This window comes from Allobosea sp. RAF48 (assembly GCF_052114025.1).
Lineage (GTDB): Bacteria > Pseudomonadota > Alphaproteobacteria > Rhizobiales > Beijerinckiaceae > Allobosea.
Window position 1 is genome coordinate 282442 of record NZ_JBFRDZ010000002.1, and the last position, 56434, is coordinate 338875.

52 protein-coding genes and 1 pseudogene (2 of these 53 running past the window's edge) are annotated in these 56434 nt (G+C 66.1%); 23 read left to right on the top strand and 30 right to left on the bottom strand.

The window, feature by feature from the left end; translation table 11 throughout:
• Both AB4Z10_RS04690 and AB4Z10_RS04695 read right to left on the bottom strand, forming a co-directional pair.
• Positions 1–16 carry the start of a type II toxin-antitoxin system YhaV family toxin gene (locus AB4Z10_RS04690; protein WP_441469217.1) on the bottom strand. It extends 140 nt beyond the left edge of the window, so the window shows 16 of its 156 coding nt (coding positions 1–16); the start codon lies at positions 14–16; its stop codon lies off the left edge, out of view.
• A gap of 14 nt (positions 17–30) precedes the next feature.
• A complete protein-coding gene (locus AB4Z10_RS04695; RefSeq protein WP_441469218.1) occupies positions 31–240 on the bottom strand; it encodes a type II toxin-antitoxin system YhaV family toxin in 210 nt (69 codons plus the stop codon).
• A 113-nt stretch (positions 241–353) separates the two neighbouring features.
• Here AB4Z10_RS04695 and hemC point away from each other — a divergent pair, with 113 nt between their 5' ends.
• The gene (gene hemC / locus AB4Z10_RS04700; protein ID WP_441469219.1) at positions 354–1490 is read left to right on the top strand and encodes a hydroxymethylbilane synthase; all 1137 of its coding nucleotides are present in this window, start codon (positions 354–356) and stop codon (positions 1488–1490) included.
• 14 nt (positions 1491–1504) lie between these two features.
• On the opposite strand, the gene AB4Z10_RS04705 is transcribed toward hemC, so the two are convergent.
• On the bottom strand, positions 1505–2809 hold the full coding sequence (locus AB4Z10_RS04705) for an aspartate aminotransferase family protein (RefSeq protein WP_441469220.1): 1305 nt from the start codon (positions 2807–2809) through the stop codon (positions 1505–1507).
• Positions 2810–2954: 145 nt separating this feature from the next.
• Between AB4Z10_RS04705 and AB4Z10_RS04710 the strand changes: the two genes are divergently transcribed.
• On the top strand, positions 2955–3764 hold the full coding sequence (locus AB4Z10_RS04710; protein WP_441469221.1) for a GntR family transcriptional regulator: 810 nt from the start codon (positions 2955–2957) through the stop codon (positions 3762–3764).
• A 91-nt stretch (positions 3765–3855) separates the two neighbouring features.
• On the opposite strand, the gene AB4Z10_RS04715 is transcribed toward AB4Z10_RS04710, so the two are convergent.
• Entirely contained in the window at positions 3856–5406 is a 1551-nt protein-coding gene (locus tag AB4Z10_RS04715) for an aldehyde dehydrogenase (protein WP_441469222.1), read from the bottom strand.
• Positions 5407–5580: 174 nt separating this feature from the next.
• Here AB4Z10_RS04715 and AB4Z10_RS04720 point away from each other — a divergent pair, with 174 nt between their 5' ends.
• From AB4Z10_RS04720 to AB4Z10_RS04745, 6 genes are all read left to right on the top strand, one after another.
• On the top strand, positions 5581–6618 hold the full coding sequence (locus AB4Z10_RS04720; protein ID WP_441469223.1) for an ABC transporter substrate-binding protein: 1038 nt from the start codon (positions 5581–5583) through the stop codon (positions 6616–6618).
• A 27-nt stretch (positions 6619–6645) separates the two neighbouring features.
• Entirely contained in the window at positions 6646–7824 is a 1179-nt protein-coding gene (locus AB4Z10_RS04725) for an ABC transporter permease (RefSeq protein ID WP_441469224.1), read from the top strand.
• Between the two features lie 2 nt (positions 7825–7826).
• Positions 7827–8672 carry an ABC transporter permease gene (locus AB4Z10_RS04730; RefSeq protein WP_441469225.1) on the top strand — a complete coding sequence of 282 codons (846 nt, stop codon included), beginning with the start codon at positions 7827–7829 and terminating at the stop codon, positions 8670–8672.
• Positions 8673–8680: 8 nt separating this feature from the next.
• Entirely contained in the window at positions 8681–9769 is a 1089-nt protein-coding gene (locus tag AB4Z10_RS04735) for an ABC transporter ATP-binding protein (protein WP_441469506.1), read from the top strand.
• Positions 9770–9857: 88 nt separating this feature from the next.
• The gene (locus AB4Z10_RS04740) at positions 9858–11039 is read left to right on the top strand and encodes an FAD-dependent oxidoreductase (protein WP_441469226.1); all 1182 of its coding nucleotides are present in this window, start codon (positions 9858–9860) and stop codon (positions 11037–11039) included.
• Positions 11040–11049: 10 nt separating this feature from the next.
• Entirely contained in the window at positions 11050–11781 is a 732-nt protein-coding gene (locus tag AB4Z10_RS04745) for a maleate cis-trans isomerase family protein (protein WP_441469227.1), read from the top strand.
• Between the two features lie 289 nt (positions 11782–12070).
• Here AB4Z10_RS04745 and AB4Z10_RS04750 read toward each other — a convergent pair whose 3' ends face one another.
• The 4 genes from AB4Z10_RS04750 to acnA all read right to left on the bottom strand — a co-directional run bounded on the left by AB4Z10_RS04750 (position 12071) and on the right by acnA (position 17442).
• A complete protein-coding gene (locus AB4Z10_RS04750; RefSeq protein ID WP_441469228.1) occupies positions 12071–12484 on the bottom strand; it encodes a RidA family protein in 414 nt (137 codons plus the stop codon).
• Positions 12485–12616: 132 nt separating this feature from the next.
• A complete protein-coding gene (locus AB4Z10_RS04755; protein WP_441469229.1) occupies positions 12617–13348 on the bottom strand; it encodes an isochorismatase family protein in 732 nt (243 codons plus the stop codon).
• An 18-nt stretch (positions 13349–13366) separates the two neighbouring features.
• Positions 13367–14728, bottom strand: a complete 1362-nt coding sequence (locus AB4Z10_RS04760; protein WP_441469230.1) for a dihydroorotase — start codon at positions 14726–14728, stop codon at positions 13367–13369.
• Positions 14725–17442, bottom strand: a complete 2718-nt coding sequence (gene acnA, locus AB4Z10_RS04765; protein WP_441469231.1) for an aconitate hydratase AcnA — start codon at positions 17440–17442, stop codon at positions 14725–14727. Before acnA ends, AB4Z10_RS04760 begins: the two co-directional genes overlap by 4 nt.
• 183 nt (positions 17443–17625) lie before the next feature.
• Here acnA and AB4Z10_RS04770 point away from each other — a divergent pair, with 183 nt between their 5' ends.
• Together AB4Z10_RS04770 and AB4Z10_RS04775 are read left to right on the top strand one after the other, a co-directional pair.
• A complete protein-coding gene (locus tag AB4Z10_RS04770) occupies positions 17626–18360 on the top strand; it encodes a GntR family transcriptional regulator (protein ID WP_441469232.1) in 735 nt (244 codons plus the stop codon).
• Positions 18357–19307 (top strand): isocitrate lyase/PEP mutase family protein, encoded by a 951-nt coding sequence (locus AB4Z10_RS04775; RefSeq protein ID WP_441469233.1) that lies wholly within the window; start codon positions 18357–18359, stop codon positions 19305–19307. Before AB4Z10_RS04770 ends, AB4Z10_RS04775 begins: the two co-directional genes overlap by 4 nt.
• 309 nt (positions 19308–19616) lie before the next feature.
• Here AB4Z10_RS04775 and AB4Z10_RS04780 read toward each other — a convergent pair whose 3' ends face one another.
• From AB4Z10_RS04780 to AB4Z10_RS04805, 6 genes are all read right to left on the bottom strand, one after another.
• Positions 19617–20705, bottom strand: a complete 1089-nt coding sequence (locus AB4Z10_RS04780) for a mandelate racemase/muconate lactonizing enzyme family protein (RefSeq protein WP_441469234.1) — start codon at positions 20703–20705, stop codon at positions 19617–19619.
• 107 nt (positions 20706–20812) lie between these two features.
• The gene (locus AB4Z10_RS04785) at positions 20813–21985 is read right to left on the bottom strand and encodes an extracellular solute-binding protein (RefSeq protein ID WP_441469507.1); all 1173 of its coding nucleotides are present in this window, start codon (positions 21983–21985) and stop codon (positions 20813–20815) included.
• Between the two features lie 113 nt (positions 21986–22098).
• Positions 22099–22896, bottom strand: a complete 798-nt coding sequence (locus AB4Z10_RS04790) for an NAD-dependent epimerase/dehydratase family protein (protein WP_441469508.1) — start codon at positions 22894–22896, stop codon at positions 22099–22101.
• Between the two features lie 14 nt (positions 22897–22910).
• A complete protein-coding gene (locus AB4Z10_RS04795) occupies positions 22911–23822 on the bottom strand; it encodes an aldose epimerase family protein (RefSeq protein ID WP_441469235.1) in 912 nt (303 codons plus the stop codon).
• Between the two features lie 71 nt (positions 23823–23893).
• A complete protein-coding gene (locus AB4Z10_RS04800) occupies positions 23894–24346 on the bottom strand; it encodes a nuclear transport factor 2 family protein (protein ID WP_441469236.1) in 453 nt (150 codons plus the stop codon).
• Positions 24339–25127 (bottom strand): ribonuclease activity regulator RraA, encoded by a 789-nt coding sequence (locus tag AB4Z10_RS04805; protein WP_441469237.1) that lies wholly within the window; start codon positions 25125–25127, stop codon positions 24339–24341. Before AB4Z10_RS04805 ends, AB4Z10_RS04800 begins: the two co-directional genes overlap by 8 nt.
• 187 nt (positions 25128–25314) lie before the next feature.
• Between AB4Z10_RS04805 and AB4Z10_RS04810 the strand changes: the two genes are divergently transcribed.
• The gene (locus AB4Z10_RS04810) at positions 25315–26925 is read left to right on the top strand and encodes an IclR family transcriptional regulator domain-containing protein (RefSeq protein WP_441469238.1); all 1611 of its coding nucleotides are present in this window, start codon (positions 25315–25317) and stop codon (positions 26923–26925) included.
• Between the two features lie 18 nt (positions 26926–26943).
• On the opposite strand, the gene AB4Z10_RS04815 is transcribed toward AB4Z10_RS04810, so the two are convergent.
• The 6 genes from AB4Z10_RS04815 to AB4Z10_RS04840 form a co-directional block, all read right to left on the bottom strand.
• The gene (locus tag AB4Z10_RS04815) at positions 26944–29022 is read right to left on the bottom strand and encodes a chorismate-binding protein (protein ID WP_441469239.1); all 2079 of its coding nucleotides are present in this window, start codon (positions 29020–29022) and stop codon (positions 26944–26946) included.
• A gap of 32 nt (positions 29023–29054) precedes the next feature.
• Complete coding sequence (locus AB4Z10_RS04820; RefSeq protein WP_441469240.1) at positions 29055–30068, bottom strand: amino acid ABC transporter permease; 1014 nt, start codon at positions 30066–30068, stop codon at positions 29055–29057.
• Between the two features lie 74 nt (positions 30069–30142).
• Positions 30143–31246, bottom strand: coding sequence for an amino acid ABC transporter permease (locus tag AB4Z10_RS04825; protein ID WP_441469241.1), 1104 nt, complete (start codon positions 31244–31246; stop codon positions 30143–30145).
• Positions 31247–31311: 65 nt separating this feature from the next.
• Positions 31312–32337, bottom strand: a complete 1026-nt coding sequence (locus tag AB4Z10_RS04830) for an amino acid ABC transporter substrate-binding protein (RefSeq protein WP_441469242.1) — start codon at positions 32335–32337, stop codon at positions 31312–31314.
• Positions 32338–33389: 1052 nt separating this feature from the next.
• Entirely contained in the window at positions 33390–33638 is a 249-nt protein-coding gene (locus tag AB4Z10_RS04835; protein ID WP_441469243.1) for a hypothetical protein, read from the bottom strand.
• Positions 33639–33843: 205 nt separating this feature from the next.
• Positions 33844–34911 carry a CapA family protein gene (locus tag AB4Z10_RS04840; protein WP_441469244.1) on the bottom strand — a complete coding sequence of 356 codons (1068 nt, stop codon included), beginning with the start codon at positions 34909–34911 and terminating at the stop codon, positions 33844–33846.
• A 200-nt stretch (positions 34912–35111) separates the two neighbouring features.
• On the opposite strand from AB4Z10_RS04840, the gene AB4Z10_RS04845 reads away from it, so the two are divergent.
• Together AB4Z10_RS04845 and AB4Z10_RS04850 are read left to right on the top strand one after the other, a co-directional pair.
• Positions 35112–36440, top strand: coding sequence for an MFS transporter (locus AB4Z10_RS04845; RefSeq protein WP_441469245.1), 1329 nt, complete (start codon positions 35112–35114; stop codon positions 36438–36440).
• A 90-nt stretch (positions 36441–36530) separates the two neighbouring features.
• Positions 36531–37238, top strand: coding sequence for a GntR family transcriptional regulator (locus tag AB4Z10_RS04850; RefSeq protein WP_441469246.1), 708 nt, complete (start codon positions 36531–36533; stop codon positions 37236–37238).
• Between the two features lie 110 nt (positions 37239–37348).
• Here the strand turns inward: AB4Z10_RS04850 and AB4Z10_RS04855 are convergent, their stop codons facing one another.
• The 3 genes from AB4Z10_RS04855 to AB4Z10_RS04865 are packed head-to-tail and all read right to left on the bottom strand — an operon-like array spanning position 37349 to position 39373.
• Positions 37349–38206, bottom strand: a complete 858-nt coding sequence (locus AB4Z10_RS04855; RefSeq protein WP_441469247.1) for an inositol monophosphatase family protein — start codon at positions 38204–38206, stop codon at positions 37349–37351.
• Positions 38207–38247: 41 nt separating this feature from the next.
• On the bottom strand, positions 38248–39054 hold the full coding sequence (locus tag AB4Z10_RS04860) for an inositol monophosphatase family protein (RefSeq protein WP_441469248.1): 807 nt from the start codon (positions 39052–39054) through the stop codon (positions 38248–38250).
• The gene (locus tag AB4Z10_RS04865; RefSeq protein ID WP_441469249.1) at positions 39044–39373 is read right to left on the bottom strand and encodes an ABC transporter permease subunit; all 330 of its coding nucleotides are present in this window, start codon (positions 39371–39373) and stop codon (positions 39044–39046) included. Before AB4Z10_RS04865 ends, AB4Z10_RS04860 begins: the two co-directional genes overlap by 11 nt.
• A 33-nt stretch (positions 39374–39406) precedes the next feature.
• Between AB4Z10_RS04865 and AB4Z10_RS04870 the strand changes: the two genes are divergently transcribed.
• The 3 genes and pseudogenes from AB4Z10_RS04870 to AB4Z10_RS04880 form a co-directional block, all read left to right on the top strand.
• On the top strand, positions 39407–39712 hold the full coding sequence (locus AB4Z10_RS04870) for an aminotransferase-like domain-containing protein (RefSeq protein WP_441469250.1): 306 nt from the start codon (positions 39407–39409) through the stop codon (positions 39710–39712).
• A gap of 59 nt (positions 39713–39771) precedes the next feature.
• Positions 39772–40563, top strand: a complete 792-nt coding sequence (locus AB4Z10_RS04875; protein WP_441469251.1) for a 2-keto-4-pentenoate hydratase — start codon at positions 39772–39774, stop codon at positions 40561–40563.
• Positions 40564–40605: 42 nt separating this feature from the next.
• Positions 40606–41211 (top strand): annotated as a pseudogene (locus AB4Z10_RS04880) (aminotransferase-like domain-containing protein); the annotation flags it as partial.
• 165 nt (positions 41212–41376) lie between these two features.
• On the opposite strand, the gene AB4Z10_RS04885 reads toward AB4Z10_RS04880, so the two are convergent.
• The 7 genes from AB4Z10_RS04885 to AB4Z10_RS04915 are packed head-to-tail and all read right to left on the bottom strand — an operon-like array spanning position 41377 to position 49985.
• The gene (locus tag AB4Z10_RS04885; RefSeq protein ID WP_441469252.1) at positions 41377–42513 is read right to left on the bottom strand and encodes a M24 family metallopeptidase; all 1137 of its coding nucleotides are present in this window, start codon (positions 42511–42513) and stop codon (positions 41377–41379) included.
• Positions 42510–43730, bottom strand: a complete 1221-nt coding sequence (locus AB4Z10_RS04890) for a M20 family metallopeptidase (protein WP_441469509.1) — start codon at positions 43728–43730, stop codon at positions 42510–42512. Before AB4Z10_RS04890 ends, AB4Z10_RS04885 begins: the two co-directional genes overlap by 4 nt.
• 17 nt (positions 43731–43747) lie before the next feature.
• Positions 43748–45367 carry a dipeptide ABC transporter ATP-binding protein gene (locus AB4Z10_RS04895; protein WP_441469253.1) on the bottom strand — a complete coding sequence of 540 codons (1620 nt, stop codon included), beginning with the start codon at positions 45365–45367 and terminating at the stop codon, positions 43748–43750.
• A 3-nt stretch (positions 45368–45370) separates the two neighbouring features.
• The gene (locus AB4Z10_RS04900; RefSeq protein ID WP_441469254.1) at positions 45371–46195 is read right to left on the bottom strand and encodes an ABC transporter permease; all 825 of its coding nucleotides are present in this window, start codon (positions 46193–46195) and stop codon (positions 45371–45373) included.
• Positions 46188–47135: an ABC transporter permease gene (locus AB4Z10_RS04905; protein WP_441469255.1), complete on the bottom strand. Its 948-nt coding sequence runs from the start codon at positions 47133–47135 to the stop codon at positions 46188–46190. Before AB4Z10_RS04905 ends, AB4Z10_RS04900 begins: the two co-directional genes overlap by 8 nt.
• A gap of 19 nt (positions 47136–47154) precedes the next feature.
• The gene (locus AB4Z10_RS04910) at positions 47155–48708 is read right to left on the bottom strand and encodes an ABC transporter substrate-binding protein (RefSeq protein WP_441469256.1); all 1554 of its coding nucleotides are present in this window, start codon (positions 48706–48708) and stop codon (positions 47155–47157) included.
• Positions 48709–48719: 11 nt separating this feature from the next.
• Positions 48720–49985 (bottom strand): M20 family metallopeptidase, encoded by a 1266-nt coding sequence (locus AB4Z10_RS04915; RefSeq protein WP_441469257.1) that lies wholly within the window; start codon positions 49983–49985, stop codon positions 48720–48722.
• A gap of 117 nt (positions 49986–50102) precedes the next feature.
• Between AB4Z10_RS04915 and AB4Z10_RS04920 the strand changes: the two genes are divergently transcribed.
• The 7 genes from AB4Z10_RS04920 to AB4Z10_RS04950 all read left to right on the top strand — a co-directional run.
• The gene (locus AB4Z10_RS04920) at positions 50103–50993 is read left to right on the top strand and encodes a GntR family transcriptional regulator (protein WP_441469258.1); all 891 of its coding nucleotides are present in this window, start codon (positions 50103–50105) and stop codon (positions 50991–50993) included.
• A 378-nt stretch (positions 50994–51371) separates the two neighbouring features.
• On the top strand, positions 51372–52202 hold the full coding sequence (locus AB4Z10_RS04925) for an AraC family transcriptional regulator (protein WP_441469259.1): 831 nt from the start codon (positions 51372–51374) through the stop codon (positions 52200–52202).
• Positions 52203–52299: 97 nt separating this feature from the next.
• The gene (locus AB4Z10_RS04930; RefSeq protein ID WP_441469260.1) at positions 52300–53025 is read left to right on the top strand and encodes an alanyl-tRNA editing protein; all 726 of its coding nucleotides are present in this window, start codon (positions 52300–52302) and stop codon (positions 53023–53025) included.
• A gap of 8 nt (positions 53026–53033) precedes the next feature.
• Positions 53034–53969: a DMT family transporter gene (locus AB4Z10_RS04935; protein WP_441469261.1), complete on the top strand. Its 936-nt coding sequence runs from the start codon at positions 53034–53036 to the stop codon at positions 53967–53969.
• Positions 53966–55033 (top strand): Glu/Leu/Phe/Val family dehydrogenase, encoded by a 1068-nt coding sequence (locus AB4Z10_RS04940; RefSeq protein ID WP_441469262.1) that lies wholly within the window; start codon positions 53966–53968, stop codon positions 55031–55033. Before AB4Z10_RS04935 ends, AB4Z10_RS04940 begins: the two co-directional genes overlap by 4 nt.
• Positions 55034–55036: 3 nt before the next feature.
• Complete coding sequence (gene argE / locus AB4Z10_RS04945; protein ID WP_441469263.1) at positions 55037–56152, top strand: acetylornithine deacetylase; 1116 nt, start codon at positions 55037–55039, stop codon at positions 56150–56152.
• A 49-nt stretch (positions 56153–56201) separates the two neighbouring features.
• A protein-coding gene (locus AB4Z10_RS04950) for an MFS transporter (RefSeq protein ID WP_441469264.1) crosses the window boundary here: on the top strand, positions 56202–56434 show its 5' end (the start). It continues 1108 nt past the right edge of the window; only the first 233 of its 1341 coding nucleotides appear in the window; the start codon lies at positions 56202–56204; the stop codon falls past the right edge of the window.

Consider the following 56434-nt stretch of genomic DNA (forward strand, 5'->3'; position numbering starts at 1 on the left):
AGCCATAGGTCCGCAAGCCGTTCTCGTCATTCACCCGTGCGAAGATGAAGGCGGGGCCGTTGGGCCGGCGGGCACCGTCTCGGTGACGAGCTTGACCAGAGCCGCATGTAGCTTGGCATCGGCCGATTTCTGATAGTCGTCGGGCCTGTTCGCCTTCTGTGCCTCGACTGCCGCGATCAACTTTTCCCACTGATCGAGCACGAGGGGATGCGCGAGGATGGTCCAGCCATTGATGGTCATGGTCGGAGCGAGACATCACCCTCGATCACGGCATCGGGATCGACCAACATGCCCTTGGTCAGGGCCGTGGCGCATTCGAGCGTCACCCTCGAAGATGGGTGCCACGTGGCGGCATGACGATCGCGTCGCCGACAATGCGCGGGCTACCGACCAGTCTGTTCGACCAACTTGTCACCTCGAGGGGTGGAATTGCGAAAGCGCTTCCACCCCAACAAGCAGCGAATGTGACGCACTTTCACTCCGACAAGGCAACTGCTAGACGGGTGGCGATCGCGCGTGCACGGCGCAAACAGGTTACACACAATATGCTTCTTCGCGTTGGCACCCGCCGCAGCCCCCTCGCCATGACGCAAACCAACTTTGTAATTGGTTCAATTCAGGCTCTTCACCCTCATATCGAATTCGAGATCCGGCCCATTTCGACGGTCGCGGATCGTGACAGGATCTCCGAATTTCATCAGTTCGGCATGATCGGCGTCTTCACCACGGAGCATGAGGAGCAGTTGCTGCGCAAGGACGTCGATTTCGTCGTCCACTCCCTCAAGGATTTGCCGACCGCTCTGAAGGACGGGCTCACGCTGGCATCGGTGCCCAAGCGCGAGGACCCTCGCGATGTCCTCTGTGGCTCGACCCTCGACGACTTGCGGCCGGGAGCAAGAGTTGGAACCGGATCGCTGCGTCGCCGCGCCCAGATCCTGAGCCTGCGGCCGGATGTGACCGTCGTTCCCATCCGCGGGAACATTGGCCCCCGGCTTGCCAAGATCGAAGGGGACGATGCGCTCGATGCCGTCATCCTGGCGCAGGCCGGCCTGGAACGCCTCGGCCTCGGCGGAAAGACGACCGAGCTTCTCGACCCTCACCTGTTCCCCTACGCCGTCGGCCAGGGCGCCCTTGGCATCGAGGCGCGCAGCGCGGATAGCGAGATCGTCGAGATCCTGCGCTCGATCGAATGCAAGACGACCCGGGCCGAGGTCGATGCCGAGCGTGAGATGATGCATGCGCTGGGCGCCGGCTGCAGCCTGCCCGTGGGCGCCTTCTGCAACTGGAAGGAAGAACGCCTGATCCTGCAAGCCCAGATTACCTCTCTCGATGGCGAGGAACGGGTGGTTGCCATCGAGGACGAACCTGGAGACCGGGCGCGAGAACTCGGCCTCGCTGCCGCCGAAACCCTGAAAGTCTGCGGCGGCGAGAAGATCCTGCACTCGAGCTACCGGGAATTCTGCAGCCACTTCAAGATGCTGCAATCCTGAAGAAGCCGCCTCGATCACCCGGCCTTCGCATGCGCCACGGCGTCCACCGCCGCGGCGATCGCCGCTTCGGTTGCCTCGATATCGGCTAGGCTGTGCGCGGCGGAGAGGTAGCAGAGACCACGCGGCAAGGTCAGCACCCCTTCCCTGAGGAGAGCGCCGGTGAACGAGAGTGTTTTCTCCTTGTCGACCTGCGCCGTGTCACGCAACGTCTCGATTGCCGCCTCGGCGGCGAAAATCTGCAAGGCAGCTCCTGCCTGCCGAGCGCGGACCGGAACACCCCTCAAGGCGGCCCGATCATTCAGGAAGCGGCACAGCCGGCCGGCAAGCGCGTCCATCCGAGGATAGATCTCGCTGCGCCCATCACGCAGCTCCTCAAGGCAGGCAATGGCTGCCGCCACGGAGAGCGGATTGCCGTTGAAGGTGCCTCGATGCATCAGGCGCCCGCTGGAGAGAACATCCATCGCTGCACGGCTACCTGAGACCGCGCTGATGGGCAGGCCGGCGCCCAGCGCCTTGCCGAGGACGCTGAGATCGGGCGTCACGCCATAGCGCTCCTGCGCGCCACCGAGACCGAGACGAAAGCCGGTAATCACCTCGTCGAAGATGAGCAGCGCGCCGCAGCGCTTCGTCGCGGCCCGCAGCCGCTCCAGGAAGCCGGCAGGCGGCTCGAAGCAGCCGCCGTTAATCGCGGCCGGCTCGACGATCACGGCCGCGTAGCTGGCGTCGAGCAAGGCCTCGAGCCCGCCCGCATCGCCCCAATCGGCCAGCGTCACCGTTCCGGCCGCCTGCGGATCCTGTCCCAGCGCCGATGGACCATCCTGCCCAATGGCGCTGCCGATGTGGAGGCTGTCGAACCAGCCGTGATAATTCGCGCGGAACTTGATGACCTTAACCCGGCCGGTCGCGGCGCGTGCTACACGCAATGCGAGCTGGATCGCCTCGGTTCCGGTGCTGACGAAGCTCGTCTGCTCGGCCGAGGGAACGCAAGCGGCGATCAACTCTGCCAGTCGTGCCTCGCCGCGATGGACGCTCGCGGTGCGCAAGCCGCTGTTCAGCTCATTTTGAACGGCTGCGAGGACGGAAGCGGGCGTATGCCCCAGGATCAGCGGGCCATAGCCGAGGGCGTAGTCGATGAAGCGATTGCCGTCGACGTCGACGACATGGGCGCCCTCGCCGCGCTCGATCGCGATCGCCACGGGATGCTGCGTTGCGCGCGGCGTGGACGAGACGCCGAATGCGAGATGCGACAGCGCCTTCTCGCGATGCGCGTAGGAGCCAGCAAATCGCTGGCGGTCTGCGGCCTCAAGGCTATCTCTCATCACCCGTCTCTCATCGGTACCGGAGTCGTTTGATAGGTATCAATGATATAAATATAATACAATATATTATCGCGAGCCGGGGCCTGATTGGTATTCCAGACCATACATGCTAGCGATTCCGCGGATGAACCGGGAAGGGCAACTCATGGCAAGACCGCAGACGGGTACGGCGGAGCGGCCCGCGTCGGAGCGAGACGTCATCCCGCTCTATCACCGCGTCTACGTCATGCTGCTTCAGAAGATCATGGACGGCTCATATCCGGCCGGCGCCCCGATCCCGAGCGAGGACGACCTCGCCGAGACCTTCAGCGTGTCGCGGGTGACGATCCGCAAGGCGATGGAAAGACTGGAGCGCGAAGGGCGCGTCCTGCGCCAGCGCGGGCGCGGCACCTTTCCGCTGACGCCCGCCAACGAGACGGGCGAGCCGGCGAGCCAGTTACTCAACAACCAGATCTCGCTGGCCCGTAAGACGAAGATCGCCTTGCTCTCCTATGAGTTCGTCCGGCCCTCGCCCTTGCTCGCCCAGACCTTCGGCATCGTCGAGGGCACCGAGCTGCTGCGGATCGAGCGGGTGCGCGGCGACGAGCGCTCGCCGATCTCGCATACCCTCTGCTATCTTCCTGCAGATCTCGCCCCGCTGGTGCCGCGCACGGCGATCTCCTCGCTGCCGGTCTCCGCCACGCTCGCAGCGGCCGGCGTCAAGCTCGCCCGTTTCGAGGAGAAGATCACGGCCGTGCTCGCCGATTCCGACGTGTCGCCGCATCTCGAGATCGCGATCGGCACGCCCCTGGTGGCGATGACCCGCCAGGTCCGCGACGAGGACGGGCGCCTGATCGAGTTGCTTCAGGCGCTCTACCGGCCCGACCGCTACGAATACCGCGTCCAGTACTCGATCGATGGCCAGAATCTAGGCACGCCGTGGAAGGCGATGATCACCGACAGCGGCGCCGCCTAGACAACCGTCGTTCGAACGGTCATTCCGGGGCGTCGCGAGGCGCCGAGCCCGGAATGACGGCGCCCTTTCTTCGGAAGCGATCCGCGCCCCTTCAGCGGCGGATGAACGGATTCGGGATATCCGTCGCCGTCGAAATCCAGACGCTCTTGGTTTCCATGTACTCCCGGATGCCGGCAATGCCGCCCTCGCGGCCGACGCCGCTCATCTTGAAACCGCCGAACGGCGAGGTCGTGCTGGTCGAGCGGTAGTTGTTGACCCAGACGGTTCCGGCGCGGACGCGGTTCGCCATGGTGAGCGCCCGGCGCATCGACTGCGTCCAGATGCCGGCGGCGAGGCCGAACTGCGTGTCATTGGCGATGCGGACCGCATCGTCCTCGTCGGTGAAACGGATCACCGAAAGAACAGGCCCGAAAACCTCTTCCTGCGCGATACGCATCTCGTTCTTCACATCGACGAAGATGGTCGGCTTGTAGAACAGCCCCTTCGGATAACCTGGGACCGAAGCCGGCTCGCCGCCCGCGACGAGGCGGGCGCCCTCCGACTTGGCGATCTCGACATAGGACTTGATCTTCTCGAGCTGCGGCCTGGTCGAGATCGGCGCGACCTGTGTAGCCGGATCGGAAGGGTGGCCGAATTTCACATCGGCGATGAAGGCTTTCAGCCGCTCGACGAAGGCATCATGGATCGTGTCCTGCACCAGCAGGCGCGAGCCGGCGACGCAGGTCTGGCCCGATGCCGCGAAGATGCCCGCGACGGCGCCCTTCACAGCCTGGTCGAGATCGGCGTCGTCGAAGATGATATTCGGCGACTTGCCGCCAAGCTCCAGCGTCACCCGCTTCATGTGGCGGGCGGCCTTCTCGTTGATCATGCGCCCGGCCTCCGGCCCGCCGGTGAAAGCGATGCGCTCGACGAGGCGGTGGCTGATCAGCGCGTCGCCGACCTCCGCGCCATAACCGGTGATGACGTTGACGACGCCCTTCGGGAAACCGGCCGCTTCGACCAGCTTGGCAAATTCGAGCAGCGAGGCCGAGGTGAATTCGGACGGCTTCAGCACCACGGTGCAGCCCGCGGCGAGCGCCGGGGCGAGCTTCAGGCTCGTCAGCGGCAGCGGCGAATTCCATGGCATGATGCAGGCGACGACGCCGATCGGCTCCGGCTTGGTGTAGTTGAACACGCCGGGCTTGTCGCTCGGGATCACCGTGCCCTCGATCTTATCGGCCAGCCCGCCATAGTAGTAATAATAGTTGGCCATGTAGCGCATCTGCATCGACAGCTCGGCCAGCAGCTTGCCGTTGTCGCGCATCTCCACGCGCGCCAGCCACTCGGCATTCTCGGTAATGAGGTCGCCGAGCTTGCGCATCAGCGCGCCGCGACCCGAGGCCGAGAGCGCCGGCCAGGCCCCTTCCGAGAAGGCGCGATGCGCGGCCTGCACCGCGGATTCGACATCAGCTCCATTGCCGCGCGGCACCCAGGCCCAATCCTCGCCCGTCACAGGATCGGAGGTCTCCAGCCAGGTTCCACCCACCGGATCGACGAAGGTGCCGTCGATATAATGCTGGTAGCGATAGCGCTGGTCCGCATCCTGCTTGGTCGGGCGGATCGCGGGCGAGATCGGATCGAGCGAAAGCATGGCGGCTGTCATCGGAGGTCCCTGGAGATCACGGCGGTGGGGTGCCGTTGACAGATATGTATCATCATCATATCAAAAATACCAATACGCTTATCACAGGGGGATGGGCCCTTCTTTGCGGCAGCGCAAACTGTCAACGAGATCGGGAGCGACCCGTTGGGTATCCGCAAAAACGAGGGGACCAGTATGAACACCGCAAAGTATGCCCGCTTGGGATTTTTCGCGCTCGCCCTGATGACGGCAGCAGCTCCGGTCGCGGCACGCGACCTGATGGTCGTCGGCTTCGGCGGCGGCTTCCAGGACAATGCCCGCAAGCATCTTTTCCAAGGTTATGCCGCCGAGAAGGGCGTGAAGGTCGCCGACGACGTCTATAACGGCGAGATGGCCAAGATCTATTCGATGGTGAAGTCGAACGACATCACCTACGACGTGATCATGGTCGAAGCTCCGGAGCTCGCTCGCGGCTGCGAGGATGGCGTGTTCGAGAAGCTCGACTGGAGCGTCATCGACCAGAAGAAGTTCATCCCCGGCGGCACCACCGCCTGCGGCGCCGGCGCCGTCGGCTGGGGCGTCAGCCTGTTCTACGACCAGGCCCGCACCCCGACCGGCCCAGCGAACTATGCCGAGCTCTGGGACGTGCAGAAGTTCCCGGGGAAGCGTTCGCTGCGCTCGGGCGCGAAGATGACGCTCGAGGTCGCGCTGCTCGCCGACGGCGTGCCGCCCGCCGAGGTCTACAAGGTCCTGGCGACGCCGGAGGGGCAGAAGCGAGCTTTCGCCAAGCTCGACCAGCTCAAGCCCCATGTCGTCTGGTGGAAGTCGGGCACGCAGCCGCTGCAACTCGTCGGCTCCGGCGAGGCCGCCTATGCGGTCGGCTATGTCGGCCGCACGATCCGCGCCAATGAAGGCGGCGCTAAGTACCCCGTGCAGTGGAACACGCTCCTGTTCTCGTTCGACTACTGGGCCGTCGTTCGCAACTCGCCGAACAAGGCCGACGGCATGAAGCTCATCAACTACATGACCGACGAGAAGCCGCTGACGAGCTTGGCGCAGGACTGGGCCGTCTCGCCGGCCAACGCCTCCGTCGCCAACAATCCCGAAATCATCAAGAAAAACCCAGGCATGGTCGCCAACCACGCCAAGGAGGGCCTCTTCATCAACACAGATTTCTGGGTTGAACACGGCGAGGATCTCGAAGCCCGCTTCAACGCCTGGTTGGCGAAGTAAGCCTCCCATCCGGCGCGAGGGCTCGGCATGTCACGACGGAACCTGTTGGCGGCGGCGCTGATCGCGCCCCTCCTGCTCCTGGTCACGCTGAGCTTCCTCGTGCCGCTTGGCGCGACGCTCTACCGGGCGGTCGAGGATTCAGAATTCTCGACCGCCCTGCCCCGCACCGCCGCCCTGCTCAAAGCCTGGGACGGCAAGGAGTTGCCGCCGGAAGAAGCCTTCCGTTCGCTGATCGAGGAGTTGCGCCTGGCGCAACAGGATCAGGCGGCCGGGGCCGTGCTCTCCCGGCTCAATTTCGAGGAAACCGGCTTGCGCAGCCTGCTGCTGCAGGCCAGCCGGGCCTCGGCCCGCCTAGCCGAACCGTTCAAGGACTCGCTGGTGGCGCTCAACCCGCGCTGGGGCGACCCCGCCCTCTGGCGCCTATTCAAGCGCGCGACCGGCCCCTGGACCTCGCTCTATCTGCTGCGCTCGCTCGACCTGCGCCCCACTGACCAGGGCGTCATCCGCGCCCCCTCCGAGGACGCTGTCTTCCTGCCGCTGTTCTGGCGCACCTTCGAGATCAGCCTTGTGGTGACGCTGATCTGTGCGCTGCTAGCCTACCCCGTCGCCTATACGCTCTCCATCCTACCCCAGGGCTGGGCCAATGCCGGGATGATGCTCGTCCTTATCCCGTTCTGGACCTCGATCCTGGTCCGGACCACCGCCTGGTTCATCATCCTGCAGCGGGAAGGGCCGATCAACGCGCTGCTCATGGCCTTCGACATCGTCAACCAGCCGTTGGCGATGATCTTCACCCGCTTCGCGGTGTATCTCGCCATGGTGCATGTGCTGCTGCCCTTCGCCATCCTGCCGCTCTACGGCGTGATGAAGGGCATCAAGCCCGACTATATGCGCGCCGCCGCCTCGCTCGGCGCGCCGGGCTGGCGCCGCTTCCTGCGCATCTACCTGCCGCTCACCATGCCGGGCGTCGCCGCCGGCTCGCTGATGGTCTTCATGCTCTCGGTCGGCTTCTACATCACGCCTGCCCTGGTCGGCGGGTCCGGCGACCAGATGGTCAGCTACTTCATCGCCTTCTTCACCAACACCTCGGTGAATTGGGGCATGGCGGCCGCGCTGGCGACGCTGCTGATGACGATGACCGGCTTATTCGTCGTCGTCGCCCGCCTCGTCTTGCCCGGCTTCCGCTCCGGCGGCGTGAGGGTCTGACGATGGCCGGAGCACCCGCCCCCGCCCTGCGCAAGAAAGCCTCCGCCGGACGCCTCGCGCTCGCTTTCGTTACGAGCCTGATCCTGCTCTTCCTCGTGGCGCCGATCGTCGTGGTCTTCCCGCTCTCGCTCTCCTCGGGCGAATTGCTGGTGCTGCCAACGCCGGGCTATTCGCTGCGCTGGTACGCCGATTTCTTCAGCTCCAGTCGCTGGCTCGCTGCGACCTGGAACAGCTTCGTCGTCGGGATCGCTACCATGGTGCTGGCGACGCTGCTCGGCACGCTCGCCGCCTTCGGCCTCTTCCTCGGCCGCTTCCCCGGCAAGGCGATCCTGCTCGCCATCCTGTCGCTGCCGATGGTCACGCCCGTCATTGTCACCGCCATCGCCATGTATTTCGCGCTCTCGCTGGTCGGCCTCGGCTCGACGCTCACAGGCCTCATCCTCGCGCATACGGTGCTGTCGGTGCCCTTCGTGCTGCTGACCGTGCTCGCCTCGCTGCAGACCTTCGACCAGAACCTGCTGCGGGCCGCCGCCAGCCTCGGCGCCAATCCGGTGGTGAGTTTCCGACGGGTCGTCCTGCCGCTGATCGCGCCGGGCGTGGCGACCGGAGCGCTCTTCGCTTTCGCCACCTCCTTCGACGAGCTCATCGTCGCGCTCTTCATCGCCAGCCCCGGCCAGTTCACCCTGCCGCGCCAGATGTATGCGGGCCTGCGCGAATTCCTGAGCCCGACCATCGCGGCTGCCGCCGTGCTGCTCATCCTGTTCTCGGTGCTGCTGCTGGCCCTGAACGAATTCATCCGGAAGCGCGCCCAGGCCCGCGGGGCCTCTCCCTCCGGACCTACCCCATGAGTGCGAGCATGTGCGACCCGATCATCGTCTTCGACAAGGTCACCAAGAGCTATGACGGCGCGACGCAAGTCGTGAAGTCGCTCGACTTCGCGGTCGAGCGCGGCGAGTTCGTCACGCTGCTGGGGCCTTCCGGCTCGGGCAAGACCACGACGCTGATGATGCTGGCCGGCTTCGAGGACCCTTCCGGCGGCACTATCACCTTCGACAAACGCCCACTCAACAACGTGCCGGCCCATCGGCGCGGCATCGGCGTGGTCTTCCAGAACTACGCCTTGTTCCCGCATATGAGCGTGGCCGCCAACCTCTCATTCCCGATGGAAATGCAGAACGTCGGCCGAGCCGAGCGCGAGGAGCGCGTGCGCGGCGCGCTCGACATGGTCAAGCTCGGCCATCTCGCCGACCGGCGGCCGACCCAGCTCTCGGGCGGCCAACAGCAGCGCGTCGCTCTGGCCCGCGCTCTGGTCTTCCGCCCTAAGCTCGTCCTGATGGACGAGCCGCTCGGCGCCCTCGACAAGCAGTTGCGCGAGCATATGCAGATCGAGATCAAGCATATCCACGAGCAGCTCGGCGTCACCGTCGTCTACGTCACGCACGACCAGGGCGAGGCGCTGACCATGTCGAACCGCGTTGCCGTGTTCCACCACGGGCGCATCCAGCAGCTCGCCTCGCCGGCGGAGATTTACGAGAAACCCGCCAATGCCTTCGTCGCCTCCTTCATCGGCGAGAACAACAAGCTCGACGGCACCATCGCCGCGCGCGACGGGGGCTCCTGTCTGCTGCGCCTCTCCGATGGCAGCCAGGTCCGCGCAGTCGCCGGCGCCGATCTCCCGGTCGGCGCGTCGGCCGTTCTGGCGCTGCGGCCTGAGAAGGTGCTGATCGGCCCGGCCGCAGCGGACGAGAACCGCTTCGAGGCCGAAATCGAAGAGCTGATCTATTTCGGCGACCACACCCGCCTGCGGCTGAAGCTCGGCGGCTCGGATAGCTTCACCGCCCGCGTCACCTTCCGCGACGGCTTGCCCGCGCTGCAGCGGGGCGAGCGCATTGCGGTTAGCTGGGCTGCGGCCAACTGCCTCGCACTCGGCCCCGAAGAGACTTGAGCACGTCGACGTTTTGGCCTTGCCGAAACATATTAAGTAGCATACTTAATACAATTACGTGGCGCCGAACGCCGCTGCGGAGGACTCCATGACTGCCAGCCTGAAAACGCAAGTGATCGTCGCCGGCGCCGGCCCCGTCGGGCTTGTCGCTGCGTTGATCCTGGCGCGCGCCGGAATCGACGTCGTCGTGCTGGAAAAGCGCGCGGGGCTCAACACGGCCTCGAAGGCTTCGACTTTCCACCCGGCGACGCTGGAGATCCTCGACGATCTCGGCGTACTGGAGCCGATGATGGGTCAGGGCGAGATCGTCCGGCGCATCCAATACCGCACGCCGGAAGGCCCCTTCGCCGAGTTCGTCCTCGCCGATCTGGCGGACCGCACCCGCTTCCCCTTCCGCCTGCATCTCGAACAGGCCCGGCTGACCCCGCTGCTGCTGGCGCGGATCGACGCCCGCGACAACGCGCAGGTACTGTTCGATACCGGCTTCGAAACCCTGACACAGGATGAGAACGGCATCACGGTTACTGCCGACCGGGGCGGCGAGAAGCTCACCATTGCGGCCGATTACCTGATCGGGACGGACGGGGCCCGCAGCACCGTGCGCGACGCGCTCGGCCTCGCCTTCGACGGCATGGTCTATCCCCACAAGATCCTGCGGGTCATGACGCCGGACGATCTCGACAACGTACTGCCGGGCATCGCCGCCATCACCTATCTCCACAACGGCCCGAAGTCGCTGAGCTTCCTCAAGATGCCGGATTGCTGGCGCATCATCATCCGCGTACCGGAAGAGGTAACGGACGAGACTGCGCTCCAGGACGGCTGGTTCGCCGAGCGGTTGCGCGAGGTGCTGCCGAGCTGGACCACGCCGCCCGCCGTGGGCGGCCGCGACGTCTACGGGGCGAGCCGGCGCGTGGCATCGCAATACCAGGTCGGGCGCGCTTTCCTGGCCGGTGACAGCGCGCACGTCACCAACACCCGCGGTGGCATGAACATGAATTGCGGCATCCATGATGCCCAGGCCTTGACCCATGCCATGATCCGCGCCCTGCGCGACAACAGGCCCGCACTGGTCGCAGCCGCCGCCGATGAGCGCAAGCGCGTCGCCGAGGAGATGCTGATCCCGCGCACCGACCGCAACGTCGCCGGCGGGGAGGGCTGGTTGCAGAAGGTCCGCGAACTCGCGAGCTCGCGCAGCAGCGCAGCCGATTATCTCACCACGGCCGCCATGCTCGACATGCTCGAGCGCCCCGCCAGCGCCGCCGCCTGAGGAGGCCACCATGGATCTCGCCGAACTCGCCACCCGGCCCGCGCTCGGCCTGCTCGTGCCGCCGGCCAATCCGACAGTCGAGCCGGAGATGAACCGGCTGATCCCGTCCGGCGCCCGGCTCTACGCAACGCGCCTGCCGGTGATGCCCGATACCACGCTGGACCAGCGCAACCGCGCCTACATCGCCTCCTACGAGCCGGCGCTGAAGAGCTTTGGCAGCCTGAAGCTCGACGCCGCCACCGTGGCACTGACCGGGCCGAGCTACCGGCTAGGCGCCGGCGAGGACGATGCGCTGGCGGCGCGCCTCTCGGCCTCGGCCGGCTGCCCGGTCGAGACCGCGAGCGGCGCGATCCGGCATGCGCTGAAGGCGATCGGCGCGAAGCGCATCTGCCTGTTCTCGCCCTATCCGGCCTGGCTCACCGAGGAGGCCGCCGGTTACTGGACCGGCGCCAGCTTCACCGTCGCGCAGGTGGTCAAGGTCTCCGAGACCTTCCGCGCCTATGAGCTGACCACGGAAGAGGTCGAGGCAGCCCTGTGCCAGGTCGAGACCACCGGCATCGACGCCATCGTCATGAGCGGCACCGGCATGATCACGCTACCGGCGATGGCGGCGCGCCCGGAGCGTTCGAGCCCGCCGCTGCTGTCGTCCAATCTCTGCTGCGCCTGGTGGATGATGAAAAAGACGAGCGTCGCGCCCGGCCCGGCCTTTGCTCGCGCCTGCGCCCAGCTCGCCGCGGCCTGAGGCTGCCGTTTTACCCAGCCCCTGCCGGCCGGCGCCGGCGTGACGAACCCGATCCCGCCATAGAAGCCCTGACCCGTGAAGCCGTCTCCGTCTTCGCCGGGCTCTGCAAAACCGCAGGGAATGCTTGCTGCCGCCGGACGGCCGGCCGGTTGCGCTCCAGCTCGTTGGCGCGCTATGCCGAAGCCGTGGTCCTGCGGGCGAGCCGTTCCTTCGAGGCCGCGCGGCCCTTGGCCCGTCCGCCGCTGTGCTGAGTTGCCGCCGCCCCTCCCGCATCCGCCGCGCCGATCTCTCAGCGCGAGCCGGAGCCGCCTTTGGGGCAGTGCGCAACGCATTTGATCTCGACCAGCAGGCCGGGATGGGCGAGCTCGGAGACGCCGATCCGGGTCCAGGCATAGCCTTCGCGCGGCACGAGGCGGTTCTTGACCTCCCGGAACACGTCCATGTGGCAGGCCATCCCCACGTGATAGGTGGTGACGTCGACCATGTCGGCGAAGCCGCAGCCGGCCGCCTCGAGGACGATCCGGACGTTCTCCCACGCGGCGGCGAACTGCTCCGCCGGGTCCTCGATCACCTGAAGGTCGGGCGTGCGACCGACTTGCCCGACCACGTAGACGATCTCGCCGACACGCACGGCCGGCGCATAGCCGGCCCGCTCGACGATGGCGCGCATGGATTCCGGGACGATGATCTCGCGGTCGGCCATAAGGTCCTCTCAGGCGTCATGCTCGGGCCTGCCCCGAGCATCTCAATCCGAATGGGGCTCTGGAGCGTGCTCGTCCAGAGCTTCCCGGCTCTCCGCTGCGCTTCGGCCGGGAATGACGCCCCGGCCTCGGCTTCAGCCCTGCACGCCTGTCGGCAGATCGTCGCGTATGGCGAGACCACCGAGATAATCCTTCACCTCGGCTGACGGAATGACGTCGGCATATTTGCAGTTGAGGTCGAAGAGATTGATGGCGTGGCTCGCCTGGAATCGGTCGAAGGCCGTCTCCTCCGGGATCACCACCTTGAAATTATAGGAATAGGCGTCGACCGCGGTGGCGCGCAGGCAACCGGAGGTGGTGCAGCCGGTGAGGATCAGCGTGTCCACATCGAAGAAGTTCAGATGGCTCATGAAGATCGTGCCAAAGAAGCAGGACGGCTTGCGCTTGCCGATGCGGATATCTTGCGGTCGCGGCGCCAGCGGTGCGACGGTCTGCGTCGCATGCGTGCCCTCGGTCGAGGTCTTTTCGGTGCCGCGATGGTTCTTGCCGACCTGCACGCCGGAATCGATCATGTCCGGCCGGCGGGCGCTCTCGGTGTAGAAGACCGGGATGTTCTTCTCGCGGGCCATCTCCAGCAGCGGCACGATGTGCTCCACCGCCGCCCAGGCCTCAGGGCCGCAATGGGTGCGATACTGCTTCAGCCCTTCGAGGATGTCCTCCGGCTTGTCGCCGCAGAAATTGTACTGCACGTCGATGATGAACAGCGCCGGGCGCTTGCCGAAGCCTCCGCGCTTGCCATAGCCGGCCTGAGCGTAGACTTGCTTGTCGCGCTCGGTCAGGAAATCGTCCCAGATACGTTTGGTCATGGTCGTCAGCCTCAAATTTCAGGAACGGTGCAGGTAGCGGCCGGCGGGAGTCGCGCGGGCTTGGCGGTCGACGGCGCCGTCGCGGGCGATGGTGCGGCCGCGCAGGATCGTGCGGACGGACGCGCCCTTGAAGGTCATGCCTTCATAGGGGGAGTAGTCAGAGAAGGATTCCTGCGTCGCCGGGTCGATGGTGATCTCCCTATCGGGATCGACGACGACGAGGTCGGCATCCATTCCGACGGCGATGCCGCCCTTGTTTGGGATCGAATAGAGCTTCGCGACATTGGCGCTGGTGACGGCGGCGATGCGCTCGATCGGCAATCCGCGCTGGTGCACGCCCTCATGGATCAGCACCGGCAGCAGCGTGCCGATGCCGGGGAAGCCGGCCGACGCCTTCCAGATATCCGGGCCCTTGGTCTCGCGCTTGCGCGGCACATGGTCGGAGCCGACGGTCGAGATCGTGCCGTCGCGCACCCCTTCCCACAGCGCCTCGACATCGGCGGCCGGGCGCAGCGGCGGGTTGACCTTACCGAGGAAGCCTATCGGCGACTGGCTGGTCAGCGCGAGGTAATGGCTGCAGGTCTCGACATGGATCGGGGCGCGTCCGGGCCGCTTCGCCCGGCGCACGATCTCCAGGCTCTCTGCGCTGGACATGTGCACGATGTTGACCGGGCATTCGGCTTTCTCGCCGAAATAGATGACGCGGAAGACGTTCTCGGCTTCGAGGAAGCCGGGGCTCTGCTCGTCCCAGACAGGCAAATCGTTACGGCCTGCTTCCTTCAGCGGCTCGCGGAAGACGGGGATGACCTCGACATTCTCGCAGTGAACGCCGACGACGCCGCCCTTGATGCGCGCGCCCTGCAACAACGCCCGGTAGAGGAGGCCGTCATCGATCTCGGTGAAACCCTTCGCGGCGCCGGAAGCGCCCTTGTACATCAGATAGACCTTGATCGAGGTCACGCCGAAGCGCTCGGCGCATTCCGGCAGCGTGTCGATATGCAGCTTGCTGGTGACGCCGAAATGGAAGCCGAAATCGATCAGCGACTGGCTCTCGCCGCGCTCCTTCCATGGCCCGGTCGACTGGCGCAGATCGTTGGAGCGATGGAAGGTCATCATGCCGGTGACGCCGCCGATGGCGGCCGAGCGTGACTCCGTCTCGAAATCCGTCTCGTTCGAGCCGAAGCCGATATGGGTATGCGGGTCGATCAGCCCCGGCATCACCCATTTGCCGCGGCAGTCGACGACTTCCTTCGCCTGCACTTTTTCGCTGGTCGCCAGCAGCGCGGCGATGCGCCCGTCCTTGACTGCGACCGAGCCGGTACGCACACCCATATTCGGGAAGACGATCTCGCCCCCCTCCAGCAGCAGATCGAAACTCATGGATGCTCCGTGACCAGGGTCGGCGCAGGATGCCGGGTGAAGAAGGCGAGGACTTCCGCCATGACACCGCCATGGCGCAGGCAGGCGCGCTCGCTACGCGTCGAGACATTGGCCGTGACCGCGAAGCGGATCGGGCCGGCCGTGCCGGTCGCGGTGACGATGGCCGGCGCGGTTCCGTCGATGGCCTCGGCCAAACCCTCGATGTCGAAACTCTCGCTGCCGTCGAGGCCGAGCTGGCGCCAGCCCGTGCCTTCGGCGAAGCGCAGCGGCACCACGCCCATGCCGATCAGGTTGGAACGGTGAATGCGCTCATAGCTCTCGGCGATGACGGCCCGCACCCCGAGCAGGGCGGGGCCCTTGGCCGCCCAGTCGCGGCTGGACCCCATGCCGTAATCCTTCCCGCCGAGCACGATTAGTGGCACGCCGCGCTTGGCGTAAGCCGTTGCGGCCTCGTGCACGGAAACGACCTCGCCTTCAGGCAGGAGGCGCGTCCAGCCGCCCTCGCGGCCGGGCACCATCTGGTTCTTGATGCGCAGATTGGCGAAGGTCGCGCGTGCCATCACCTCGTGATTGCAGCGCCGTCCGACATAGGTGTTGAACGCCTTCGGCTCGATGCCGAGCCCGATCAGATAGCGCCCTGCCGGACTGTCGATCGGAATCTCGCCGCTCGGCGAGATATGGTCGGTGGTCAGCGAGTCGCCGTAGGCGCCGAGTGCGCGGGCACCATGCAACGCTTCCGGCACGCCCTCCCGGGCGCGCTCCCGGGCGAGATCGAGGAAGGGCGGCTCGACCAGATAGCTCGATTGCCGGTCCCAGTCGAAGCGCAGGCCGGTCGGCGCCGCGAGTTCCTTCCAGAGCAGATCGGAGGGCGTGTCACCATAGACCTCGCGGAACAGGCGCGCGTCGCCGGCCCGCGCGGCAAGCGCGGCGATCTCGGCCTCGTCCGGCCAGAGATCGACAAGGCGGATCGGCGTCGGCGCATCCGGTCCGTTGAGCGGCTCGTCTTCGAGGTCGATGTCGATCCGCCCGGCCAGCGCGAAGGCGACGACCAGCGGCGGCGACATGATGTAATTGGCCCGGATCTGCCGGTGGATGCGGCCCTCGAAATTGCGGTTTCCCGAAAGCGCGGCGGCCGCGACCAGCCCGCCCGCGTCGATCGCCTGCGCCATCACCGGCAGCAGCGGCCCGGATTTCCCGCCGCAGGTGGTGCAGCCATAGCCGACCACGCCGAAGCCGAGCGTTTCCAACGAAGCCAGCAGGCCGAGTTCTTCGAGATAACGCGTCACCACACGCGAACCCGGCGCGAGCGAGGTCTTGACCCAGGCCGGCACCGTCAGCCCCGCCGCGATGGCGTTGCGCGCCAGAAGCCCGGCGGCGATCATCACAGCCGGGTTCGAGGTGTTGGTGCAGGCGGTGATGGCGGCGATCGCCAGCGCCCCGTGACGCAGCGTGGCCGGACCGTCGGGCGTCGCAATCGGGACGGCGGTTTCGGGATCGGTGGCAAAACCGCCCTCCGCCAGCGGCTGCGGCAGCCGGCCGACGAAATCCCTGGCGACGGCGGTGAGATCGAGCCGATCCTGCGGGCGGCGCGGGCCGGCCACGCTGCGTCTCACCCCGGCAAGGTCGATCTCGATGACGCGGGAATAAAGCGGATCGGGCAGACCCGGCTCGCGGAACATCGCGTTGGCGCACGCATAGGCTTCGACGAAGGCGGCATGCTCCGGCGATCGCGTCCGCGCGATATAGGCGATGGTCTGCGCGTCGATCGGAAAGAAGCCCGCCGTCGCGCCGTATTCCGGCGCCATATTGGCGAGCGTCGCCCTGGATGGCACCGACAGCGTCGCCGCGCCCGGGCCGAAGTATTCGATCACGGTCGAGACCACGCGCTCGCGCCGTAGCCTCTCGGTGACGGTAAGGACGAGGTCGGTCGTGGTCGCGCCCGGCGGCAGCGTGCCGGTGAGCCGGACGCCGACGAATTCAGGCACCGGAAAGACATAGGGCTGGCCGAGCATCGCGGCCTGCGCCTCGATGCCCCCGACGCCCCAGCCGAGCACTCCGATGCCGTTGACCATCGGCGTGTGGGAATCGCCGCCGATGACGAAATCCGGGCAGGCGACCTCACCGAACGGCGTATCGACGCGCGTCACGACCGAGGCGATATGCTCCAGATTGACCTGGTGGATGATGCCGGTGCCGGGCGGATAGACCCGTACGGAGCGGAAAGCCTGCTGCGCCCATTTCAGGAAGCTGTAGCGCTCGCCGTTGCGCTCGAACTCCCGCGCCATGTTGCGCGCCATCGCGTCAGGCGTGGCCGAAACATCCACCTGCAAAGAATGATCGACGATGACGTCCACGGGAATGCGCGGCTCGACGGTCGTCGGATCGCAGCCCGCCTCGGCCACCGCATCACGCAGCGAGGCGAGATCAAGCAGCACCGGCAACCCGCTGGAATCCGGCAAGATGACTCGCCCGACGCTGAGCGGCACGCCGACGCCGTGGCTCTCGCGCCAATGCAGCATCGCCTCGACGGCATCCGCGCCGATGTTCGGATCGCAGAGCCGCCCGCGTTCGAGGTTCTCGACGAAGACCCGGCAGGCATAGGGCAGATCGGCAAGGCTCACTCCGGCCCGCGCCGCTGCGGCGGCGACGGAGACGTAAGTGCCCGCCACGGCATCGACCGCCAGCGGCTCATCGGTCGTCATGACGTCGGGCATTTCGCCGCTCGCATCGTCCAACAGGCCCGCACCCCGTGAAAGTGAGCCATTTAATGTCAACACTTTTGTAAACGTATCTTATGCAAGACGTTTTTAGCTTCCCCTCGATTTCAAGTCAAACGCTGAATGGCGCCTTCGCCCTCCGCACAACTGATCCTTCGAAGGAGCATTTTCGCAAAACTGTTGACACATTTTCCGCTCGCTCCTAACGTCACCGCGATGGAACTGCAGCTCCTAGCCACAGGTGACAGGCGTACCGAGACGCTCGGCGACGAGGTTTTCGGCCGCATCCTCGATCTGATCTACAGCTGCGAACTCGCCCCCGGAATGGTCGTCAACGAGTCGACGCTCGCGACGCGCTTCGGCGTCAGCCGCGGCCCGGTCCGCGAGGCCATCCGCCGCCTCCAGGGCATCCAGCTCGTCTCGCGCGAGCCCTTTATGCGGGCTCGCGTCGTCTCGCTCTCGCCGCAGGCGATCCTCGAACTGTTCCAGATGCGCGAGGCGCTCGAAGGCTATGCCTGCCGGCTGGCCTCCCAGCAGATGAGCGATGCCGAGATCGATGCGCTGATCGCCGACCTCGAGGCCGCCCATTCCGGGCAGAAGCCGGAGGATATGCGCTTCGACTTCCATGAGCGGATCGTGCGCGGCAGCGGCAACAGCCGCATCATCGATAGCCTCTGCGGCGACCTCTACCACCTGCTGCGCATCTACCGGCGCATCTCCGGCGCCGTGCCCGAGCGCAAGGAGCTCGCCTTCACCGAACACTGGCAGATCCTGCGCGCGATCAAGATGCGCGACCCCACCCTCGCCGAATCCCTGATGCGCTCGCATGTCGGGCGCGCCGGCCGACATGTGCTGGCCCAGGTTCCCGAAGCCTCAACCAACGACGCCGCCGGCGCGGAGAAACGAGCATCATGATCGCCAAACGCGAGATTTCGGCCCCCGCCGCCTTTCGGGCTCTGCTCAATTCCGGCGAGTTCATCGTCTCGCCCGGCGTCTTCGACGGCTACAGCGCCAGGCTGGTCGAGGCCGCCGGCTTCAAGAGCGCCTGCACCAGTGGCGCCGCCATCGCCAACGCCATCCTCGGCGTCGAGGATCTCGGCATGATGGGGCTGAACGAAAACGTCAACCATTGCCGGCATCTGGCGCGCGCGATCTCGATCCCGCTGACCTGCGACGCCGACAATGGCTACGGCAACCCAATGAACGTGCACTACACCGTGCAGATGTTCGAGGAGGCCGGCGTTGCCGGCGTCAACCTGGAGGACCAGGTCAGCCCGAAGCGCTGCGGCCATATGCCGGGCAAGGAAGTCGTCTCGCGCGACGAGATGGTGAAGAAGATCGAGGCCGCCTGCCTCGCCCGCCGCGACGATGATTTTGTCATCATTGCCCGTACGGACGCGCTCGCCGTCGAGGGGCTCGACGCGACGCTGGAGCGCATCCGCGCCTATGTCGCGGCCGGCGCCGACGCGATCTTCCCCGATGCGGTCAAGACCGAGGACCAGATCGCCCGCGTCGTCGAGGCGGCCGGCGGCAAGCCGGTCTCGATCAATATGGGCTTCGGCATCCGCCCGCGCCCGACCACGCCGCTGATCCCGCTGCCTCGCCTCAAGGAACTCGGCGTGCGCCGCATCAGCCTGCCGCGCATGCTGCCCGCCGCCGCGATCAGGGCGATGCGCGAGGCGCTGTCGGTGATGCGCGGTGTCATGGAGACCGGCGTGCCGGCCGACCGCTCGGACCTGCTCGTCGGCATCGACGAGATCTGGAACCTGATGGGCTTCCCGGCCATGCAGGCGCTGGAGAAGCAACTCCTGACGGTCGACAGCTACGCGTCGAAATACGAGGCTGCGGCAGTCCCCGCCTGAGGCCGGCGCGGTGGGCCGCCGTTCACTCAAGGCGAGAGTGAGGCAGAGCCGCCGTTCGGCGCTGTCGTTCCAGACTTCATGACGCCGAATCGGCCGTCACGCAGATCGAAGAGGTCGACGAAGCGGATGCCGGCGAAAGCACTCAGAATCTGCTGCTTTACGAAGCTGGCCCTCTATTCTGCCTGCACCCAGGCGAATGCTCATGCGCGTATGCCGGAAGCGTCCCGCAACGCATCGCCTTCGGTATCCTGGAAGAACAACACGCCCGAGCAGTAGCGATGGGATTGCGTCGGGGCATTCGTCCCCGTTCTAGCTCCGATAGCGTTCGATGACGGACATGTCGGGCTCGAAGCCGATGCCTGGTTTATCGGGAATGCCGATGGCTCCGCCAACCGGCAAGGTCGGATCCAGGCCACACCAGGCTTCCGGGCGGACATAGAGGAATTCGAATACTTCGCAGGTGTCGATAGCGGCGGCGAGCTGCAGGCTCGCCCAATAGCCCGGCCCGAAATAGGGCGAGTGCGGCGCCAGGCGCTTGCCGGCGGCGCGCGCGAGCTGCGCGACTTTGACGAACTCGGTAACGCCGCCGACTTTCGTGACGCTCGGCTGGACGATGTCGAGCGCCGGCACGAGGCGGCCGAACTCGACCGCCGTGCAGGCATTCTCGCCAGCGGCGATGGCGATCCCCTCGGCTGCGATGGCCCGCCAGGGTGTTGGATCTTCAGGAGGAAAGGTCGGCTCCTCCAACCAGTTCACATTGCTCTCCGCAAGCACCGGCAGCATGGCGCGAACCTGCTCCAGCGACCACTGGCAGTTGACGTCCACGGTCAGCCGGGCATCCGACCCCGCCCCCCGGCGGCCGGCCGCGATCGTCGCCGGCAGCACTTCGTGCAGCTTCACTTCGTCATAGCCGAGCGCCGTGGCCTCAGCCGCGAAGTGCGCGACGCGCTCGGCATCGCCGTAGCGGACAAGGCTCGCATAGGCGCGGATCCTGTCGCGGCGGGGCGGCCCGATCAGGCGCGATAGCGCCAGACCGGCGCGCTTGCCCGCGATATCCCACAGCGCGATGTCCAGCCCCGAGATCGCGAACATGGTGATGCCATAGCGGCCGAACAGGGCCAGGGCCTGCTGAGCCGCCAGGTTGACGGTCTGCGGATCCTGCGAATTCCGCCCGATCACCGCCGGCGCAACCAGGTCGCGAACCGCGACGGCGGTGGCGTTCTGGCACATATAGCCGAAGGCTTCGCCCCAGCCGACCAGGCCCGAGCCGGTTTCGACCCGGACCAGGACGATGTCGAGATTGCTCCACCGGGTCGGCGTGATGCCCTGCCCCTTGCCGCCGTCGTCGAACGGAATGCGCAGGACAATCGGTTCCACCTTGGTGATCGGATCGGACATGGCCTTCTCATCGGGTCAGGAGCCGGCCCGACGCGGCCGGCCCGGCGAAACAGGGCTCGGATCGCCGACGGCCTGCCGGACATGGCAGACCGGGCACGGCAGGCTGATCAGGCTCGCTTGCCGATTTCCTCATCCCATCTGCGGAAGGCCATGACCATCTGATTGGGTTCGAGAGGCAGTTCGAAGGGCGTGTCCGCGATCAGCTTCGCATATTCGGGGCGGCCGAATTCCGCGATCGCCGCCTGGCTCTCGGGCGGGGCCATCGAGAGCGGGACGTCCTTCACCGCAGGGCCGGGATAGAGGTAGCCCTCGTCATAGGTGAAGGCCTGCGCCGGCTTGGTCAGCATGAACGCCATCAGGTCGAGCAGGACGGCGATCTTGTCGTTGGGCAGCCCCTTCGGGATCGCCATGTACTGGCCGTCGATGACCCAGCGGAAATTCTTCAAGGTTGAGATCCGCGCCTCTTTCGGGACGACGCCGAGGACACGCGGATTGATGTCCCAGCCCGTCGTGGTGGCGATGATGTGGCGGGTGCCGTCGCCGAGCTCCTTCATCACCGCGGAGGTGCCGGTCGGGTAGTATTCGATATAGCGGCCGAGCTCCTTCAGATAGGCCCAGGTCTTGTCCCAGCCCTTCATGGGATCCTTCGGGTCGCTGTCGCCAAGGATGTAAGGCAATCCCATGATGAAGGTGCGGCCCGGGCCGGAATTGGCCGGCCGGGCATACATGAACTTGTTGGGATGGGCCTTGGCCCAGGCCAGCAGCTCTTCGAGCGAGCCGGGCGGGTTGGGCACGTGGTTCGGCAGGTATTCGAGCAAAGGCCCTGAGGGATAATAGGCGACGACCACACCCTGGCCGCGAGCCAGGCCCTGCATCATGGCCGCGCCCTTTTCATAGATCTCGTCGAGATTCGGCAGAGCGGGCTTGTGAGCCGCGAGCAGATCGACCCACAAATTCTGCTCGATCCCCGCCGCCAGCGCATCAGTGCCGGTCAGCACGAGGTCGATGTCGACGCGACCGGCAACTTGCTGCGCCTTGATCTTGCCGGGCAGTTCCGGGGCCGGCGCCTTGGTGAAGGTCATCCGCGACACCAGGCCAGGCTTCGCCTGGCGATAGGCCTCGAATGCCTTCTGGGTCAGCGCGAGATTGCCGGCCACGTCGACGATATTGAGATTGACCGGGGCCTTCGGCAAGGCGAGTTGCGCCTGCGCAAGGCTCGGCGCCAAGGCGGCAAGCCCTGCCGCCCCGCCCAGGAACTGGCGCCGAGATGGGTCCGTCATCGTCATCCTGTCATCCTCCCAATGGTTGCCGCCGGAGCGGCACTGTTGCGTGGCGTCTTGTGGCGCCATCGTTTCTTGCGCGGCATTCCGAGCCGATGCGGCTGGTTGCCGGCTCACCAGTCCTCGATCCGCGCGGCGTCGCCGACGAAGCTCCCCTCGGCCATCGTGCCGCCGATGACGCGGCTGGCGAGCCGGCCGGGATCTTCCGGCGGCACGGCCGCCATGACGGCCTCCGCATAGTCGTCGGCACTGTCCTGCGGCCGGTACCCCAGGCGCCATGCCGCGGCATTGTCGAAGAAGCTGCGGGAATTGTCGGACACGCCGTAGACGACCGCGAAGCGCAGGGTCTCGTGCTCCAGGCCGATCCGGATCAACTGCACGAGATCGCGCGGGCTCGTCCAAATGGCCAGGCGGCGGCGATCGACCGGCCGTTCGCCCATGAAGCCGACCCGGATGGCCAGGACCCGCAGCCCGAACTGGTCGGCAAAAAAGGCCCCCGCCTGCTCACCGAAAGCCTTGGTCAACCCGTAGCGGCTGTCCGGACGCAACAGGACATCGGAGCCGACCCGCCTGTGGCGCGGATAATGGCCGACGACGTGATGCGAACTGGTGAAGACCACCCGCTCGATACCAGCGGCCCGCGCAGCGTCGAAAACGTTCCAGGCGCCCTGAACGTTGCCGGCGATCTGTTCCTCGATCCCGGCCTCGGTGGTGCAGCCGGCCAGATGGACCACGGCCGATGCGCCGCGCAGGGCATCGGCCAGCGCAGTTTTGTCCGCGATGTCTCCGAGGATAGCTTCCTCATTCTCCCCGAGATCCGTGATGGCATTGCGATCGAACAGGCGCAGACGATGGCTGCCGCGCAGCAAGGGGCGGATCGCACGGCCGACGACGCCACCGGCCCCGGTCATCACGATGGTCTTTGTCACGGATTGGTCTCCCGGTCTGTGGCCGGCCCTGCGCCTCTCCGTCCGGGGCCAAGCTCGACCCAGGCACTGAAACGCGCACCGGCTCCGAGCAGGCGCGTGCCGGTACCCGCGACGCCAGCCGCGTCCAGGTTGAAGCCGTTCGCGACATGGGAGACCGGCTCGACGCAGAGATAGGCATCGTCGTCCGGGCGATGCAGAACGAGATGGGAAAGCGCGGGGTCTGCCGCGACATGGACACAGTGCCCATCGGCATGGCTGATTTCCAGCCCGGTCCAGTCCGAGAGATAGCTGGTCCGGCCATCGACGGCGTCGGCTGGCACCACCTCGCCGGTCGCGACATAATCCTCGTCATACAGCCAGCGCCGCCGGGCGTCGTGACGAACCTCCGCGTCCTCCGACCAGGCCAGATAGGGGTGCCAACCCAGCCCAACGGGGAAGGGCTCGGCGCCACGGTTCTCGATGCTCAGGCTGACGCGCAGGGATTGCGGCGTGAGCTCGAAGGATTGCCGGGCGAAATAGGGCCAGGGCCAGTCGCCATCCGGCTCGGCGGAAAGCGTCAGTTCCGCCCTCGCCCGATCGCAGGCTTCGACCTTCCACGGGCGCAGATGCGCCGGTCCATGGAGGCTGTGCGGGTCGGCGTCCGGGTGCGGCGCGACGGACCACGCGCGCCCGGCATGGCGCAGGCAGCCATCGGCGATGCGGTTGGAATAGGGAATGAGCGGATAGGCACCGCCCTTCGGCCAGCGCCGGGGTTCGGCCGGCCAGTCGCGCAGGGGCACGACGAGATCGCGCGCGGGAGTGCTGGACAGGTCGCGAAACGTGGCGAGGCGTCCGCCCGCGGCAGGCGAGAGGGTCGCCTCGAGCGCGCCGGCCCGCAACACCAGCCTGTCGTCCTCACGGACGGACAATGCTGGCTCCGTGCCCTCACGCGGTATCGCAGGAAGCTCCATGGTTTCAGCCATCCCGCCGATCTCTTTGGCTAGGCTTGCGGACCGAGGTGATAACCGCGGCCGGCATAGTCGAATTCGACGAGTTCGCTGATCGGCAGGCTGGCATCTGCGGCAGAGGCGTAATAGGCCCGGATTTCCCGGATCAAGCCGCTCTCTTCGTCGAAGACATACCATTCATCGCCGCGCAGCGCGGTCTTGGCCCTGGGCTTCCAATGCGTCCATTCGATCACCGCCTCCGGCGCGGTCGGCGAGCACAGGATCTTTTCGATCGTCCAGCGCGAGCCGAGGTTCTCGACGCACCAGACCCATTTGCGGGCGATCACATCGGCGGTCCGCCAGGGAATTTCGGGCAGGCCAGGCGGAAAATAATGGACAGCGTCGGGCGTGAAGCATGAGACGAGCATGGCGTAGTCGCCGGCATTGCAGGCTTCGAAATAGCGCCGGATCGCCTTTTCCATGAAGGCGGGGGTGATCTCAACCATGGCTGGCCTCCGCACGAATGCGCGTGATGTCCTCTTCGCGGGAGCCGGCTTTCTGCCAGGCCTCGAAATCGGCGCGGGTCTGCGGCGTCGGCGGATAGACGCCATAGAGCCCCTCGCCGGAGGCGATGCGCCTGACCAGATAGCCTTCCAGGACGTCGCGCTTCTCGCCGGCATCGGCGATCTCGGCGGCCAGACGGCGCGGCACCACCGTGACGCCGTCACCGTCGCCGACCAGGATGTCGCCGGGATAGACGGCGACGCCGGCGCAGGAGACCGGCACGTTGAGATCGGCTGCATGATGGGTCGAGAGCCGGGTCGAGGCGACGACCTCGCGGGCATAGGCAGGGAACGCCATCGCAGCGATCTCCTGGCCGTCGCGGAAGGCGCCGTCGGTGACGACGCCGGCCACGCCCTTCACCATCATCCGCGTCAAAAGGACGTTTCCGGCCGAGGCGGAGGAAATGTCGCCGCGGCTGTCGATGACGAGAACCTGGCCCGGGCCGATCTGCTCGACCGCCTCCCACTGGAGATTATCGGGGTTCGGATAGGGGGTCAGGGTCGCGTAAGTGTCGATATCCTCGCGAGCCGGAATGAAGCGCATCGTGAAGGCCTCGCCGGCGAATTTGGCGGCCTTCGGGTTCAGCGCCTTCAGCCCGACCAGGAAGCACTGGCGCAAGCCGCGGCGGAACAGTTCGGTGGTGAGCGACCCGCTGCTGATCGTCTTCAGCCGGTCGATCACCTCCTGCGGGACGGCGACGGGATGTTGCGTGGATAAGCTCATGAAGCGCTGTCCGGCCTGCGAAGGAGTTCCGTTCTCAAGTCGGCGATGCGGTCGTCCGCACACCGGCCTTGACCTTTCTGACCTACATATTGATCCTCGGAAAGCTTGGAGATCGGCGCTGCGCGTCCACAGTCTCACAATATGGGATCGCTCGATGGCAGAACCGCAAGCGGACGCGTTCCGATGGATGCCGGACGATCGCCGCGAGCAGCCGGCCGTTCCCGGCACGGCCCTGATCGGCAAGGCCTTTCGGCTGATCGACCTGATTGCGGCCGCCCCCGGCCTGATCTCGGCGGCCGAACTTGCGGCGGCGACGGGTTGGCCAAAGGCGACGCTTTACCGGATCCTCGCCTCAGTCACGGCGCACGGCTTCGTTCGCCTCGACCCGCAGTCCCAGGGCTATACGCTCGGCTATCGCCTGCTCGAGCTGGCCCAGAATGTCTGGGTCGCGCCCGACCTCGCCGCGGTCGCCAGCGTCGAGCTGCAGCGCCTGCGCGACATGACCGGGGAGACCGCCTATCTCGCCGTGCCCGATGACGGCATGGTTCTGGCGCTCGGCAAGTTCGAAAGCCCGCACGACATCCGCTCGGCCGCGCGCCTCGGCGTGCGCAAGCCTCTGCACTGCACCAGCCAGGGAAAGGCGATCCTGGCCTTCCTGCCGGAAGCGGAGGCCGAGGCCATGCTCGGCCATGGGCCCCTGGAGCGCTTCACGCCGCAGACGATCACCGATCGCGGCACGCTGATGACGCAGCTGCGCATCATCCGGGCTCGCGGCTATGCCGTCGAGGACCAGGAAATTCTGCCGGGCAATCGTTGCGTCGGGGCGCCGGTGCTCGATTCTACTGGCCAGCCGATCGCCGCCATCAGCGTTGCCGGGCCGGTCTATCGGCTGACGAGCGAAAGAGTGGCGCAGCTCGGCCCGGAGATCGCGAATGTCGCCCGCAATATCTGCCTGGGGCTCAGGGGCGCGCCGACGCGGCAACCGCAGGCAGGCATGCCCTGGCAGCCGCACGCCCCGCACGGCAAGCCCGTCTTCTACGGTGCCCATCCGGTCTGGGACCCGGAGCGCTCATCCCTTGTCTGGGCCGATCGGCTCGGACCCACCCTCTACATGACGGCGGGATCTCGGACGGCGGCAATCCGGCCGGAGCCCGGCGCACCGATCGACGGTCTCGCCGTCACGGCCGAAGGCGACATCGTTCTGCTGCTCGGCGGGCGCATGCTCAGGATCGACAAGAGGGAATGCGTGCTGGATCGCACCGTTCCCGAGCTTGCCGGCGCCACCGCCATGGCAACCGATCTCAACGGGCAGCCATGGGTCGCCGTGCACCAGGGCGACGAAACCCGGATCGGCAAACTCGGCGCTGATGGAACGCTCGAAATATGGGCCCTGCGCAAGCGGATCGGCGCGATCGCCTGGTCGCAGGCGAGCGGCAGGCTTTTCGCCTCTGACCCCCAGAGTGGCACGATCTATCTCCTTGAGCGCGGTGGCGCGGCGCCCCGGCTTTTCACGCGCATACCGCGTGTCTCGGGCGAACCGCGCAGCCTTGCAGTGGACGCGGATGATCGACTTTGGGTTGGTCTCTATGACGGCTGGAGCATCGCGCGGCTGACGACCGAAGGCGAGATTGAGCGGCTGCTGCCGCTGCCAGTGCCGCGTCCGACCGGCCTTGCCTTTGGCGGTGAGGGCAAGGACCGGGTCTACGTCACCACTGCGCGGATCGACCTTGCACGCGAGGTCTTGGAAAAAGCGCCGTTGTCCGGTCATTTGCTGGTTGCGCTAACGACTGCCGGCTGATCTGCCGGCGCGGGGAGGCTAATGCGCCTTCAGCAATTCGCGCTCAGCACGGTTGAGAAACGCATGAACAGGCCCGTCCGGATCATGGGTAAGGAGCGATTCCGGCCTGAACAGCAAACCGCCTACCGGCAGCGTTTCATGCTCGAGTGCCAGCACTTCCCTCGCAGGGCCCTGCGCGATTTCGCGTAAACAGTCTGGAACTTGGCCGGAAAGGACGACCCGGCGGTGGTAGCAGCCGACGACGAACGACTCGGCGCGGTTCGGCAGCAGCCATGAAGGGCCAGCCGATAGCAGCGCCAAAACGCGCTCGCCATGGCGCGGTGTGTCCGCCGGCGGGGCCTTCGCGCCGAACAATTGAGCGAGCGCCACCATGCCGTGCCCCAGCGCCAGCACCGGACGCTGAACCGCGAGAAGGTTGGCGAGGACCTCGCGCGCGGTGTCTAGCCCGATATCCGACAGATCCGGGGAGACGATATAGGCTCCCTCTCTCCACAGGGCCCGCGAGCCTCCTGTCAGGGGCTGCAGGGCGACATCGGCCCCGGCCGATTTCAGAAGCGCTGTCAGGGTCTGCGCGAATGGCACGCCGCCCAGGATCGTGACCGGTATCCGGGCGCTTTCGGCCGGGCGCGCGGGGCTTCGCGGCGACGGCGCGGCCTCGAGCTCAGCAGGTTGCGCCGATGCAAGGTCGAGCGTGCGCAGGAGCGCGCCGGCTTTCGTCACGGTTTCGCGTTCCTCGTCGATCGGGTCGGAGGAATGCAGGATCGTCGCGCCGACCGTGATTTCCGCCGTTCCGCCGGCAAGCCGCATCGAGCGCAGCACGATGCCGGTATCCATTCGGCCATCGAAGCCGAGCCGCCCGATGGCGCCGCCATACCAGCGCCGCGGGGCTGCCTCGTTGGCATCGATGAAGGCGATCGCCTCGCGGCGGGGCGCGCCGGTCAGCGTCACCGCCCAGACATGCGCGCGAAAGGCGTCGATCGCATCGCGGTCTGGACGCAGTATCCCCTCGACATGGTCGACCGTATGCAACAGATGCGAGTAGGTCTCGATCTGGCGGCGGCCCAGAAGGCGGATCGAGCCGGGCTCGCACAGGCCGGCCTTGTCGTCGCGGTCGATGTCCGTACACATCGTGAGCTCGGCCGCCGACTTGGAAGAATTCAGGAGCTCCAGAGCCCGCTCGGCATCCGCGATGGCATCCTCTCCGCGCCGGACCGTCCCCGAAATCGGGCAGCTTTCGACACGCCGGCCTTCGACGCGCACGAACATTTCCGGCGAGGCACCCACCAGCGCTTCGCTCCCGAGATTGGCCAGGAACTCATAAGGGCTCGGATTGATGCGATCGAGCAGGCGAAAGAGGGCATCGGGCCCTGCCGGAAGCTCGCGCCTGAAGGTTTGCGCCAGGACCACTTCGAACAATTCGCCGGAGCGGCAGGCTTCGACCGCCCTGCCCACCATATCGGAATAAGGCTGTTCTTGTGCCGCAGGTGCCGCCGTCCGGCTCCCCAGAGCGGATGGATTTCCCGTACGCGCGAGACCTCGTGTCGATTGCGAGCCCAGAGCGAAGTCATAGGTGACGATCTTGGCCTGGCCGGTTTCTGGATGATCGGCGACGACGATCCGATCCGGCAGATAGAGGACCATGTCGTCGTGGTCGGTCTGCGGCCGGGCGTGCCGCTCCAGCCCCAGCGTATGGAATGCCAGATCGAAGCCGAACGGGCCAAAAAGGCCGAGATGCGGGTCGTCCGAGCGGAACGCCGCGACAAGGCTTCGCAGGGTTTCGAAAAGGGTCTCGCCCGTTGCGAGGCGCCCTTCGACGACATCCGAACCCGTCTCCAGATCGGCGATGCCGCCCTGCGCGAAAGCGGCGGCGATGGCCGGCAGGATAATGCTGCCGCGCTCGTTCAGCGCCCGGCAGATCAGGCGATCCGCGCGCAGCGAGAGCCGGAGCGGCGGGTCGACAAACCCGAGCCAATGCGGGCGGTAGCGGCCGGGAAACGCGAAATTGCAACGCAGCAGCAGACCCTGCCGCGTCCCGAGGCCGTCGATCAGCGCATCGAGCCCTTCCGGCGCATCGATCGCTTCCACGCTCCGCGTCACGGCGAGTCCGGATGGCGTTATGAAGCTGTGCGTCACGTGGGTGATGTCCGGTTGTAGTCGAGGTGCCGCTCAAGGCGGGCGGCCACTCTCGAAAGGCCAAAGCAGATTGCAAAGAAGAACAGGCCGGCGAAGAGATAGGCTTCGGCCGAATAGCCGTTCCATTTCGGGTCGGCGACCGTGAGCTGCACGACGCCGAGCAGGTCGAAGACGCCGACAACGAGGACCAGGGTCGAATCCTTCAGCATCTGGATGAAGGTGCTGACGATGTTTGGCAGAGCGGCACGCAGCGCCTGCGGCAGCACGACGAGGCTGAGGCAGCGCCAATAGCCCAGCCCGAGGGACCGGGCCGCTTCGGCCTGCCCGGCCGGGATGGTGCGTAGCGCCCCCCGGATGACCTCGGCCATATAGGCCGCGGCGTAGAGACACAGGCCGACCACCACCCGCGTGAACAGGCCGATGCCTTCGCCACCCGGCACGAAGAGCGGCAGCAGCACCACGGCCGTGAACAGGATGGCCAGGAGCGGCACGCCGCGGATGACTTCGACCGTCATGTTGGCGAGCCCGCGCCAGAGCGGGCTGTCGGCCTGCCGGCCGAGCGCCAGCACGATCCCGGCCGGTAGCGACACGACCATCGCGGTGATCGACAGCAGCGCCGTGACGAAGAGACCGCCCCACTGGTCGGCTTCGACCGGAGCCAGACCGAACACGCCGCCGGCCGCCAGCAGGAGGGCCGCCGTGATTCCGATCGCGGCTCCCGCAAAGGTCACGGCCATTCTCCGGCGCATGCCGGGAAGCAGCGGCAGCGCGAGCCAGCCGAACAGCAGCAGGAAGCCAATATTCAACCGCCACCGGGAGGGGGCCGGATAAAAGCCATAGATAAATTGCGGCAACCGCTCGCGGATGAAAAGCCAGCAGGCGCCGCGCCCGTCGCAGCTCGCCGCTTCGCCCCAGGGGAAGGCGGCGTCAAGCACGGCCCAGCGAAACAGCCGCGGGCCGAGGAGAGTGCCGAGCGCCAGGAGTGCCGCGAGCAGGAGGACGCTTCCCACGCGCCATCGCCGCTGCGTGGCTGACCGAGCTGGCCGATCGGCGGTAGTCACGGATGGGCAAGCCGGGGTCTCGGTCATGCGCGCCAGCTCCTGGCTTCGCTGCGATGAATCAGACCGGAAATGCTGAGGCTGATCGCGAGATAGACCGCCATCGTGATGCTGATCACCTCGACGGCCTGTCCGGTCTGGTTGAGCGTGGTCTTGCCGAACACCTGCATCAGATCGGGAAAGCCGACGGCCGCAGCCAGCGATGAGGCCTTCACGACGTTGACGAACTGGTTCCCGAGCACCGGCAGGGCGGCGCGGATCGCTTGCGGCAGAACGATCAGCCGCAACGTGGCGAAGCGGCCGAGACCGAGCGATTGGGCCGCTTCCCACTGGCCACCCGGCACCGAAACGAAGCCGCTCCGAAAGGCCTCTCCGATGAAGGCGGCGGCATAGATTGCAAGCGCCGTGACCAGCGCGGCGAATTCGGGGGGCAGGGTGAGGCCGCCGGTTACGTTGAATCCGCGTTGAACCGGCAGGTCCCAATCGGCGGAAGCTGCAGCCGCGAGAAGGAGGAGCACGCCTGCGATTGCGAAGGCTGTCCTGACCGCAGATCGCTGGAAAAGGCCGATCGGCCAGGGCATACGACGCGCCATGGCAGCGATCAGGATCGATATTGCTCCGACGACCAGACACGCCACGCCGAGGGAATTCAATCCCGGTGCCGCAACCACGATCCCGCGATTGTTGAGCAGCGCGAAGCTGCCGAGATGAAGCGACTGCCTGACGGGCGGCAGCGCGCCGAACACCATGAAATACCAGACGAACAGCTGCAGCAGCAGCGGCGTGTTGCGGACGAGCTCGGTCGCCGCGGTCGCCAGCGTGCGCAAAGGCGGATCCTCGGATAGGCGAGCGATCGCGAGGCCGAGCCCGAGGCACGTCGCCAGCCCGATCGCCACGGCCGAAACGACGAGCGTGTTCAGCAGGCCGACGATGAAAGCGCGGGCATAGCTCTTCGTCGCATCGTACGGAATCAGGCCGAAACTGATGTCAAAGCCGGCCGTATCCCAGAGAAAACCAAAGCCCGCGTGGATGCCGCGGGCCCGAAGCGTGAAAATCGCCATGACGGCGAGCGCCGCGACGATGCAGGCCGTCGCGACATAAACGCCATACTCGATCCCATGGCGACGCATGAAGCTCTTGCCTGCGTCTCGGGAAGCCGCCGCCATGGGATTCATTCACCGCGCGTCGCGAGGCGTCACTGGAAGGACGGCGCGAACAGCAGCCCGCCATCGCGCCAGAGGCGGTTCAGGCTGTTTTCGCGCGGGATGACGATCGCGCCCTTCGGCCCCAGGTTGCGCTCGTACATCTCGCCGTAATTGCCGACGGCCTTGATGACGCGCCCGGCCCAGTCCTTGTCGAGGCCGATCAGCTTGCCGAGATCGCCGTCAGTGCCCAGCAGCCGGCGGATCTCCGGGTCGGTCGCATTGGCCGCGAGATCGTCCACCTTCGCCGTGGTCACGCCCAGCTCTTCGCCCGCGATCAGTGCATTCAGCGTCCAGCGTACGAGATTCGCCCATTGGTCATCGCCCTGGCGCACCACGGGGCCGTTGGCCGCCTTCGAGATCGTCTCGGGCAGGATGACATGGGCACTCGGGTCTTTCAGCTTGGCGAGACGGGCCGAAAGCGTCGACTTGTCGGTTGTGAAGGCGTCGCAGCGTTCCGCCTCATAGGCGGCGACGACCTGGTCGGCCTGCTCGAACACCACCGGCTTGTACTTCATGTTGTGCTGCCGAAAGTAGTCGGCGAGGTTGCGCTCGGTCGTCGTCCCGGTCTGGGTGCAGATCGTCGCCCCTTCCAGCTCGCGGGCGCTCTTGATCCCTGCCGACTTGCGGACGAGGAAGCCCTGGCCGTCGAAGAAGGTGACGCCGGGGAACGACAGGCCGAGCCCGGCCTCTCGCGACATGATCCAGGTCACGGAGCGAGACAGGATATCGACCTGGCCCGACTGAAGCTGGGCAAAGCGCGCTGCGGGCGTCGCCGGCAGGTATTTCACTTTTTCCGGATCGCCGAGAACCGCAGTCGCCACGGCCCGGCAGAAATCGACATCGAGGCCACTCCAGCGCCCCGACGCATCGGCGGCGAAGAAGCCGGGAAAGCTCTCGCCGACGCCGCAATTGAGCGTGCCGCGCGCCTTCACGGTGTCCAGCGTGCCCGCGTTCGCAGGGTTCAGCAGCGGGGCGACCAACAGGGCCGCAGCCACGGCAAGCTCACGTAATTTCATTGCATAATTTCCCGGAACAATCACGACCGCGAGCGCGGGTTTAAGCAGCTCAATCTGGTAAGGCAAGCATCGCTCGACGAACGCCGGGCGCTTGCGATGATCAGCCCTTGAGGAAACGTCGACCGGCTCGTTCTCTCGCTAGGAAGCCGCACGAATGCCTACCGCCAACCTTTTCCGGACGTGGATCGTTGGCGGCAGAAGCCGCCTGTATTGAGTTGCACTGAAGAGCGACGAAATCAGCCGTTCGTCGCATCCTCGGCTGGAGCTTCGCGCCATTTTCAGACGCTGGCTCGACGTCAGAAAGCGGACCTTCCGGACAGTGGCGCTTTGGATCCGGTCTCGACAGACACGCTGCCAATTACTGCGGCCTGGGTTGCCTCGATCTGCCCCGAGGCGGGGTCGTAGTGGTTCCATTTTGCTGCACGAAATGTACCGCGAAGCTTGGCGTGCCATGGCGCTCTTGGCGCCTCGGTCGTCGAAGTCGGAGTGGGGTCCTCGGTCGTAGAAGCCGCCACGGTCGGCATTTCGATCGGGCTCTTACGCAGCCGTCCTGGCCGGCTCGCCTTCCTCGCCCGTTACGGTCGCAATTTGCCCACCAGGAACGAGACAAAGCGTCGGACCTTCACCGCTATATGGCGGCTGGCCGGATAGACCGCTTGCAACTGTATCGTGGTGATGTCCCAGTCAGGCAGAAGGCGTATGAGCCTGCCCTGCGCGGCGCCACCGTCGCCGGCCTTGGCATCGGCTGCATGCCGGATTTCCTGGCGCGCGATGGGCTGGCGGACGGGAAATGCGCACCTTGCTCGACGCGCGGATCGATGCTCCCGGCCATTTCAGCCTGATCTGCCCTCCACCCGCAACCTCTCGCCGAAAGTCGAGGTCTTCGTCGATTTTATTGGCGACGCCTGTTTTCAATCCGCTGCGAGACACTTCCCCAAGCAACGGTCGACCCGAGTTGAGCCAGCCCCCCGTTCTTTACGCTGTTCCAGCCGCGTTCGGAGCATCGCCTGGTCGGTATCATGCCCGACCTCGTCGATAGCTTTTTGTCGCTTCTAGCGCTTGGACAAGCGCCGCACATTCGAGCGCACCTTCGTCCTGTATCCGCGAATGACTTGGGTGGAGGGTGTTCCGGTTGCGAGCTTGCCGGCCGCCCGTTGAGCGGCGGAAACCTTCTCTGTCACCATCAACTTTGCCTCGCGACTGGCCGCTCGGCCGCCCTTGGAAAGTCTGATTGTGCGCAGCCAAATCGCTTGCTGCGCTTCGAACGCGAGCATCGACATCTCGAAGAAAATTTTGAACATCTGAGCCGCGCTCCTTGCGACATGTTACTACGCGAGCCGGAGCCTGTTGTTCCACAAGCCGCCACGCGATCATTCCTTCGGACGTTTGTCGAACCTCGCTTGCCAGATCACATCGCGCAAAAGCCGGACATTGGGCCTTACCGGCAAGCGGACGTTTATGGATGAGCCGCCCGAAGCCTGGCTCGGGCGTTCCACTCCGAACTTCTCAACCGAAGCTTGCCATCAGGCTCGCACCAGAGATTTCGAATTTGGTGTTTTCACTTGCCGCAAGCCTCAGAAATCGTTCGAAGATTGGCAGCGCACGCGATGGCTCCTTGAGCAGAGCCGGAAAGCCCGCCTTGTTGCATTCGGTGGCGCGGAACTCGATCGCAGAGATGCCGCCGCTGTCGATGTGGATGCGGCTTACCAAGGACCACGGGTCGATCTGCGAGAAGATGACCTGCTGATCAGGCGTTGCGTTGTCCCAATCCTGTTGGGCGATATGATTGCCAAGACTGTAGAGAATAGGCTTTCCCTGATAGGTTTCGAGACCTGCAGGGCTGTGAGCGTGATTGCCGAGCACCATGTCAGCACCTGCATCGATCAAAGCGTGTCCAAGCGGGCGTTGATACTCCGCCAGCGGGTCGCCGCGCCCATAGCCCCAATGTACGCTGACTATGAGCACGTCGACATGCGGCCGCAGGTTTGCAATCGCATCCCGAAGACGATCGAGATGGCCAGCGGACACCTTGCTGCGCATCCGCATCGGCGCGCCAGGCTCGGTGGCAAGCAGGATAGGATGAATCTCTGGCCACTGCTCGATCGCCAGCGGCGCGATACCGGGCCGTGTTTCGGTCGCAGCATAGTCAGGCGGTAACAAGCAGGACACGGCGAGCGTGCCGATCCTGCAGTCGCCCATCTCCCGGATGTCGGGTTCGAAGGATGCGTCGAGGCTAACTCCTCCGCCGACTGTAGACACTCCGGCCTCATTTAAGTGCCGAATGGTCTCCAGAAATGCGTCCGGTCCAAAATCACAAGTGTGATTGGTCGCGACCGTGAGCAGGCCGAATCCCGCTCGTCCTAAATCACCTGCAACGGCTGGATCGACGAGATAAGCGATCGGCGCATCGCTACGATATCCGCGGCTAGCGAACTGAACTTCGCAAGCCCCCCAAACGAGATCGCTCTCGCGCAGATACGAAAGCGTCTCCTGATAATCGCGATCGATCGCTTCACCATCCGCGTAAATCCTGCTGCGGACGACGATATCCCCCACTGCGCCCAGCACTGCCATTGTTGCTTCACCCTATAATATTTTTTTGATGCACCATATCGATGTCAGAAAATTGCGGGCGTCAACCCCCCTGCCATTCTGCCTGAGACCCTTGTTGAGGGCGCTTGACTCGCCTCGCAGATTCGTGATGTTTTTTTAATGCATTATAAGTCGGGCCTGTCCAGCATATGCTGGCGAAAGGCCGCTGAGGGGAATTTCACATGGCCGAAACATCATTGGTGGGTGTCGCCGCCCGCTCTCGGGATGCGCTGCTGGACGGTGCCTATCGCAGGATCTTCTGGCGCCTGATCCCGCTGATCATGGTTCTTTGGGTGCTTGCCTGGGTCGACCGCGTGAACGTCAGCTTCGCGAAGCTGCAAATGGCGGACGAACTCCGGTTTTCGGAGGCGATCTATGGTCTTGGTGCCGGCATCTTCTACATCGGATACTTGCTGTTTGAGGTCCCGAGCAACTTGCTGCTGCAGAAAATCGGGGCACGAAAGACGATTGCGCGCATCGCCATTGGCTGGGGAGCTGTCTGCATAGCGATGGCATCCGCGACAACGCCCGCGACCTTTTACGTGTTGCGTTTTCTACTCGGCGCTTTCGAGGCCGGCTTCTTCCCAGGAGTGATCTTGTACCTCACTACATGGTTCCCGACGGAACGCAGGGCAAAGGTCTTCGGCATTTTCATGTCTTCGGTCGCCTTGTCGGGCGTGATTGGCGGCCCGCTGGCCGGGCTGATCATGACATCGATGCAGGGCTGGGGCGGGCTTTCTGGTTGGCAATGGTTATTCATTGTCGAGGGTGCACCGACCATCCTTATCGGGCTCGTCGCCCTGCTTTGGCTTACTGACCGACTGGAGCAGGCACATTGGCTGACCAACGACGAGCGCTTCGCGGTTCGAAGCGATCTTGATCGTGACGCGCGAATGCTGGGCCAGCGGGAGCACGCGCTTTCAACGGCGCTGCGCGACCCCCGCCTGTGGATTTTCACGCTTGTCTACTTCTGCGTTATCGTCGCGAACGCCACCGTCGCGTTCTGGGGGCCAACGATCATGCGCGAGGCCGGATTTGCAAATGTGGCCACGATTGGCTGGCTGGTCTCAGGCGCTTCGCTCATCGGCTCAGCAGTCATGATCGGCAATGGGCTGATGGCCGATCGCACCGGGCGTCCGCTTTGGCAGTGCATCGGCTCGCTGGCCGCGGGCGCACTAGGGTTGGCTGGCATTGCCGCCGTTCTTCATTCCTCGCCACAGCTCGTGTTTGTCATGTTCGCGTTGGCTCTCGCGGGCGCTTACGGTGCAATTCCTGTCTTCTGGCAACTGCCGAGCAAGCTCTTCGCGGGGACCGCCGCGGCAGCAGGCATCGCGATCATCAACTCGTTCGGCAACCTCGGCGGCTTTCTTGCCCCCTATGGCCTGGGCCTGCTGAAGGACGCCACCGGCAACATTGCACCTGGCCTCATGGCTGTCTCGATTGTCGAGGCTTTTGCGGCGTTGGTGCTGATCCTGATCGTGCGGCGCTTCTTCGCCGGACGCAGTGCTTGACGTGCTGTCTCAACGAGGCCGACTTTTAGGCAAGACACGCAGTCGCGGTACATCACGTACCGCGATTCGCAACCCGCAGAGGACAGGGTGATGCTGGCGAAGACCGATGCGAAAACGGAGGGAAAGATCTCCCTGGCCGATCGCGTCTATGAGGAGCTGCGAGCCGCGATCGTTCTGGGGGAGATCGCTCAAGGGTCTGTCTTCAATGAATCGGACCTTGTTTCTCGCTTCAAGGTCAGCACGTCGCCATTGCGCGAGGCACTATCGAGGCTCAGGCAGGATGGCCTTGTTCGCGTCATTCCTCGTCGCGGCTACAGCGTAACGGAGCTTACGCTCCGCGACTTTCACGAGCTGATCCAGATGCGCCTGATCCTGGAATGTTCGGCGGCAGAACTTGCCGCCCCCCGCATTGCCGACAGCCATGTCGAGACAATGCGGCGATTGTCATCCGTGGAGTTGGAAGTCGGCAATCAAGCGAGCTACCGCGCCTTTATGCGAGCCAATCAAGAATTCCATGAGGGAATTGCGCAGATCGCGGACAACAGCAGGCTCTCTCGTGCAATCGGCCAGACCATGGACGAGATGCAGCGTCTACTGTTTGCCGACCTTGGCGCAGTCGAGGATGGCGATGAGGTTCGGCACGATCACGACGAAATCATCGATGCTCTCGCGCGACGAGATGCTGCTGCTGCGCGGGACGCTGTGGCCCGGCATGTGAAGGTTTCAAGAGACCGTGTCGTCGGCCGCATGATGCGACGACATAGTGGCTTTGCTGACAAGCCTGTCTTTTCAGCCTGAGCGACCACAACATTGCCGGTGAGGCAAATTCTGGACCGGCCTGATGAGACGTTTCATAGCGGCGTTGCGCCAACTACGGATATTGAGAGGTTGCCATAAACCAGACATTGTTATCGCGGCTCGGCTAAGAGGGCTGCTCCATCCAGCGCCTCGTCTGCACAGGCCGAGCGAAAGATCTCGATGAAGTGGCTGTGGAATTGGCGCGGGGCGACGACAAGGCTCCTGCACTGGAGCGGATCACCGTCGCCGTCGATCTCGGTCGCGAGGCATCCGGCCTCCCGTGCGATAATCACCCCGGCGGCGAGGTCCCAGAGATCGAGCTTTGCGCCTGAGGTCCAGAAGCCGTCGAAGCGGCCTTCCGCGACATAGGCAATCTCCAGCGCGGCCGAGCCGGGGCTGCGGATGCCCGAGACGCGGGGCATGATCGCGGCCATCTCTCGGGCCGCCTTTTCGGTGTCGCCCTTGCCATTATAGGGGAAGCAGGTTCCAACGACCGCATGGGCGAGGGACTTGCGGCTGGAGCCATTCAGCCTCCTGTCGCCGAGATAGGCGCCTTCTCCGGCTGCGGCCCAGGACATCTCGCCGCTGAGTGGATTATAGGTCACGCCCGCCGTGACCTCGTCGCCTTCCATCAGGGCGAGCGAGGCCGAGAATTGCGGCATGCCGTGCAGGAAATTGTTGGTGCCGTCGAGCGGGTCGATGATGATCCTGAGCCCGTTGCCTGCATCCGGGGATGCGGCGCCCTCCTCGCCGAGCACCGCGACCTCGGGCAGTTTCTCATTGAGATAGGCGACGATCAGGCGCTCGGATTCGATATCGGCGGCGGAGACGAAATCGGACGGGCCCTTTTCCAGGATGGGCAGGGCCGAGAGACGGGCAAAATTCTCGGCGAGCGAGGCGCCGCCGATGCGCGCGGCCTCTTTCATGGCCTCGACGATCTCGCGACGGATCTGGGGCTTGGTGGTCATGATGGCTAGCCTGGCTGAAATGGATGCTCTGGTCGGTCGGCTCAGGCGGCCGGCATGATCCCGGTGCGCGGGGCGGCGATCCGGTTCAGCGCCACCTGATGCAACTCGGGATTGGCCGCGGCGAGGCAGTGCCCGCTCGAATGCAGGGTCAGCGGGGCACCGTCCCAGTCGGTGATGACGCCACCGGCATTGGCGATAACCGGAACATGGGCGAGCACGTCGTGCGGGGTGGTGAAGCGGTCGATCGCGATGTCGATCCCGCCCGAGGCGAGCCGCCCGTAGGAATAGCAGCTCCCGCCATAGACGCACCAATGCACCGACGAGCGCAGGGCCTGGAAGACAGGCAGGGTCTCGGCGTCATAGAGCTCGATATTGCTGGTCGCGAGAACAGATTCGGCAAGGAACTTGCGGCCGGAGGTCGCGACGCGGATGTCGTTCAGGGTGGTCGGGTAACCCTCGGCGCCGATCCAGCGCTCTCGCGTCATCGGCTGGTCGATGACGCCGAGGATCGGGGTACCGCGGCGGGTGAGCGCGATCAGGGTGCCGAAGACCGGGATGCCGGCGACGAAGGCCTTGGTGCCGTCGATCGGGTCGAGCACCCAGACATACTCGGCATCGGTCGCCTGCGCGCCGAATTCCTCGCCCTGGATGCCGTGCTGCGGAAAAGCCTTCTCGATGCGGCGGCGCAGTTCGGTCTCGACGCGACGATCGATCTCGGTGACCGGGCTGTCGTCGCCCTTGGAGACGAAGGCGTTGTTGTGGCGGGCGGCATTGCGGATGATCGTGCCGCTCGCCTCGGCCAGCCCTTGGGCGAAGGCGATGAAGTTCCTGATATCGCTAGTCGGCATGGCGGACCTGTCCGGGAATTGCAGCTGCGCTCTCGAGCGGGCGCTGGTGCTTGCCGAGCGCGTATTCGAGGTATTTGAAGCAACGCGTGATCACGAGCGTGATCGCGAGGTAGATCAGCGCCGCCATGATGAAGACCTCGTAGGGGGAGAAGGTGCTGGCGACGATGGTGTTGGCGACGCCGGTCAACTCCATCAGCGTGATCGTGCTGGCGAGCGAGGTGCCTTTCAGCATGCCGATCGCCTGGTTGCTGTAGGCGGGCAGCATGAGCCGGAGCGCGATCGGCAGCACAATCAGGCGCTGGACCTGGAGGGCGGACATGCCGCAGGCGTTCTCGCGAAGCATGTCAGGCGCATGCGGCTCATCTATCGCGAGCGGGCGCCGATCCTGGTCGATGCCCTCAGGCAAACCCTCGGAGACCGGCTGCTCATTCCCGACGTCACAGCAGGATTGCACCTGACGGCCCATGCGCTGGGACCACTGGACGACGCCGCCATCACCAATGCGGCGAGGCAGCGCGGCATCGATGCGCCAGCCCTCTCGCGCTACCGCTTGCAGGACCGGACGGCGACAGGTTTCGTCTTCGGCTTCGGCAATACCGTGCCTGAACGCATAATCCCGGCCGTGCGGCGCTTCGCCGAGGTCATGGCTGCCGCTTAGGGCTCCTGGGAATCGATCGTTTCACCCCGGCAGCAACAGGGCCGGGTCAGGAGGACCTGATGATGGACAGGGGTGGCTTGGCCGCGCGGCTGATCGGGGATCATGATCGGAAGGAGAAGTTCCGCCCCTTCGCCGCGGCTAACGGCATCACCTCGCTCGATGATGCCTATGACGTGCAAGAGCACTATGTCTCGCTCTTGAAGCCGCGCTGCGGTGCAGCCGTCGGCTACAAGATCGGCCTGACCTCGCAGCGCATGCAGGTGATGTGCGGCATCGACCAGCCGATCGCCGGCGTCGTGCTGGCCGACCGGCTGCACCATTCGGGCGCGCGCGTCGCAATCGCCGATTATGGCCGCATGGGTCTCGAATTCGAGATCGCGGTGCGCATGGGCAGCGATCTTCCGAGCGGAGGCCCGGCCTGGACGCCGGAGAGCATCGCGGCCCATGTCGCCGGGGTCTGCGCGGCCTTCGAGATCATCGACGACCGCGCGGCCGACTATGCCGAGCTCGACGTGCTCTCGCTTGTTGCCGACAATTCGTGGAATGGCGGCGTGGTGCTCTCGGAATTCCGCAGCAGCTGGCCGGCGCTCGATGCCGTCTCCGGCGTGGTCAGCCGCAATGGCAGCGAGCTCGACCGCGGCCATGGCCGCGACGTCCTCGGCCATCCCTTCGCGTCGCTCGCCTGGCTGGCCAATGCGCTGGCGGCGAAGGGGCAGAGCCTGCGCGCCGGCGAGATCGTGATGACCGGAAGCCTCGTCACCACCCGTTTCCCCACCGAAGGCGAAACCTATCGCTTCGAACTCGCTGGCGTCGGCGCCGTCGAGCTCGACGTCACTGCCGCGGCTGCCTGAGCGCCGGAGACAAAAGCCATGACGCATCGCCTCGCCGCCCGGATGAGCCGGGTCAAGCCCTCCGCCATCCGCGAGCTCCTGCGCCTCGGCGCCGATCCCGACGTGATCTCCTTCGGCGGCGGCTATCCCGACGCCTCGCTGTTTCCGATCGAGGGGCTGGACCAGGTTTTCCGCAAAACGCTCGCCGAGAACGGGCAGGAGGCGCTGCAATACACCGTGTCGAACGGCATGCCGCTGCTGCGCCGCCAGATCGCCGAACGGATGACGCGGGATGGCGTGCCCTGCACCGCCGACGAGGTCCTGATCCTGCAGGGGGGCCAACAGGGGCTCGACCTCGTCGCCAAGATGCTGATCGACAAGGACGACATCATCGTCGTCGAGGACCCGACCTTCCTTGGTGCGCTGATCGCCTTCAACCCCTGCGAGCCGCGTTATGTCACGGTCGGCATGGACGGGGACGGCATGGATGTCGAGGCGCTCGATGCGGCGCTGAAGGCTAATCCGGGGGCGCAGTTCATCTACACGGTCCCGGATTTCCAGAACCCGACCGGCGTCACCATGAGCCTGGCGCGGCGCAAGCGGCTGGTGGAGATCGCCAACGCCCATGACCTGATCATCCTCGAGGACTCGCCCTATCGTGAGATCCGCTTGGAGGGCGAGCGCATCCCGCCGATCAAGATCGGCCTGAGGCGACGAAGAAGCGCCAAATGCCGGCATTGGATCAATGCCGGAAAGCGGACGCCTGCTCCCGCGGCTCCTTGCTACGTCGGACAAATTAGCTCCAGACGTAGGCAAGGGCGAAAATGTCGCGGTTTAGTTTGGGCCGGCCGGGAGCATTTTGCGCGCCGTGGAGGTCAACCGCCTTCCGCCGTCGGCTTCGACGACAACGGTTTCGCTGAAACCCAGCCCCCCGGCCGAGACGTACATGTGAAAGACCATGCCGGCTTCGAGACGCCAGCGGGCATTCGGCAGGAAGACACGGGAGAAATCGCTGGTACGAGGCGTGCGGCCGTACAGGCCGAGCGCATAGCCGGTGACGTTGTCGTACACTGGGCGCAAGCGCTCGGTGAGCACGCCGTCGCGCAGGATCGCGTCGATATCGCAGGCGCGCGCTCCCGACCGCATCGCAGCGATCTGCCGGTCCTGCAAGGCCACGAGTCGTTCGGCGACCGGCGACAGGCCGCGCCGGTCCGTGCCGATCAGCAGCGGCCGCATCAGCCGGGCGCCGTAATTGCGCACCTTCGGGATCAGCTCGACATGCAGGATGTCGCCGTCGCCGAGCGGATGGGCGGTCATCATGCCGTGCAGGAATTCGTGATTGCCCACGCCCGGCACGATCGGCCCGGTCTCCCCGCTATCGGCGCCGTTCTCCAGGAAGCAGGCCGCGGCGATGGCGGCCGCGGCGCGCGGCGAGATTCCCGGTTCGGCCTGCGCGGCGATGGCGGCCATCGCCTTGTCGGCAATGCCCGCGGCGTCCGCGATCAAGGCGATTTCCGCCGGCGACTTCACGGCCCGTAGCAAGTCGCTCGCGCACGGCAGGTCGATGAAGGACGCATCGGGCAGCAGCGCGCCGAAGCGTTCACGCGTCTGCATGGTGAAGCCATACGAAGCGTGATCGGCACCGATCCCGGCCTGCGCGAAGCCGCGGCGGCGGATTTCCTCGGCCATCACGGCCTGCGGCTCGGCCGTGTCCGGGAAGCCGACGATGTCGGTGAACCAGCAGGCATCGCGGCAGGGCCCGGCATCGAGCTCGCGCAGCACGAACCAGGGCTCGCCCTCGCGCGGCAGGAAGGCGGCGCGGTACATCGTCTCGGAGACGGTGTAGCCGGTCAGCCAGGCCAGGAACTCGGCATGGTCGACGAGCAGCAGTTCGGCGCCCGCTTCGGCCATCGCGAGGCGGGCCTTGGCGACCCGCCCTGCGAACTCCTCACGCGTGAAGAGTGGCCTCACGCCACCTCGCAGATATCGAGGATGGTCAGCATGTAGATGCGGACCATGTCGAGGAAATCGCGGATCTCGACGCGCTCGTCGGGCATGGTGTTGTAGCGCCCGCCCGGCCCGCAGACGATGCCTTCCATGCCGGCCTCGGCATAGAGGTGGCCGGCATCGGTGCCGAAGAAACCCGGCGGCTTGATCGCCCCCGTCGGCTGCGTCTCCCCACGCACCGCCTCATAGGCGGCGTTGACGGTCTTCACGATGCGCGCGTCCTTGGCGACCTCGAAGGCCGGCATCGACTGATGCCCTTCCTTCTTCTCGATACGGATCGCGGTCTTCAGACCCGGGAAACGCTGCTCCAGCGCGGCGAGCTCGTGTTTCATGTCGGCGAGCGCGCCCTCTTGCGTCTGCCCGGGCGCATAGCGGCCAGAGCCCTTGAGCTTGCAGTAATCCGCCACCTGCGGCGCGCGCCATTCGTGTAGCTCCTTGCCCAGCGCGCCATGAACGACGCCGACATGGACGCGGTTGATCGATTCATGCTCGGGCGAGGGCGCGCCGGAAAACGTCATCGCGTTGAGCCGCGGGATCAGGTCGCAGGCTGCCATGATAGCATCGACCGCCTGCTCGCGCTTGGAGAGGTGACGGGTATTGCCGGTGAGTTCGATCACGAAGGAGAAGGCGCAGGCGTGCATCGTAACGGCCTGCACGTCCGTCGGCTCGCTGTTGACGAAATAATCGGCGCGGATGCCGTTGCGGATCGCCGCCACCGTGCCGACGCCGCCCTGCAACTCGCCGACGACATAGGTCAGGATCACATCGCCCTTCAGCTTCACCCCGGCATCGAGCAGGGTCTTGACCGCGCAATAGGAGGCGGCATCGCCCGCCTTCATGTTGGAGACGCCGATGCCGTAGATGAATTCGTCGTCGACCAGGCCGCCCCAGGGATCGACGGTCCAGCCCTCGGTCGCCGGATTGGTGTCGAGATGGCCGTTGAACAGCAGGCTCTTGCCCCCGCCGGTGCCCTTCCAGCGACCGATGGCATTGGCGCGGCGCCCCTCGTCGAAGGGTTGCTCTTCGGCCTCGATGCCCATCGCCTTCATCTGGCCGACGACGTGGCGGACCAGCGCCTTCTCGCCCTCGGTCTCCGAATAGCTCTTGTGCTTCGCCCAGTCCGAGAGGAGCGCGAGGCAGGCCTTCTCGTCGAGCGAATGGATCAGGTCGCGGGGGTTCATGGTCATGGCCTCGAATGTCAGGCGGCCGTGGCCGGGGCGGGCACGGCTTCGAGCAGGGATTGGGTGTAGGGGTGGAGGGGGCCGGTCGAGAGCGCCGCTATATCGACGAGATCGACGAGGTCGCCGCGGTACATCACCGCGATCCGGTGGGCGATCTGGCGCACCAGATTGAGATCGTGGGTGATGAAGAGATAGGCCGTGCCGAAGCGCTTCTGCAGATCGACCAGGAGCTCCACCACGGAGGCCTGCACGGAGACGTCGAGCGCCGAGGTGATCTCATCGCAGATCACCAGCTTCGGCTTGGAGGCGAAGGCGCGCGCGATGGCAACGCGCTGCTTCTCGCCGCCGGAAAGCTGGTGCGGATAGCGCTCGGCATAAGCCGCCGGCAGTCGAACCTGCTCCAGCAATTCGCCTATCGCAGCCGCGTCCCGGCGGGCGCCCGGCTCGCCGTAGAGCGCAAGCGGTCGCGACAGGATCTCGCGGATGCGCTGGCGCGGATTGAGCGAGGAATCCGGATGCTGGAAGATGATCTGGACGTCGCGGCGATAGGCCCGGTCCATATCGCCGAGGCCGGTGATGCGGCGGCCGGCGAAGCGGATCTCGCCCTCAAAGCGATTGAGCCCCGTCATCGCCTTTGCCAGCGTCGACTTGCCCGAGCCGGATTCGCCGACGATGCCGAGGATTTCGCCCGGCATCACCGACAGGCTGACCTCGCGATTGCCAGTGAATTGCGTATTCGCCCGGCCGAGCAGGCCGGCGAGGAAGGGCTTGCGGCCATAGAGCACGCTGACCTTCTCGACCTCGACCAGCGGCTTGGCCGCTACGGGTGCCTCCGTGTCGACCAGCCGGTGGTCCGGCCGCGGTACGGCGGCCAGCAGCTTTTTCGTATAGGCGTCCTGCGGTCGAGCGAAGACGTCGCCGACGGCGCCCTTCTCGACGATTCTGCCACGATGGATCACCGCGACCTTCGTGGCGATCTGCGAAACCAGTGCGAGATCATGCGAGATATAGAGCGAGGCGACGCCGGTTTCCTCCTGCAGTTCCTTGAACAGGTCGAGGATCTGCCGGGCGGTGATAACGTCCAGCGCCGTGGTCGGCTCGTCGAAGATGATGCATTCCGGCAGGCAGGCGAAGGCGGTGGCAATGACGACGCGCTGCTTCTCGCCGCCGGAAGCCTCATGCGGATAGCGCCGCATCATCTGCCGGGGCACCTTCAGCCCGACATGGGCGAGGCGCTCCTCGCCCTCGGCCCAGGCCTGCCGGCGCGTCAGGCCGCGATGGCGCACCAGCACCTCGGCGAGTTGCTCGCCGAGCGGCAGCGTCGGGTTGAGCGAGGTGCTCGGGTCCTGGAAGACCATGCCGATGCGCTTGCCGCGGATCGCGTCGATCTCGGCTTCGGATGCCTTGAGCAGGTCCTGCCCGGTCAGGCGGATGCTGCCCGCCTCGCGGGCGGTCGCGGGCAGGTAGCGCATGATCGCCCAGGCGAGCGAGGTCTTGCCGGAGCCGGATTCGCCGACAAGGCCGAGCACCTCGCCCTTGGCGACAGATAGAGACACATCGTCGAGGGCGCGGGTGAAGCCGGCCGGCGTCGCGTAGTCGAGACCATAGCCGGCGATGTCGAGGATCGGTTCGCTCATCGCTCAGGTCCTCGGGTTGAGCGCATCGCGCAGCCCGTCGCCGAGCAGGTTGAAGCCGATCGCGACGAGCGCGACGGCGAGGCTCGGCCACAGGATCATCCAGGCGCTCAGATGCATGAAGCGGCGGGCTTCGGCGACCATCAGCCCCCATTCGGAGGCCGGGGGCTGGGCGCCCAACCCCAGGAAGGAGAGCGTCGCGAACAGCATTACGGCGAAGGCGACGCGGATCGTCATCTCGACGATTATCGGCGCCACCACATTCGGCAGCATCTCGCGCCAGACGATGAAGGCCGCGCTTTCGCCCCGCGCGATCGCCGCATTCACGTAATCCTGCTTGCGCACGGCGAGTGCGACAGAGCGCGTCACGCGGGCCATGCCGGGCGCGAAGGCGAGCGCGATCGCGAGCAGTGCATTGCTGCTGCTCTTACCGAGCAGGTTCACGATCAGCAGCGCCAGCAGCAGGCTCGGGATCGACATGATCGCATCGACGGTGCGCATGATCGCTTCGTCGCTGCGCCCGCCCAAGAAGGCCGAGACCGTGCCGATGACGGCACCGACAAGCGTCCCCAGCGCAGTCGCCAGCACGGCCATGACGACGGTGGCGCGGGCGCCGTGCAGCAGCCGGCTCAGGATATCGCGCCCGTATTGGTCGGTGCCGAGCCAGAACTGGGCGCTCGGCGGCTTATAGCGCATCAGCGGCGCCATCTTCTCGGGGTCGTAGGGCGCAAACCATGGCCCGACGATCACGACGAGCAGGATGAGGCCGACGATGACGAGGCCGAGCGCGCCTTGCGGCGAACGCAGCATGCGCTTGAGGATCTCAATCATACTGGATCCTCCGGTCGAGCCAGGCATAGGCGATGTCGGCGAGGAAATTGGCGATGGCATAAGTCGTCGCCATGATCAGCGCGCCCGCCTGGATTGAGGGTAGGTCGCGCGCCTGGATCGCGACGATGAGCTGGCGCCCGATGCCGGGCAACGCGAAGATCTCCTCGACCACGATGACGCCACCGAGCAGATAACCGACATCGAGCGCGACGATGGTGATGGTCGGCAGCAGCGCATTGCGCAGCGCGTGCTTGAACAGTACCTGCCGCTTCGACAGCCCTTTCAGCCGGGCGGCGCGGATATAGTCGGAATGCAGCACGTCGACGAGTTCCGACCGCACCATGCGCGAGACATGCGCGATCAGGATCAGCGACACCGTCAGCACCGGCAGGACGAGGTGCTTCAGGCCACGCAGCGGGTCCTCGGTCAGCGGCACATAGCCTGTCGCCGGCAGCCATTGCAGCCAATCGGCCAGCACAAGTACGACCAGCGTCGCCGTGACGAATTCCGGCAGCGAGACGCCGATATAGGAGAGAAAGCTGACGCCGAGATCGGCCGCCCTGCCCCGCCTGACAGCCGCGACGATGCCGAGCGGGATCGCGACCGCCAGCATCAGCAGAATCGAGAACAAGGCGAGCAACAGCGAGCGGCCGAGCGCTTCCAGCATGGCCGGCGCGACCGGCTGGCCGGTGCGCATCGATACGCCGAAATCGCCCCTGACGACCCCGCCGAGCCAGTGCAGATACTGCATCCAGATGGGGTTGTTCAGCCCCATCTTGACGCGCAGGGCGGCCAGCGCGTCCGGCGTCGCATTTTCGCCCAGCATCATGACGGCGGCATCCGCCGGCAGGATCTGGGTGATCGCGAAGACGATCAGCGACACGACGAGGAGCGTATAACCGATCAACAGGATCCGCTTGAGGATATAGGCCGGCGACACGCCCGCTGCCCCGCTTCGTTCAGCCGCGCTTCGGCGCGTTGGCGCCGAGCGAGACGAAATCGAGCCGGAAGACCGCGCCGCGCGGATGGAGCTGATAGCCCTGCACCCATTCGCGCTGCGCGCCGAGCAGATCGAAGAAGGCCGGGATGATCGATGGAACCTCGTCATACATCAGCTTCTGTGCCTCGGCGTAGAGCGCCCGGCGCTTGGCCTCGTCGACCGTGGCGCGCGCCTCGAAAATCAGCTTGTCGAACGCGGTGTTGTTCCAGCGCGTCTCGTTCCAGGCGGCGTTGGAGGTGTAGAGCAGAGAGAAGATGGCGTCGGCCGTCGCCTGCATGTTGTAGAAGCCGACATAGAACGAGCCCTTCTTCCAGACCTGGTCGAGATAGGTCGCGTGCGGCATGGTCTCGACCTTGATGTCGAAGCCGGCGGGTTTGGCCATCTCGCGTAGCGCCACGGCGAGCTGGGTGCGCTGGCCCGGCCGGTCGGATGCGATCAGCGTCGCCTCGAGTCCTTTCGGATAGCCGGCTTCCGCGAGCAGCGCCTTGGCCTTGGCGATATCGGCTTTCTTGGCCGGCAGGTCGGCGTAGAAGCGATAAGCGGGGCTTAGCGGCGTGTCGTTGCCCGGCGAGCCGAAGCCCTCGGTGACAAAATCGACCATCGCGGCGCGGTCGACGGTGAGCGCCAAGGCCTGGCGGACGCGCACGTCGTTGAAGGGCTTCTGGTCGCAACCGAAATTGACATTGCAGAACTGGCCCGAAGGCACGCGCAACGCCTTGACGCCGTTCGCCTTCTGCAGGCGCCCGAATTCGGTCGGCGGCGTCGTGGAGATCAGGTCGGTGTCGCCCACGATCAGCGCGGAAGCCTCCGCGCTGACATCCGGGAAGACCACGACCTCGATCTTGTCGAGATAAGGCCGGGCCTTGTCGTAATAAGCGTCGTTGCGGGTGACGACGATCTGCCGCTCCGGCTCGAAGGAGACGAGCTTGAACGGACCGGTGCCGATCGCCTGGCGGTCGAGCTTCTCCAGCCCGCCCTTGATCACGGCGGCCGGCACGATCTTGGCGTTGGTGTAGGCCAGCGTCACCGGCAGGTCAGCGAAGGGCGCCGAGAGCGTGAAGACGACGGTAGTATCGTCCTTGGCCGCAACCTTGGCGATGGGGCCGACATTCTGGCGCGCCGGCGAGGCCGTCTTCGCATCGAGGATAGCCTCGAAGGTCGCAACCACGTCGGCGGCCGTGCAAGGCGAGCCGTCATGGAAGGTCAGGCCCTTGCGCAGGACGAAGGTCCACTCGGTCAGATCGGCCGAGTTGGTCCAGGATTCGGCCAGATCAGGCTCGGCGCTCATGTCGACCTTGAGCCGCGTCAGACCGGAATAGAGCAACTCGGCAACGAGGTATTCCGGGTTCACGCGGGTGACGAGCGGATTGAGCTTCGCAACCGCCTGGTCGACGCTGACGCGCAGCGTGCCGCCTCGCCGCGGTGTCTGCGCGAAGGCCGGCAGGCCGGATATGGCAAGGCCGCTCAGAGCAGCGGAGGCGGCGAGGAAATCGCGACGATGGATGCTCGGCATGGAACGCTCCTTCAGCTCTGGGACGAGGGCAGATCGGGGTTGATGTCGGGTCTGAAATCGACGGCGAGATAGGCGAGCACGGACTTCGCCAGCGAGACGATGTCAGGCACCGTCGTGTATTCGCCGGGCGAATGGATGTTGCGGTCGGGCCGGCCGAGGCCGCCGAGCAGCACTTCGCTCTGCCCGGTGGCGCGCTGGACCCAGCCGAAATCGGAACAGCTTGCTGCGCCCCATTTCCGGAATTCTTCCGGCGCATAGCCGAAGCCAGCGCCCATGGCAGCCTGCCAGCGCGGCCAATGCGGCCCCGCCGGATCCGCGGTCGGCATGAGATGACCGACCAGCGCCGTTTCGACCGAGAGGCCCGGCATGGCAGCCGTGCTGCGGCGGATCACCTCCTCGATCTCAGCGAGCGCCTCCTCGAAGCGCTCCTCGGGCGCATAGCGCCGGTTGACCGTCAGCTCGACGAGAGCCGGAACCTGCCCGCCGGCCGTTCCACCCGAGATCGCGGCGAGATTGAGCTGGGCCGCGAGCGGCGGCTTGCCCGGCGGCGGCGGCAAGGCCGAGATACGCGTCGCGACCTTTTCCTTCAGTTCCGTCAGCGCATTGAGCAGCGGCAGCGCGGCGTCGATCGCATTGAGCCCGGAACCCTTGCGATTGCCTTCGCCGGCATGGACGGCTTGGCCGTGGATCCGGACGAGCAGGTTGAACAGACCGAAGCAGCCTGCCCAGATCCGCGCCTCGGCACTGCCGTTGAAGTTGAGCGTGTGATCGGGGAGCCGGCCCTGCTCGGCGAGATAGCGAATACCGGGATAGAGACCGCCCTCCTCGTCGGTGCAGAAGAGCAGCATCGGATCATAGGCGAGCGCCACCCCGCAGACCCGCGCCGCCCGCAGAGCCAGCAGCACGGCGGCAATGCAGCCCTTCATGTCGGCAGCGCCAAGCCCTATCAGGCGATCGTCATCGCGTTCCAACCGCAGCGGAGCAGTTTCCCACCCGGCGGCGGCGGGCACCGTATCGACATGGAAATAGAGGCCGCAGGCTGGCCGACCGCTCGAGTGGCTGGCGATCAGATTCGTGCGCGGGCCAGCAGCGGGGCCATTCGGAACGCGCCAGAGTGCCTCGGGGACAGCCACGCGCTCGGTCGCAAAGCCGAGCGGAGCAACGAGTTCTTCCATCAACCCGGCGAAATCATCGTAACCGAGGCCGGGCGGGAAAGAGGTATCGACCGCGATCATCCGGCCGAGATCGGCGACGGCAGCGTCGACATGGGCGGACATCCAGCCGCCTGCCTCTGCCAGCGCAGTCTCATGGTGTCGCGGAGAGGAGGTTCCCGCCATCGCTCAGCCCAGCGAAGCCGCGCTTGTCCAGCGCCGGCACGATCTGCGATGGAGCACTTGAACCGCCGCAGCTGGCAATACCATTTGCGGGCCCCCCTCTTTCATATAAACTATATAGAAATAGGACAGACTGGCATGCCCCCTGTCAATGCCAAAAAAGCGACGAGCGCTGGCGCCGGAACAGGCAATGGCGCCGGCGCGGCTGCGCCGGTTCTGCCAAATTTCGGCGCTGGCGAGGCGGCGCCGCTCTATGAGCGCGTGAAACGGCATATGTCGGAGGCCATCCTGGTTGGCGAGTGGCCGCCCGGCATGATGCTGCCCAATGAAACGGCTTTGGCCCAGGGGTTCGGGGTCGCAGTCGGCACGGTGCGCCGGGCCATGAGCGATCTCGTCGCGGAGGGGCTGCTCTCCCGTCGCCGCAAGACCGGCACGGTCGTGACCGGGCGCACCCCACATCACAGCCTGCGCTTCTTCTTCCAATATTTCCGCTTGCACCGGGCCGATGGCAGCCTCGTGCACTCGACCAGCCAGTTCCTGGGCGTCGAGACCCTGCCCGCCACGCAGGCACAGGCCGAAGCGCTGCAGATCAGGACCGGCGGTGTGATCAAGGTCCACCGCATCCGCCATGTCGACGGCCGCCCGATAATGCACGACAAGCTGGTCATGGCGGAGGAGCGGCTGCCGGACTGGCCACACGACACCGCCGAATTACCGCCCTTGCTCTATCTCCATCTGTTGGAGCGCTACGGCATCCGGATCTCCGCGGTTCGCGAGCAGATCACCGCCGACCTCGCCGGCGACGAGGATATCACGCTGCTCCAGTTGGGCGGACGTGAAGCCGTGCTCACGATCGACGAGGTCGCATACGATCAGGCAGGCGTGCCCACGATCCTCGGGTGGCATCGCGCGACGACTGCCGCGCACGCCTATGTCAACGAAGTCAGGTAGGTCCATGCCAGAAACTGACATAGCGGAAGGGCCTTGAAGCCGACATTCAGGCGCCCGGCGTCTGGAAGATCGCAAGCGCCCCGTTGTGAACGGGACTGTGGATCGGCGCTCATCCGAAGGCCACTCTTCCAATGGCCATCGTCACTGCCGGGCCCCTTGCCACACGGCGTCATGTCCTCGCGCGGGCCAGCCTCGGCAGAGCGATGGCATGAGGCCCCGCTCTCGATGATCTCGCAGCCACTGCCGACCGACATTGCCAGTGCCTTCATCGCGCCCCTTTTGGAGCGCTGCCCATCGTGTCCTCGGTAGCCCCCTCTCGGTTGCGATCTCGGCACGATCGTTGCACGATCCCGGCTCTCCTGACGACCGGATCGGATCTTGGCCCGTACCGACCTGCGCAATTCGTCCCGCTACTGGCGCGACCCTCGGGTTCCGGGCCTGAGCTGTCTCGTCGCCGACTTCACCAGTCACGACTATGCGCCCCACAGCCACGAGGCCTTCGTCGTTGCGGTGACAGAGGTCGGCGGCGCCGAGTTCAAGAGCCGGGGACGGAGCGACGAGGCCGGGACCTCGACGCTGCTCGTGTTCAATCCCGACGAGCCGCATTCCGGGCGCATGGGCTGGAGCCCGCGCTGGCGCTATCGCGGGCTCTACCTGACCCGCCCGGCGATCGAGACGCTCAATGCCGCGCTCGGGCTCGATGCGACCGCCTATTTCTGCCGCAACAGCTTTCAGGATCCCGATCTGGTCGAGGCCTTCCTCGAGCTGCACCGCATTCTCGACGATGGCAACGACCCTTTCGAGGAGCGCGAGCTGTTGCTGCGCAGCTTCGGAGCCCTGATCCGGCGCCACGCCGCCGGCGAGCCCAGTCTGTCGCTGCCGGCGCGCGATGCCAACAAGGCCATCCACGTCCGCCAGATCATGCGCGAACGTCACATGGAGGAACTCACGCTGGAGGAACTCGGCGCCACGGTCGGGCTCACTCCGTTCCAGTTGATCGCGGTCTTCAAGCGCACCACGGGCCTGACGCCGCACGCGTATCTTACGCAACTGCGCCTGAAGGCTGCCATCGCCGCGCTCGGCCGCGGCACGAGCATCGCCGCCGCCGCCCTCGATGCCGGCTTCTATGACCAGAGCGCGCTGACGCGACATTTCAAGCGCAGCTATGGCATCACTCCGCTGCAATGGGTGCGCGCGACCACCGTCTGATCCGCGTTCTCAATTTCCGCCAATAGCCGCGCGGTTCGGCGCGCCAATCTCGTCCCCGAGCAGATGCCCTGTCGGCACTGCGGAAAGGATGAGATTCATGTCCCGCTACTTCTGCCTCGACAATCCGGAGGTCCCGACGCTCGCGACTGAGGTCGTCGAGGCGGGACCGGGCTGGGTCGTTCTCGCGGAGAGCCCGTTCTATCCCGGCGGCGGCGGGCAATTGCCCGATCGCGGCGCACTGGCCTGGGCCGGTGGCGAGGTCGCGGTCGCCGGCTTCGAGAACGAGGGAGGCCGGCTTCGGCTTATGCTCGGCGACCCCATCGAACTACCAGCCGGCGCCGTGGAAGCCCGGGTAGATCCGACTTTTCGCAAGCTGATGCGCGCGCTCCACACCGATCTGCACATCGTCAACGCGGTGGTCTTCCAGAGCTTCGACGGAGCGCTCGTCACCGGCGTCCAGATGAACGAGGACGGCACCGCGCGCATCGATTTCGACCTCCCGGATGCTGACAACGACCGCCTGCGCGCGATCGAGGAGCCGGTGAATGCGCTCATCCGGCAAGACCTCGCCATTCGGCAGGACTATCTGCCCGAGGCCGCGGCCTTCGCGGAGCCGGGGCTGATCCGCTCGCGCTCGGTCGCCCCGCCGCCGACCGCGGACGGGCAGGTGCGCGTCGTCGAGATCGTCGGCCTCGACCGTCAGGCCTGCGGGGGCACCCATCTCGCCTCGACCGGCGGCTCGCCGCCGATCCGCATCCTGAAGATCGACAACAAGGGCCGGCACAACCGGCGTCTGCGTATCGGCCTCGCGGGCGCGCTGTGAGGTCGGCGATGCCGATCCTCCGGCGCATCTGGGACCAGCCGCTGCTGCTGCTGCCCCTGCCGCCCCTCTTCTGGGCCGGAAACCTCGTGCTCGGACGGGCGCTCGCGGACACGTTCCCGCCGGTCTCGCTCGCGGTCGGGCGCTGGCTCGTCGCGCTCGCCTGTCTGGCGCCCTTCGTGCTCGGCGCGCTCAGCGCGCAGCGGCAGGCGCTCTTTCGTGCCCGCTGGCTCGTCCTGGCCTGCGGCGCCTTCGGCATCGCCGGCTACAATGCGCTCGGCTATCTCGCTTTGCAGAGTGCCCCCGCCGCCAGCGTCGCCTTCCTCAACTCGACCCTGCCGCTGATGGTGCCGCTGGCGGCTTTCGCACTCGGGGTAGAGCGTGTCTCGGCCCGCACGCTTGCCGGCATCGCCATCTCCTTCCTGGGCGTGACCTGGATCGTCGCGCGCGGCGAGCCCTCGAGCCTGTCGCGGCTGGGCATCAGCGGTGGCGAGCCGCTGGTCCTGCTCGCGGTCGCCAATTACGCGGTTTATTCGGTGCTGCTGCGCCGGCGGCCCGCCGATCTCGATCCGCTCCTCTTCCTGGCGGCGACGATGGTGGCGGGGCTTTTCGTGCTGCTGCCGTTCTGGATCTGGGAACTCGCACGCGGCGCGGCGATCCCAATCGCGCCCGGCCCGCTCGCCGCAGTGCTCTATATCGGCGTCTTCGCCTCGCTGCTGGCCTTCGTCATCTGGAACCGCTGCGTTGCGACGCTGGGTCCGAGCGTCACCGGGGCCTCCTTCCACCTCGTCGCCCTGTTCACCGCCATGCTCGCCTTCCTGCTGCTGGGCGAGTCCGTGCGGCCGTTCCACCTCGTTGGTGCCGCGATGATCCTGTGCGGCTTCGGCCTCGCGGCGACGAGCGGCCGCCCTTCCCCATCCCGAGCCGCCGGAGCGCTCAAGCCATGACCGTCTTTTCTCACGACGACTTCGCCGACCACGAGCAGGTGGTGTTCATCTCTGACGAGGCGGCGGGGTTGAAGGCTCTGATCGCGATCCACGACACCGCGCTCGGCCCCGCGCTCGGCGGCTGCCGCATGTACCCCTATGCCGACGAGCAGGCGGCGCTGCGCGACGTGCTTCGGCTCTCGCGCGGGATGACCTACAAGGCCGCCGCCGCGGGCCTCGATCTCGGCGGCGGCAAGGCGGTGATCATCGGCGATCCCAGCCGGCAGAAGACGCCGGAGCTTCTCATGGCGATGGGGCGGGCGGTCGAGCGGCTCGGCGGTCGCTACATCACGGCCGAGGATGTCGGCACCTCGGTGGCCGACTTCGCCGAGGTCCGCAAGGCGACGGGCCATGTCGTCGGCTTGCCGATCGAGCTCGGCGGCAGCGGCGACCCGTCGCCGACGACGGCGCTAGGCGTCTTCCACGGCCTGGACGCGGCCGCGCGGCATCGCTGGCGCGCGACGAGCCTGTCCGGGCGCTCGGTCGCCGTCCAGGGGCTGGGCAATGTCGGCTGGCATCTCTGCCAGCTTCTGCGCGAGGCGGGGGCGTCGCTGGTGGTCAGCGACGTCGACGAGAGCCGTGTCGCGAAGGCCGTTGCGACATTCTCGGCCCGTGCCGTGGCTCCCGAGGCGATCTATGCCGCCGAGGTCGACATCTTCTCGCCCTGCGCCATGGGCGCCGTGCTGGACGATGCGAGCATCGCCCGGCTGCGCTGCGGCGTCGTCGGCGGGGCGGCGAACAATCAGCTTGCGCGCGAGGAGCATGGCGAGCAGCTGCGCGCCCGCGGCATCCTCTACGCGCCGGACTTCGTGATCAATGCGGGCGGAATGATCCGCGTCGCGTCCGAGCGCGCCGGCTACGATCAGGATTTCGTCGATCGCGGCGTCGCGGGCATCGGCGACACGCTGGGGGCGATCTTCGAGAGCGCGGAGGCGGACGGCCTGCCGACCCAGACGGCCGCGCTGCGCCTCGCCCAGGCCCGGCTCGGGCGGGCTCGAGCCGGACAGCACGCGCTGGCAGCTTGAGCGATGAGCGCGACGGTCTCCCTGCTCGAGGAACTGGTCGGCTTCGACACCACGTCGAGCCGCTCGAACCTGGCTCTCATCGGCCGTGTGGCCGACCGGCTCGACAGCCTCGGTGCCCGCATCCGGTTGAGCTATGACGACGCTGGCGCCAAGGCGAACCTCCTCGCCAGCTTCGGGCCGCGGGCGCCGGGCGGCGTCGTCCTGTCGGGGCACACCGACGTCGTTCCGGTCGCCGACCAGGACTGGACCTCCGACCCGTTTCGTCTGGCCGAGCGCGACGGCAAGCTGCATGGCCGCGGCGCCGTCGACATGAAGGGCTTCGTCGCGGCCTGTCTTTCGGCGGCCGAGGGCTTTGCCGGCGCCGGTCTCGCCCGGCCGGTCCATCTCGCGCTGTCCTATGACGAGGAGGTCGGCTGCCTCGGGGTTCCCCGCCTCATCGACGACCTGCTGGCCCATGAGGAGAAGCCGGAGCTTGCGATCATCGGCGAGCCGACCGGCATGCGGATCGGCGACAGCCATCGCGGCTTCCTCGGCTTTCGCACCCGCTTCGAGGGCAAGGCCGCGCATTCGAGCGACCCCGGCGCCGGCGCGAGCGCGATCTATCCGGCTGCCGATTTCGTCGGCTTCCTGAAGACCATCGGGCACCGCACGGGCGTGGGAGCCGACGCGACCACGGTCAATATCGGCCAGATCGAGGGCGGAACCGCGATCAATATCGTACCGTCCCTTTGCGAGGTGCTCTGGGAATTCAGGCCGGTAACGGCCAGCGACGCCGCCGAGATCGAGGCGCTCGCCCGCTCCTATCTCGCGCGCGCGATGCCGGACGATGTCCGCCTGTCGATGCGGCGGGACATCCATGTCCCGCCGCTATGCGCGGGAGGCGACGAAGGTGCGCTCGCCGTCGTGGCTGCGCTCGGCGGCATCGCTCCGCCCTTCCCGATGGCTTTCGGCACGGAGGCCGGCTTCTTCCAGGGGGCGGGCATTCCCGCCGTCGTCTGCGGGCCGGGCTCTATCGGGCAGGCTCACCAGCCCGACGAATGGATCGCGCGCGCCGAGCTCGATGCCGCCGACGCCTTTCTCGCCCGTCTCACCGGCTGGGCCCGACGCCAGCACGCCTGAAAGCCCGGGGCCTCGACGCCAGGGGCATGTTTTCAAAGAGGGGATCACCATGACAGAACTCGCCGCCACGCATGCCATTTCCGAATCCAAGGCCGGGAGGACGGCCGACACGATTTCGAGCCGACGGGCGGTGATTGCAGCCGTCGTCGGTAACACGCTGGAATGGTACGACTTCGCCGTCTACGGCTTCTTCGCGCTGACGCTCGCCAAGCTCTTCTTTCCCGCGGGTGACGCCACGGTCTCGCTTTTGCTGACCGTCGCCACCTTCGGCGTCGGCTTCGT

Excerpts from the sequence above, each read along its gene's own strand:
- AB4Z10_RS04695 (WP_441469218.1), bottom strand. The coding sequence starts at position 240 with ATGACCATCAATGGCTGGACCATCCTCGCGCATCCCCTCGTGCTCGAT.
- hemC (WP_441469219.1), top strand. The coding sequence starts at position 354 with ATGACGATCGCGTCGCCGACAATGCGCGGGCTACCGACCAGTCTGTTC.
- AB4Z10_RS04705 (WP_441469220.1), bottom strand. The coding sequence starts at position 2,809 with ATGAGAGATAGCCTTGAGGCCGCAGACCGCCAGCGATTTGCTGGCTCC.
- AB4Z10_RS04710 (WP_441469221.1), top strand. The coding sequence starts at position 2,955 with ATGGCAAGACCGCAGACGGGTACGGCGGAGCGGCCCGCGTCGGAGCGA.
- AB4Z10_RS04715 (WP_441469222.1), bottom strand. The coding sequence starts at position 5,406 with ATGACAGCCGCCATGCTTTCGCTCGATCCGATCTCGCCCGCGATCCGC.
- AB4Z10_RS04720 (WP_441469223.1), top strand. The coding sequence starts at position 5,581 with ATGAACACCGCAAAGTATGCCCGCTTGGGATTTTTCGCGCTCGCCCTG.
- AB4Z10_RS04725 (WP_441469224.1), top strand. The coding sequence starts at position 6,646 with ATGTCACGACGGAACCTGTTGGCGGCGGCGCTGATCGCGCCCCTCCTG.
- AB4Z10_RS04730 (WP_441469225.1), top strand. The coding sequence starts at position 7,827 with ATGGCCGGAGCACCCGCCCCCGCCCTGCGCAAGAAAGCCTCCGCCGGA.
- AB4Z10_RS04735 (WP_441469506.1), top strand. The coding sequence starts at position 8,681 with ATGTGCGACCCGATCATCGTCTTCGACAAGGTCACCAAGAGCTATGAC.
- AB4Z10_RS04740 (WP_441469226.1), top strand. The coding sequence starts at position 9,858 with ATGACTGCCAGCCTGAAAACGCAAGTGATCGTCGCCGGCGCCGGCCCC.
- AB4Z10_RS04745 (WP_441469227.1), top strand. The coding sequence starts at position 11,050 with ATGGATCTCGCCGAACTCGCCACCCGGCCCGCGCTCGGCCTGCTCGTG.
- AB4Z10_RS04750 (WP_441469228.1), bottom strand. The coding sequence starts at position 12,484 with ATGGCCGACCGCGAGATCATCGTCCCGGAATCCATGCGCGCCATCGTC.
- AB4Z10_RS04755 (WP_441469229.1), bottom strand. The coding sequence starts at position 13,348 with ATGACCAAACGTATCTGGGACGATTTCCTGACCGAGCGCGACAAGCAA.
- AB4Z10_RS04760 (WP_441469230.1), bottom strand. The coding sequence starts at position 14,728 with ATGAGTTTCGATCTGCTGCTGGAGGGGGGCGAGATCGTCTTCCCGAAT.
- acnA (WP_441469231.1), bottom strand. The coding sequence starts at position 17,442 with ATGCCCGACGTCATGACGACCGATGAGCCGCTGGCGGTCGATGCCGTG.
- AB4Z10_RS04775 (WP_441469233.1), top strand. The coding sequence starts at position 18,357 with ATGATCGCCAAACGCGAGATTTCGGCCCCCGCCGCCTTTCGGGCTCTG.
- AB4Z10_RS04780 (WP_441469234.1), bottom strand. The coding sequence starts at position 20,705 with ATGTCCGATCCGATCACCAAGGTGGAACCGATTGTCCTGCGCATTCCG.
- AB4Z10_RS04785 (WP_441469507.1), bottom strand. The coding sequence starts at position 21,985 with ATGACGGACCCATCTCGGCGCCAGTTCCTGGGCGGGGCGGCAGGGCTT.
- AB4Z10_RS04790 (WP_441469508.1), bottom strand. The coding sequence starts at position 22,896 with ATGACCGGGGCCGGTGGCGTCGTCGGCCGTGCGATCCGCCCCTTGCTG.
- AB4Z10_RS04800 (WP_441469236.1), bottom strand. The coding sequence starts at position 24,346 with ATGGTTGAGATCACCCCCGCCTTCATGGAAAAGGCGATCCGGCGCTAT.
- AB4Z10_RS04805 (WP_441469237.1), bottom strand. The coding sequence starts at position 25,127 with ATGAGCTTATCCACGCAACATCCCGTCGCCGTCCCGCAGGAGGTGATC.
- AB4Z10_RS04810 (WP_441469238.1), top strand. The coding sequence starts at position 25,315 with ATGCCGGACGATCGCCGCGAGCAGCCGGCCGTTCCCGGCACGGCCCTG.
- AB4Z10_RS04825 (WP_441469241.1), bottom strand. The coding sequence starts at position 31,246 with ATGCGTCGCCATGGGATCGAGTATGGCGTTTATGTCGCGACGGCCTGC.
- AB4Z10_RS04830 (WP_441469242.1), bottom strand. The coding sequence starts at position 32,337 with ATGAAATTACGTGAGCTTGCCGTGGCTGCGGCCCTGTTGGTCGCCCCG.
- AB4Z10_RS04835 (WP_441469243.1), bottom strand. The coding sequence starts at position 33,638 with ATGTTCAAAATTTTCTTCGAGATGTCGATGCTCGCGTTCGAAGCGCAG.
- AB4Z10_RS04840 (WP_441469244.1), bottom strand. The coding sequence starts at position 34,911 with ATGGCAGTGCTGGGCGCAGTGGGGGATATCGTCGTCCGCAGCAGGATT.
- AB4Z10_RS04845 (WP_441469245.1), top strand. The coding sequence starts at position 35,112 with ATGGCCGAAACATCATTGGTGGGTGTCGCCGCCCGCTCTCGGGATGCG.
- AB4Z10_RS04850 (WP_441469246.1), top strand. The coding sequence starts at position 36,531 with ATGCTGGCGAAGACCGATGCGAAAACGGAGGGAAAGATCTCCCTGGCC.
- AB4Z10_RS04855 (WP_441469247.1), bottom strand. The coding sequence starts at position 38,206 with ATGACCACCAAGCCCCAGATCCGTCGCGAGATCGTCGAGGCCATGAAA.
- AB4Z10_RS04860 (WP_441469248.1), bottom strand. The coding sequence starts at position 39,054 with ATGCCGACTAGCGATATCAGGAACTTCATCGCCTTCGCCCAAGGGCTG.
- AB4Z10_RS04865 (WP_441469249.1), bottom strand. The coding sequence starts at position 39,373 with ATGTCCGCCCTCCAGGTCCAGCGCCTGATTGTGCTGCCGATCGCGCTC.
- AB4Z10_RS04870 (WP_441469250.1), top strand. The coding sequence starts at position 39,407 with ATGCGGCTCATCTATCGCGAGCGGGCGCCGATCCTGGTCGATGCCCTC.
- AB4Z10_RS04875 (WP_441469251.1), top strand. The coding sequence starts at position 39,772 with ATGATGGACAGGGGTGGCTTGGCCGCGCGGCTGATCGGGGATCATGAT.
- AB4Z10_RS04890 (WP_441469509.1), bottom strand. The coding sequence starts at position 43,730 with ATGAACCCCCGCGACCTGATCCATTCGCTCGACGAGAAGGCCTGCCTC.
- AB4Z10_RS04895 (WP_441469253.1), bottom strand. The coding sequence starts at position 45,367 with ATGAGCGAACCGATCCTCGACATCGCCGGCTATGGTCTCGACTACGCG.
- AB4Z10_RS04900 (WP_441469254.1), bottom strand. The coding sequence starts at position 46,195 with ATGATTGAGATCCTCAAGCGCATGCTGCGTTCGCCGCAAGGCGCGCTC.
- AB4Z10_RS04910 (WP_441469256.1), bottom strand. The coding sequence starts at position 48,708 with ATGCCGAGCATCCATCGTCGCGATTTCCTCGCCGCCTCCGCTGCTCTG.
- AB4Z10_RS04915 (WP_441469257.1), bottom strand. The coding sequence starts at position 49,985 with ATGTCCGCCCATGTCGACGCTGCCGTCGCCGATCTCGGCCGGATGATC.
- AB4Z10_RS04930 (WP_441469260.1), top strand. The coding sequence starts at position 52,300 with ATGTCCCGCTACTTCTGCCTCGACAATCCGGAGGTCCCGACGCTCGCG.
- AB4Z10_RS04935 (WP_441469261.1), top strand. The coding sequence starts at position 53,034 with ATGCCGATCCTCCGGCGCATCTGGGACCAGCCGCTGCTGCTGCTGCCC.
- AB4Z10_RS04940 (WP_441469262.1), top strand. The coding sequence starts at position 53,966 with ATGACCGTCTTTTCTCACGACGACTTCGCCGACCACGAGCAGGTGGTG.
- argE (WP_441469263.1), top strand. The coding sequence starts at position 55,037 with ATGAGCGCGACGGTCTCCCTGCTCGAGGAACTGGTCGGCTTCGACACC.